General features: G+C 64.2%; 47 protein-coding genes, 1 tRNA gene and 1 pseudogene (1 of these 49 running past the window's edge). 21 read left to right on the plus strand and 28 right to left on the minus strand.

Annotated features, from left to right (window positions below):
* Positions 1 to 173 precede the first annotated feature (173 nt).
* The 7 genes from gsiD to guaD all read right to left on the minus strand — a co-directional run bounded on the left by gsiD (position 174) and on the right by guaD (position 8302).
* On the minus strand, positions 174 to 1064 hold the full coding sequence (gsiD, locus tag AC0969_RS13780) for a glutathione ABC transporter permease GsiD (protein ID WP_479624719.1): 891 nt from the start codon (positions 1062 to 1064) through the stop codon (positions 174 to 176).
* Positions 1065 to 1075: 11 nt separating this feature from the next.
* Positions 1076 to 1996, minus strand: coding sequence for a glutathione ABC transporter permease GsiC (gene gsiC / locus AC0969_RS13785; RefSeq protein ID WP_479624720.1), 921 nt, complete (start codon positions 1994 to 1996; stop codon positions 1076 to 1078).
* A gap of 12 nt (positions 1997 to 2008) precedes the next feature.
* A complete protein-coding gene (gsiB, locus tag AC0969_RS13790; protein WP_479624721.1) occupies positions 2009 to 3553 on the minus strand; it encodes a glutathione ABC transporter substrate-binding protein GsiB in 1545 nt (514 codons plus the stop codon).
* 27 nt (positions 3554 to 3580) lie between these two features.
* Positions 3581 to 5437 (minus strand): dipeptide ABC transporter ATP-binding protein, encoded by a 1857-nt coding sequence (locus AC0969_RS13795; protein ID WP_479624722.1) that lies wholly within the window; start codon positions 5435 to 5437, stop codon positions 3581 to 3583.
* A complete protein-coding gene (locus tag AC0969_RS13800) occupies positions 5434 to 6306 on the minus strand; it encodes a class II glutamine amidotransferase (protein ID WP_479624723.1) in 873 nt (290 codons plus the stop codon). The genes AC0969_RS13795 and AC0969_RS13800 overlap by 4 nt, the downstream gene beginning before the upstream one ends.
* Positions 6307 to 6354: 48 nt before the next feature.
* The gene (gene dcd, locus AC0969_RS13805) at positions 6355 to 6921 is read right to left on the minus strand and encodes a dCTP deaminase (RefSeq protein WP_315243802.1); all 567 of its coding nucleotides are present in this window, start codon (positions 6919 to 6921) and stop codon (positions 6355 to 6357) included.
* A gap of 97 nt (positions 6922 to 7018) precedes the next feature.
* Entirely contained in the window at positions 7019 to 8302 is a 1284-nt protein-coding gene (guaD, locus tag AC0969_RS13810) for a guanine deaminase (RefSeq protein WP_479624724.1), read from the minus strand.
* Between the two features lie 49 nt (positions 8303 to 8351).
* Between guaD and AC0969_RS13815 the strand changes: the two genes are divergently transcribed.
* Positions 8352 to 9116, plus strand: a complete 765-nt coding sequence (locus AC0969_RS13815; protein ID WP_479624725.1) for a tetratricopeptide repeat protein — start codon at positions 8352 to 8354, stop codon at positions 9114 to 9116.
* On the opposite strand, the gene AC0969_RS13820 is transcribed toward AC0969_RS13815, so the two are convergent.
* Positions 9108 to 10130, minus strand: coding sequence for an AraC family transcriptional regulator (locus AC0969_RS13820; RefSeq protein WP_479624726.1), 1023 nt, complete (start codon positions 10128 to 10130; stop codon positions 9108 to 9110). The two genes, AC0969_RS13815 and AC0969_RS13820, sit on opposite strands and share 9 nt — an antisense overlap.
* A gap of 103 nt (positions 10131 to 10233) precedes the next feature.
* Between AC0969_RS13820 and AC0969_RS13825 the strand changes: the two genes are divergently transcribed.
* The 5 genes from AC0969_RS13825 to AC0969_RS13845 are packed head-to-tail and all read left to right on the plus strand — an operon-like array spanning position 10234 to position 16719.
* Positions 10234 to 11409: an isovaleryl-CoA dehydrogenase gene (locus tag AC0969_RS13825; RefSeq protein WP_479624727.1), complete on the plus strand. Its 1176-nt coding sequence runs from the start codon at positions 10234 to 10236 to the stop codon at positions 11407 to 11409.
* Positions 11410 to 11419: 10 nt separating this feature from the next.
* Positions 11420 to 13027 (plus strand): carboxyl transferase domain-containing protein, encoded by a 1608-nt coding sequence (locus tag AC0969_RS13830; protein WP_479624728.1) that lies wholly within the window; start codon positions 11420 to 11422, stop codon positions 13025 to 13027.
* A 6-nt stretch (positions 13028 to 13033) separates the two neighbouring features.
* Entirely contained in the window at positions 13034 to 13816 is a 783-nt protein-coding gene (locus AC0969_RS13835) for an enoyl-CoA hydratase/isomerase family protein (RefSeq protein ID WP_479624729.1), read from the plus strand.
* Between the two features lie 9 nt (positions 13817 to 13825).
* Complete coding sequence (locus AC0969_RS13840; protein WP_479624730.1) at positions 13826 to 15808, plus strand: acetyl/propionyl/methylcrotonyl-CoA carboxylase subunit alpha; 1983 nt, start codon at positions 13826 to 13828, stop codon at positions 15806 to 15808.
* Positions 15805 to 16719, plus strand: coding sequence for a hydroxymethylglutaryl-CoA lyase (locus AC0969_RS13845; RefSeq protein ID WP_479624731.1), 915 nt, complete (start codon positions 15805 to 15807; stop codon positions 16717 to 16719). Before AC0969_RS13840 ends, AC0969_RS13845 begins: the two co-directional genes overlap by 4 nt.
* Before the next feature lie 70 nt (positions 16720 to 16789).
* Here the strand turns inward: AC0969_RS13845 and AC0969_RS13850 are convergent, their stop codons facing one another.
* The 5 genes from AC0969_RS13850 to AC0969_RS13870 form a co-directional block, all read right to left on the minus strand.
* Positions 16790 to 17827 carry an adenosine deaminase gene (locus tag AC0969_RS13850; RefSeq protein ID WP_479624732.1) on the minus strand — a complete coding sequence of 346 codons (1038 nt, stop codon included), beginning with the start codon at positions 17825 to 17827 and terminating at the stop codon, positions 16790 to 16792.
* Between the two features lie 153 nt (positions 17828 to 17980).
* Entirely contained in the window at positions 17981 to 19141 is a 1161-nt protein-coding gene (locus AC0969_RS13855; protein ID WP_479624733.1) for a BMP family ABC transporter substrate-binding protein, read from the minus strand.
* 52 nt (positions 19142 to 19193) lie between these two features.
* On the minus strand, positions 19194 to 20114 hold the full coding sequence (locus tag AC0969_RS13860; protein WP_479624835.1) for an ABC transporter permease: 921 nt from the start codon (positions 20112 to 20114) through the stop codon (positions 19194 to 19196).
* Positions 20114 to 21175: an ABC transporter permease gene (locus AC0969_RS13865; RefSeq protein ID WP_479624734.1), complete on the minus strand. Its 1062-nt coding sequence runs from the start codon at positions 21173 to 21175 to the stop codon at positions 20114 to 20116. Before AC0969_RS13865 ends, AC0969_RS13860 begins: the two co-directional genes overlap by 1 nt.
* On the minus strand, positions 21162 to 22697 hold the full coding sequence (locus AC0969_RS13870; RefSeq protein ID WP_479624735.1) for an ABC transporter ATP-binding protein: 1536 nt from the start codon (positions 22695 to 22697) through the stop codon (positions 21162 to 21164). The genes AC0969_RS13865 and AC0969_RS13870 overlap by 14 nt, the downstream gene beginning before the upstream one ends.
* Positions 22698 to 22983: 286 nt before the next feature.
* On the opposite strand from AC0969_RS13870, the gene xdhA reads away from it, so the two are divergent.
* Positions 22984 to 24432 carry a xanthine dehydrogenase small subunit gene (gene xdhA, locus AC0969_RS13875; RefSeq protein WP_479624736.1) on the plus strand — a complete coding sequence of 483 codons (1449 nt, stop codon included), beginning with the start codon at positions 22984 to 22986 and terminating at the stop codon, positions 24430 to 24432.
* On the plus strand, positions 24429 to 26786 hold the full coding sequence (gene xdhB / locus AC0969_RS13880; protein ID WP_479624737.1) for a xanthine dehydrogenase molybdopterin binding subunit: 2358 nt from the start codon (positions 24429 to 24431) through the stop codon (positions 26784 to 26786). Before xdhA ends, xdhB begins: the two co-directional genes overlap by 4 nt.
* Before the next feature lie 43 nt (positions 26787 to 26829).
* Here the strand turns inward: xdhB and AC0969_RS13885 are convergent, their stop codons facing one another.
* Complete coding sequence (locus AC0969_RS13885) at positions 26830 to 28908, minus strand: sensor domain-containing diguanylate cyclase (RefSeq protein WP_479624738.1); 2079 nt, start codon at positions 28906 to 28908, stop codon at positions 26830 to 26832.
* Between the two features lie 447 nt (positions 28909 to 29355).
* On the opposite strand from AC0969_RS13885, the gene AC0969_RS13890 reads away from it, so the two are divergent.
* Positions 29356 to 30243 (plus strand): DMT family transporter, encoded by an 888-nt coding sequence (locus tag AC0969_RS13890; RefSeq protein ID WP_479624739.1) that lies wholly within the window; start codon positions 29356 to 29358, stop codon positions 30241 to 30243.
* Between the two features lie 271 nt (positions 30244 to 30514).
* Positions 30515 to 32443, plus strand: a complete 1929-nt coding sequence (locus AC0969_RS13895) for a methyl-accepting chemotaxis protein (protein WP_479624740.1) — start codon at positions 30515 to 30517, stop codon at positions 32441 to 32443.
* Between the two features lie 51 nt (positions 32444 to 32494).
* Here the strand turns inward: AC0969_RS13895 and clsB are convergent, their stop codons facing one another.
* Positions 32495 to 33721: a cardiolipin synthase ClsB gene (gene clsB / locus AC0969_RS13900; protein WP_479624741.1), complete on the minus strand. Its 1227-nt coding sequence runs from the start codon at positions 33719 to 33721 to the stop codon at positions 32495 to 32497.
* Positions 33722 to 33726: 5 nt separating this feature from the next.
* On the minus strand, positions 33727 to 34455 hold the full coding sequence (locus AC0969_RS13905) for an endonuclease/exonuclease/phosphatase family protein (RefSeq protein ID WP_479624742.1): 729 nt from the start codon (positions 34453 to 34455) through the stop codon (positions 33727 to 33729).
* Between the two features lie 149 nt (positions 34456 to 34604).
* On the opposite strand from AC0969_RS13905, the gene AC0969_RS13910 reads away from it, so the two are divergent.
* Positions 34605 to 36278 carry a caspase family protein gene (locus AC0969_RS13910; protein ID WP_479624743.1) on the plus strand — a complete coding sequence of 558 codons (1674 nt, stop codon included), beginning with the start codon at positions 34605 to 34607 and terminating at the stop codon, positions 36276 to 36278.
* 10 nt (positions 36279 to 36288) lie between these two features.
* On the opposite strand, the gene AC0969_RS13915 is transcribed toward AC0969_RS13910, so the two are convergent.
* Genes AC0969_RS13915 through AC0969_RS13940 form a run of 6 tightly spaced genes read right to left on the minus strand, consistent with a single transcriptional unit; the run spans position 36289 to position 41661 of the window.
* Complete coding sequence (locus tag AC0969_RS13915; protein WP_479624744.1) at positions 36289 to 37059, minus strand: hypothetical protein; 771 nt, start codon at positions 37057 to 37059, stop codon at positions 36289 to 36291.
* Between the two features lie 12 nt (positions 37060 to 37071).
* Positions 37072 to 38430 (minus strand): hypothetical protein, encoded by a 1359-nt coding sequence (locus AC0969_RS13920; protein ID WP_479624745.1) that lies wholly within the window; start codon positions 38428 to 38430, stop codon positions 37072 to 37074.
* 2 nt (positions 38431 to 38432) lie between these two features.
* The gene (locus AC0969_RS13925) at positions 38433 to 39782 is read right to left on the minus strand and encodes a SulP family inorganic anion transporter (RefSeq protein WP_479624746.1); all 1350 of its coding nucleotides are present in this window, start codon (positions 39780 to 39782) and stop codon (positions 38433 to 38435) included.
* Between the two features lie 11 nt (positions 39783 to 39793).
* Entirely contained in the window at positions 39794 to 40216 is a 423-nt protein-coding gene (locus AC0969_RS13930; RefSeq protein ID WP_479624747.1) for a hypothetical protein, read from the minus strand.
* Positions 40217 to 40243: 27 nt separating this feature from the next.
* Positions 40244 to 40714, minus strand: coding sequence for a dihydroneopterin triphosphate diphosphatase (gene nudB / locus AC0969_RS13935; RefSeq protein ID WP_479624748.1), 471 nt, complete (start codon positions 40712 to 40714; stop codon positions 40244 to 40246).
* Positions 40711 to 41661: a PfkB family carbohydrate kinase gene (locus tag AC0969_RS13940; protein WP_479624749.1), complete on the minus strand. Its 951-nt coding sequence runs from the start codon at positions 41659 to 41661 to the stop codon at positions 40711 to 40713. The genes nudB and AC0969_RS13940 overlap by 4 nt, the downstream gene beginning before the upstream one ends.
* A 275-nt stretch (positions 41662 to 41936) precedes the next feature.
* On the opposite strand from AC0969_RS13940, the gene AC0969_RS13945 reads away from it, so the two are divergent.
* A tRNA-Lys gene (locus AC0969_RS13945) sits at positions 41937 to 42012 on the plus strand.
* Positions 42013 to 42122: 110 nt separating this feature from the next.
* Here the strand turns inward: AC0969_RS13945 and AC0969_RS13950 are convergent.
* The 5 genes and pseudogenes from AC0969_RS13950 to AC0969_RS13970 all read right to left on the minus strand — a co-directional run.
* Entirely contained in the window at positions 42123 to 42332 is a 210-nt protein-coding gene (locus tag AC0969_RS13950) for a tyrosine-type recombinase/integrase (RefSeq protein WP_479624750.1), read from the minus strand.
* 148 nt (positions 42333 to 42480) lie between these two features.
* Positions 42481 to 44055: an acyl CoA:acetate/3-ketoacid CoA transferase gene (locus AC0969_RS13955; protein ID WP_479624751.1), complete on the minus strand. Its 1575-nt coding sequence runs from the start codon at positions 44053 to 44055 to the stop codon at positions 42481 to 42483.
* Positions 44056 to 44142: 87 nt separating this feature from the next.
* Positions 44143 to 45381, minus strand: coding sequence for a thiolase family protein (locus AC0969_RS13960; RefSeq protein WP_479624752.1), 1239 nt, complete (start codon positions 45379 to 45381; stop codon positions 44143 to 44145).
* A 3-nt stretch (positions 45382 to 45384) separates the two neighbouring features.
* Positions 45385 to 45780 carry a hypothetical protein gene (locus AC0969_RS13965; protein WP_479624836.1) on the minus strand — a complete coding sequence of 132 codons (396 nt, stop codon included), beginning with the start codon at positions 45778 to 45780 and terminating at the stop codon, positions 45385 to 45387.
* Between the two features lie 81 nt (positions 45781 to 45861).
* Positions 45862 to 46644: pseudogene (locus AC0969_RS13970) on the minus strand (thiolase family protein); the annotation flags it as partial.
* A 110-nt stretch (positions 46645 to 46754) separates the two neighbouring features.
* Here AC0969_RS13970 and AC0969_RS13975 point away from each other — a divergent pair.
* The 9 genes from AC0969_RS13975 to AC0969_RS14015 all read left to right on the plus strand — a co-directional run bounded on the left by AC0969_RS13975 (position 46755) and on the right by AC0969_RS14015 (position 57069).
* Complete coding sequence (locus AC0969_RS13975; protein ID WP_479624753.1) at positions 46755 to 47543, plus strand: crotonase/enoyl-CoA hydratase family protein; 789 nt, start codon at positions 46755 to 46757, stop codon at positions 47541 to 47543.
* A gap of 6 nt (positions 47544 to 47549) precedes the next feature.
* Positions 47550 to 49415 carry a feruloyl-CoA synthase gene (locus tag AC0969_RS13980; protein ID WP_479624754.1) on the plus strand — a complete coding sequence of 622 codons (1866 nt, stop codon included), beginning with the start codon at positions 47550 to 47552 and terminating at the stop codon, positions 49413 to 49415.
* The gene (locus tag AC0969_RS13985) at positions 49412 to 50176 is read left to right on the plus strand and encodes an SDR family NAD(P)-dependent oxidoreductase (protein ID WP_479624755.1); all 765 of its coding nucleotides are present in this window, start codon (positions 49412 to 49414) and stop codon (positions 50174 to 50176) included. The genes AC0969_RS13980 and AC0969_RS13985 overlap by 4 nt, the downstream gene beginning before the upstream one ends.
* A gap of 144 nt (positions 50177 to 50320) precedes the next feature.
* Positions 50321 to 51439, plus strand: a complete 1119-nt coding sequence (locus tag AC0969_RS13990) for a porin (protein ID WP_479624756.1) — start codon at positions 50321 to 50323, stop codon at positions 51437 to 51439.
* A 23-nt stretch (positions 51440 to 51462) separates the two neighbouring features.
* Positions 51463 to 52452 carry a Bug family tripartite tricarboxylate transporter substrate binding protein gene (locus tag AC0969_RS13995; RefSeq protein ID WP_479624757.1) on the plus strand — a complete coding sequence of 330 codons (990 nt, stop codon included), beginning with the start codon at positions 51463 to 51465 and terminating at the stop codon, positions 52450 to 52452.
* Between the two features lie 184 nt (positions 52453 to 52636).
* The gene (locus AC0969_RS14000; RefSeq protein ID WP_479624758.1) at positions 52637 to 54274 is read left to right on the plus strand and encodes an acyl-CoA dehydrogenase family protein; all 1638 of its coding nucleotides are present in this window, start codon (positions 52637 to 52639) and stop codon (positions 54272 to 54274) included.
* Positions 54275 to 54419: 145 nt separating this feature from the next.
* Positions 54420 to 56117 carry a tannase/feruloyl esterase family alpha/beta hydrolase gene (locus AC0969_RS14005; protein WP_479624759.1) on the plus strand — a complete coding sequence of 566 codons (1698 nt, stop codon included), beginning with the start codon at positions 54420 to 54422 and terminating at the stop codon, positions 56115 to 56117.
* Between the two features lie 41 nt (positions 56118 to 56158).
* A complete protein-coding gene (locus tag AC0969_RS14010; RefSeq protein WP_479624760.1) occupies positions 56159 to 56617 on the plus strand; it encodes a MarR family winged helix-turn-helix transcriptional regulator in 459 nt (152 codons plus the stop codon).
* A gap of 140 nt (positions 56618 to 56757) precedes the next feature.
* On the plus strand, positions 56758 to 57069 hold the full coding sequence (locus AC0969_RS14015) for a winged helix-turn-helix transcriptional regulator (RefSeq protein ID WP_479624761.1): 312 nt from the start codon (positions 56758 to 56760) through the stop codon (positions 57067 to 57069).
* Between the two features lie 71 nt (positions 57070 to 57140).
* Here the strand turns inward: AC0969_RS14015 and AC0969_RS14020 are convergent, their stop codons facing one another.
* Positions 57141 to 57671 carry the 3' portion of a hypothetical protein gene (locus AC0969_RS14020; RefSeq protein ID WP_479624762.1) on the minus strand. 399 nt of this gene lie beyond the right edge of the window, so only the last 531 of its 930 coding nucleotides appear in the window; its start codon lies off the right edge, out of view; its stop codon occupies positions 57141 to 57143.

Genomic DNA, 57671 nt, shown 5'->3' on the forward strand with positions numbered 1-57671 from the left:
GTCTTGGTAAACCAGATGATGTCACTTCCCAGTGGCTGCGCCTACACCTTCACCCTCAAAAATTCGACTCCCAATCGACAGGAAATTACATCTTTGAGTGGTTGTGCAAGTGGCTCAAATAAATAGCTACTTACGCATATGAAATATGCGCTAGAGGCCTAAAAAGCACACAGTTAACTATCGAGCTTGGGGTCCAATGCGTCACGCAGACCGTCGCCCAGCAGGTTAAAAGCCAGCACGGTAAAGAAGATGGCCAGGCTGGGGAACAGCGCGATGTGCGGCGCAGTCATCATGTCGGCGCGGGCCTCGTTCAGCATGGCACCCCACTCGGGTGTGGGCGGCTGGGCCCCCAGGCCCAGGAAGAACAGGCTGGCGGCGGTGATGATGGAAGTGCCGATGCGCATGGTGAAATACACCACCACCGACGAGAGCGTGGCCGGAAAGATGTGCCGGGTGAGGATGGTCCAGTCCGACGCGCCAATCGACCGCACGGCTTCGATGTAGGTCAGGTTCTTCACCACCAGGGTGTTGCCGCGCACCAGCCGGGCAAACGCGGGCACGCTGAATACCGCCACGGCCAAAATCACGTTGACCATGCCATTGCCCAAAATCGCCACGATGCCAATCGCCAGCAGGATGCCGGGAAAGGCAAACAGCACGTCCGATATGCGCATCACGATGCCGTCCCACCAGCCCTCGTAGTAGCCTGCCAGCAGACCCAGCACCGTGCCAATCACCGCACCCACCGCTACCGAGATGAACCCGGCCGCCAGCGAGATGCGCGCGCCCATCAGGATGCGGCTGAATATGTCGCGGCCCAGGGCATCCACACCAAACCAGTGCGTAGCCGAGGGTGTGGCGTTGAGCGCGTCGTAGTCGAAGAAATTTTCGGCATCGAACGGCACGATCCAGGGTGCCAGCAGCGCCACCACCACCAGCAATAACACCAGGCCACCCGCCACCAATGCGAGGTGTTGGTTTTTGAATTTGCGCCAGAATTCGCTCCAGGGTGTGCGCAATTTCTCTATAGTCAAAACAGGCTCTAGCGCAGGTTTGGTATGCATAAGCAGCTACTTTATTTGTAGCGAATGGTGGGATTAATGACGGCATACAGCACATCAACGGCCAGGTTGATCAGGATGAACTCCAGCGAAAACAGCAGCACCTCGGCCTGGATGACCGGGAAGTCGCGCATTTCCACCGCATCCACCAGCAGGCGGCCCATGCCCGGCCAGTTGAACACCTTCTCCACCACGATGGAGCCGCCCAGCAAGAAGCCGAACTGCAAGCCCATCATGGTGACCACCGGGATCAGCGCGTTGCGCAGACCGTGCTTGAGCACCACCACAAACTCGCCCAAACCCTTGGCGCGGGCGGTGCGCACATAGTCTTCTTTCAGAATGTCGATGAACGACGAGCGGGTAAACCGCGCCATCACCGCCGCCACGCCCGCGCCCAGAGTGAGCGAGGGCAGCACGTAATGCCTCCAGGAGTCCGCCCCCACCGTGGGCAGCCAGCCCAATTGCACCGAAAACACTTGCATTAACACCATGCCCAGCGCAAACGACGGAAACGAGATGCCGGTGATGGCCAGCGTCATGCCCAGGCGGTCGGGCCATTGGTTGCGCCACACGGCAGACACCGTACCAATCACCAGCCCCAGCAGCACCGACCAGCCCATCGCCGCCACGGTCAGCCAGAAGGTCGGCATGAAGCGCTCGGCGATCTCGGTGGACACAGGCCGTTTGCTGCGCAGCGAATGGCCAAAGTCGCCTTGTACCGCGTTGCTGATGAAACGCCAGAACTGGGTGTAAAGCGGCTGGTCCAGCCCCAGGTCTTGCCGGATCATCTGTACCGTTTCGGCGTCGGCTTCCGGCCCTGCGGCCAAGCGCGCAGGATCGCCTGGCAGCAAATGCACGAACAAAAACACCAGCCCGGCCACGATAAGCAACGTCGGCAGCAGGCCCAGCAGCCGCTTAAGGATGTAGTTGAGCATGCAGGCCGGGAGCTATTTCAGTTCGATTTCGTCAAAGTTGAACGAGCGGTCGGGCATCACGTAGAAGCCGCTGAAGTTCTTGGCGCGTGCCGACACTAGTTGCAGCGTGGCCAGGTGGATCCAGGGTGCATCTTTCCAGACGCGCTGTTGCACGTCGGCGTAAATCTGCGCCTTCAGCGCCGGGTCGGTGGTCACCAGCGCCTTGGCGATACCGGCTTCCACCGCGTCGTTCTTGTAATAGGCCACGTTGAACGACTTGGGCGGGAACGATTCTGCCGCCAGCAGCGGACGGATGGCCCAATCCGCCTCTCCGGTAGACGCCGACCAGCCCACGTAGTACATGCGCACCGGGGCGGTGGCGGCATCGGGCGCGCTTTCGACGCGCTCTGCCCGCTGCCCGGCTTCCAGGGCCAGCACTTGCAGATTTACCCCGACCACGCGCAGCTGCTGCTGGATGAACTGGATGGCTTTGAGCGAGGTGGAATCGGTAAAGGCAGACCACAGCGTGCTGTCAAAGCCATTCGGGTAGCCCGCCTCTTTCAGCAGTTCGCGGGCCTTGACCGGGTTGTACGGCCAGGGGCCCAGCTTGGTGGAGAACTGCACGTCCTTGGGGATCACGCCTTCGGCAGGGATGGCGTAGCCGCCGTACACCACCTTGATCAGCGCATCCTTGTTGATGGCGTAGTTCAGGGCTTCGCGCACCTTGAGGTTGTCAAACGGCTTGTGCTGGGTGTTGAGTGTCACAAAGCGGTGCACGATGGACGGCGACACCGTGATCTCCAGATTCGGCTTGGCCTTGAGCAGCTCGACCTGCTCGGGCGGCACCGGGTAGGTGAAGTGGGCCTCGCCGGTCTGGATGATGGCGCTGCGCGAGTTGTTATCGACCACCGGGCGCCAGGTAATGCCGTCCACCTTGGGGTAGCCCTTGCGCCAATAGCCATCGAATTTCTCGGCCTTCACAAAGTCAGTCTGCTTCCACTCGACGAACTTGAAGGGGCCGGTGCCTACCGGATTCTGGCCAATGGTCTTGCCGTATTTGGCGATGGCCGCAGGCGAAATCATCACCGCCGATGGATGGGCCAGCGAGTTGATGAAGGGCGAGAACGGCTCTTTGAGCACAATCCGCACCGTATTGGCATCCAGCACCTCGGTCTTGGCGATGTTTTTATACAGGGTGTAGCGCTTGAGCTTGTTGTCGGGGTTGGTCACGCGGTCAAAATTGACCTTGACAGCCTCGGCGTTGAAGTCGGTGCCGTCCTGGAATTTGACGCCTTTTTTGAGCACAAAGGTGTAGTTCAGGCCGTCTTTACTGGCCTTGTAGCTCTCGGCCAGCACCGGCACCATCTTCATGCTTTTGTCAAAGCCCAGCAGGCCCTGGTAGAACGACTTGGCTACAGCTTGCGACAAGGTGTCGTTGGCATCGTAAGGATCCAGGGTGGTGAAGGTCGAATCCACCGCGATGACTACGTTCTTGACGGCCAAAGCGGGAGTGGCGAACGCGGCTAAAGCCGCCGAATGGGCCAGCACCAGCGACAATTTTTTCAAGTTTGCGTGCATGTCAAAACTCCAGGGTTAGAAAAAAACTTAGTAAATCCCACCGACCTTGTGCCGCGCCACAAAGTGGCCGGAGCCCACCCTCACCAGCGGGGCCACCTGGGGCAGGTCGTGCAGGGCGCGAATGGGGCTGGGGATGTCACCGGTCAGTAGCTCGCGCCCGTGGCGGCGGCGTGCCGGGTCGGCCACCGGCACGGCGGCCAGCAGACGGCGGGTGTAGGCGTGTTGCGGGTTCTCGAATACGGCGCGGCGTGGGCCGATCTCGACGATCTGGCCCAGGTACATCACCGCCACCCGGTGGCTGATGCGCTCTACCACCGCCATGTCGTGCGAGATGAACAAAAACGCAATGCCGTATTCGCGCTGCAAATCCAGCATCAAATTGATAATTTGCGCGCGGATGGACACGTCTAGCGCCGAAACCGCTTCGTCAGCCACCACCACCTTGGGGTTCAGCGCCAGGGCCCGGGCAATCGCAATCCGCTGGCGCTGGCCACCGGAAAATTCATGCGGGTAGCGCTGGGCGGCGCTGGCGGGCAGGCCCACGCGGTAGAGCAGATCGGCCACCCGCTTGTCGGCCTCCGGACCTTTGGCCAAGCGATGCACCAGCAGCGGCTCCATGATGGCAAAACCCACGGTAAGGCGCGGGTCCAGCGAGGCAAACGGATCTTGAAAAATAAACTGCACGTCGCGGCGCAGGGCTTGCAGGGCGTGGCCTTTGAGTGGCGCAATCGCCCGCCCGGCCACGTCCACACGGCCCGCATTGAATTCCACCAACCGCGCCAACGAACGCCCGGTGGTGGACTTGCCGCAGCCCGACTCACCCACCAGGGCCAGTGTTTCGCCGCGTTGCAGATGGAAGCTGACCTGCTCTACCGCGCAGACCTGGCGGGTGATACGCCCCAGCACCCCGGTGCGCACCGGAAAGCGGGTGGTCAGGCCCTGCACCTTGAGCACCGGCGGCATGTCGTATTGCACCGTGTCACGCTCCGGCCAAACGACTGCATCTGCCCCATCGGGCAAGGGAAATTTGGCCGGGTTGTCGGTACCGCGCATGGCTCCCAGCGTGGGCACGGCCGCCAGCAGCGCGCGGGTGTAGGGGTGCTGCGGGGCGGCAAACAGGCGGGCGCAATCGCCCTCTTCCACCTTGTCGCCGCGCAACATCACCACCACCCGGTCGGCCATCTCGGCCACCACACCCATGTCGTGGGTGATGAACAGCACGCCCATCTGCATCTCATCTTGCAGCAGGCGGATCAGCGACAGCACCTGGGCCTGGATGGTCACGTCCAGCGCGGTGGTGGGCTCGTCGGCAATCAGCAGGCGAGGTTTGCAGGACAAGGCCATGGCAATCATTACCCGCTGGCGCATGCCACCCGAGAGCTGGTGCGGGTAGCGGCCCAGCACGCTCTGCGCCTCGGGGATGCGCACCAGATCGAGCATGCGCAACGCCTCGGCACGGGCGGCGGCGCGGCCCAGGTGCTGGTGCAGGCGGATGGATTCGGCGATCTGCTCGCCCACGGGGAACACCGGGTTCAGCGAGGTCATGGGCTCCTGAAACACCATCGCCATCTCGGCACCCCGGATGCCGCGCAGGGCGGCCGGGCTGGCCTGGGCCAAATCCAGCGTGCTGCCATCGCGCCGGTGGAACTGCATGCTGCCGCCAGTGATGCGCCCGCCGCCGTTTTCTACCAACCGCATCAGCGCCAAGGACGATACCGACTTGCCCGAGCCCGACTCGCCCACCATCGCCAGGGTTTCGCCCGCGTTGACGTGGAACGACAGGTCGCGCACGGCATCCACCACGCGCTCCTTGGTTTCAAACCTTACGCTTAAGCGCTGGACATCCAGCACCCGGCGGCTGCCCTCCCCTGCGGGCCCACTCACGCAGGCGCTCCCAGGCTGGCGCGCAAGGTGACCGGCTTAGGCTGCACCAGCCGGGCAGGCCGCACCGGTTTAGCCGGTTTGGGGGGCAGGCTGGTGCTGCTCCACACCTGGGCACCTTCCACAAACACCTTGAGTTCGCCAGGGGCAAAACGGGCCCAGGGCTCGTCGGCGGTGAGCGGCTCGGTGGCGACCAGCACCATGCGGTCGGTTTCGCTATTGCCTTGGCGCAGGTCCAGCGTCATATCGCAGTCGATCAAGCGGGCGGTCTGGAACGGATGCTGGCGCGATACCCAGCTGAGGTTGGTAGAGCAGTGCGCGTACATGGCCTCGCCGTTGGACAGCAAAAAGTTGAACGTGCCGTGGCTGGCGATGCGTCGCACCAGATCGGCCAGCACCGGGGCCACCTGTTTCCAGCTGGGCGGGCAGGCCCCTTTAAAGGCGCTGCGCAGTTCTTGCAACATCCAGCAAAAGGCTTTTTCGCTGTCGGTGGTGCCCACCGGCAGGTAGTTGCCGCGCAGATTGGGGTGGTAATTTTTGAGGTCGCCATTGTGGCAAAACACCCAGTGCTGGCCCAGCCATTCGCGCTGGAACGGGTGGCAGTTGGACAGGGTCACCGCACCCTGGGTGGCCTTGCGGATATGCGCCAGCACCGACTTGGATTTGATCGGGTAGCTGCGCACAAAGTCGGCCAGGGCCGAGTCGCTGGCGCGCCCGTCGTCGATAAACACCCGGCAGCCGGTGCGTTCGTAGAAAGCAATGCCCCAGCCATCGGCATGTTCACCGGTTTGCCCGCCGCGTGCGGAAAACCCGGTAAACGAGAAGTTAATGCTGGCGCTACTGTTGCAGTTCATGGCGAGCATTTGGCACATGGTGTTTCTTTCAAGTCGCCCTGCGCAGTTGCAAGAATCAGGCCCTTGCTAGGCCCGGGGCAACGTCACGCCGACTTGGCCTTGGTACTTGCCGCCCCGGTCTTTGTAGCTGACCTCACAGACCTCGTCGCTTTCAAAGAACAGCACCTGGGCGCAGCCTTCACCGGCATAAATTTTGGCCGGCAGCGGCGTGGTGTTGCTGAATTCCAGGGTCACATAACCCTCCCACTCGGGCTCGAACGGGGTCACGTTGACGATGATGCCGCAGCGGGCGTAGGTGCTTTTGCCCAGGCAGATGGTCAGCACATTGCGCGGAATACGGAAGTACTCCATGGTGCGGGCCAGCGCAAAGCTGTTCGGCGGGATGATGCAGCTGTCGCCCGAGAAATCGACAAAGCTTTTTTCGTCGAAGTTCTTCGGGTCCACCACGGTGCTGTGGATGTTGGTGAAGACCTTGAATTCGGGCGCGCAGCGGATGTCGTAGCCGTAGCTGCTGGTGCCGTAGCTGATGATTTTGTTACCGTCACGTTCGCGGATCTGGCCGGGCTCGAAGGGCTCGATCATCCCGGTTTGCTCGGCCATACGGCGAATCCATTTGTCGCTTTTGATAGTCATACACAGTCTCTCAAGTTGGCGGCGATTGTAACCCGCGCCACAGCAAATCGCTACCAAAGTAATAGCTATATGCGTATACGATATATGCGCTAACGGTCTATTTGGCTTGAGAAATCACCGTCCGCTCCACGGCCCGGTCGTCGGCCAGGATGATCAGGCTGAACAGCAGCTCGTCCAGGCTCTGCGCGCGCGCTGTCTTACGTGCCAGCAAGTGCGTGGCCTGCGGGTTCAGCACCACAAAGTCGGCCTCGCAGCCCACCGCCAAATTACCCACCACGCCGCCCAGGCCCAGCGCCGCCGCTGCGCCCGCCGTGTGCTGCCACCACAGATTTTGCGGATTGAGCGACAGGCCAGGCTTGGTTTGCCCCTCCCGCCCCACGTAGTAGGCCGCACGCATGGTGTGGAACGGGCTGAAGCTGGTGCCGCCGCCCACGTCGCTGGCCAGGCCGTAGCCAAAGCCGATGCGGTCTGCGCCCGCGTAGTCAAAAAAGCCGCTGCCCAGAAACAGGTTGCTGGTCGGGCTGATGGCAGCCACGGTACCGGTGTCGCGCATCAGGGCGCGGTCTGCATCGTCAAAGTGGATGCAATGGGCGTACACGGCGCGCGGGCGCAGCAGGCCAAAACCTTCGTACACGCCCAGGTAACTGCGGGCATCGGGAAACAACTCTTGGGCCCAGGCGATTTCGCCCAGGTTTTCGGCCACGTGGGACTGCACCCACACATCCGGGTACTTGGCCGCCAGTTCGCCCGCGCCGCGCAACTGGGCGGGCGTGCTGGTGGGCGCAAAACGCGGGGTGATGGCGTAGCCCAGGCGGTCCACGCCGTGCCAGCGCTGGATGAGGGCCTCGGTGTCGATCAGGCTTTGCTCGGTGTCGTCGCGCACGCCGTCGGGCGAGTTGCGGTCTTGCAGCACCTTGCCGGTGATCAGGCGCAGCTGGTGCTTTTGGGCCTCGGCAAACAAGGCATTGACCGAGGTGGGGTGCGAGGTGGCAAAGGCCAGCGCGGTGGTCACACCATTGCGCAATAGCTCCGCTACAAAAAAAGTAGCTACTTCCGCAGCATGGTCGGGCGCGGAGAACTTTTTTTCTGCGGGAAACGTGTAGTTCTCCAGCCAGGGCAGCAGGCCGTCGGCGGGCGAACCGATGATGTCGGTCTGCGGATAGTGGATGTGCATGTCCACAAAGCCCGGCGCAAGGATGCGGCCCGGCAGGTGCTCGACCGGCAGGCCGGGATATTTGGGGCCCAGCGTGCGGTACGGGCCGACGGCTTGCACCCGTTGGGTGCCCGACGCATCAGGACCGACCACCAGCAGGCCATCTTCTTCAAAGATAGCCGAGTGGTCGGGGGCAAAACGGAGGATGGCGGCGCGGTAAGCTTTCATAGGCCAATAGCTTACGCATAATTCGGACCATTTCTTAACCCCTCTGACCATGACCGCCCTGCCCCCCATCCCCACCAGCACCGAAGCCCTGGCCCGTGTTTCCCCGGCCGAATGGTCAGCGGTACTCTCCGGCCCGGCCGAACAAGCCGCCCCCTGGATCACCGCTGCCGCCACCCTGGGCCGCGCCAATGCCCAGGCCGTGCTAGGCCAGTGGTATTTGGACGGCCACGGCGTGGCGCGCAACCCGGCCCAGGCCCTGCACTGGTTTCTCAAGGCAGCCGAGCAAGGCCACGCCATCGGCTCCAACATGGCCGGGCGCTGCCTGGAAAACGGCTGGGGCGCGCCCATCGACCTGTTTGCCGCCGTGGCCTGGTACAAAAAAGCCGCCAGCCTGGGGCTGGATGCCGGGCTGTACAACCTGGCCAACCAGCATGCCGAAGGTAAAAGCGTGCCGCAAGACCACGCCGCCGCCTTGCAGCTCTACCGCCAGGCCGCCGATCTGGGCCACGCCAAGTCCATGACCAAAATAGGCCGCTACTACGAGGACGGGCTGGTGGTAGAGAAAGACGTGGAGGCGGCCTTCTTCTGCTACCAGGAAGCCGCCCAGGGCGGTGACTTTCGCGGCCAGTTCAACTATGCAGGCATGCTGGCCGCACGCGGACGGCTGCCCGAGGCGCTGCAATGGCTGAACAAGGTGCCGCTGACCGCCACCCCGGCCTATCTGCAAAAAGTGGGCGCAGTGTTGCGGGATTCGGGCGTGGCCGAGTTTGCGGCGGTGGGGGCCAAGATGCTGGCCCAAGCTACCTCAGCGTAACTCGCTGGGCGCACGCCCAGTCCAAGCCTTGAAGGCCCGCGAAAAGCTCTTTTCGTTCAAAAAACCCACCGTGTGCGCGATCTGCTTCACCGGCCAGTCGGTGCGGTGCAGCAGGTCTAGCGCCACTTCACGGCGCACCTCGTCGCGCAGCGCCTGTAGCGACACGCCCTCCAACTGCAATTGCCGGTGCAGGCTGCGGGTGGACACGCCCAGCGCCACGGCCAGCGCCTCGGCATTGCGCAGCTCGCCCGAACGGGTGCGCAGCAGCGCCCGCACGCTTTGCTGCAACAGCCGGTCGTGCCGGTACTGCAATACCGTCAAGGGCAGCGCCCGCTCCAGCATGGTTTGCAGGGCGGATTCGTCGCGGCGCAGGGCCAGGCCCAGGTAGCGGGCATCGAAGCGAAAGCCCGCCTGCGGCGCGTTGAACACCGTGGGCCCCGGAAAAATCAGCGGATACACCTGCCCATGCGCGGGCTCGGGGAACGGAAACGCCACGCAGCGCAGCGGAATGCGCGAGTCGATGGCCCAGCAGGCATAGCCGTGCAGGTAGCGCAGGCTGGTCACCAAACAAAATTCGCGCAGGGGGCCAAAGTCTTGCTGCTCGGCCAGCGTCACCACGGCCTCGTCGCCTTCAATATGCAGGGATAGCTCCAGGTCGCCCGTTAGCAAGCGGTGGTGGCGGCACCAGCGCTGGATGGCCACCCCCAGGTTGGGCGCACCCAAGGATGCCCGGCACAGCAGGCCGTAACTCCCCCAAGGCAGCTTGCGCGAAAACCAGCCCAGGGCTTCGTCGTCCAACTCGCGCATGGCTGCATTGCAGAGCGTCTCCATCTGCGCTGCCGTGATGCAGGCCTGCGGATCGACCAACAGAGCTGGCGCAATTTGTGCAGCCTGCAAGGCCAGGCCAGGGTCTTGGCCGTAGCGCTCGTAAGCCAGCAAAACCGCCTGCACAAAGGCGATGGGTGTGGCGGCACGGGGGGATGCGTTGGCAGCAGCGGGGGAACGGGGTGGCATGGGCCGGAGGCTACGCAACTTTGGCACGATTTGCAACCACATTGGCAAGCATTGATTGCCCCACAGGCCGACACTAACGCGAACTATCTGAGGAGACACCCCCATGGCCCACCTGCCTTCGCTTTCATTCCACCTTGGCGACACCATAGCCATGCTGCGCGACACAGTGCAGAGCTTTTCCGCCGCCGAGATCGCCCCGCGCGCCGCCGCCATCGACCACGACAACCAGTTTCCCGCCGACCTGTGGAAGAAGCTGGGCAGCCTGGGCCTGCACGGCATGACGGTGTCCGAAGAATACGGCGGCACCGAAATGGGCTACCTGGCCCACATGGTGGCGATGGAAGAGGTGTCCCGCGCCAGCGCATCCGTTGGCCTGAGCTACGGCGCGCACTCCAACCTGTGCGTCAACCAGTTGCACCGCAACGGCACAAAGTCTCAAAAAGACCAGTACCTGCCCAAGCTGGTCAGCGGCGACCACGTGGGGGCCCTGGCCATGAGCGAGCCCAATGCGGGCTCCGACGTGGTCAGCATGCAGCTGCGCGCTGACTTAAAGGCCGACCGCTACGTGCTCAACGGCTCCAAGATGTGGATCACCAACGGCGGCGATGCCGACACCCTGGTCGTCTACGCCAAGACCGACATCCACGCCGGTGCCAAGGGCATGACCGCCTTCATTATTGAGAAGAGCTTCCAAGGCCTGAGCTTCGGTACCAAGCTGGACAAAATGGGCATGCGCGGCTCTAACACCTACCCGGTGTTTTTTGCGGACTGCGAAGTGCCTGCCGAGAACGTGCTGGGCGGTGTGGGCCAGGGTGTCAAAGTGCTGATGTCGGGCCTGGACTACGAGCGCACCGTGCTGTGCGGCGGCCCGCTGGGCATCATGGCGGCCTGCATGGACGTGGTGCTGCCCTACGTACACGACCGCAAGCAGTTTGGCCAAAGCATTGGCGAATTCCAGCTGATGCAGGGCAAGCTGGCCGACATGTACACCACCTGGCAAGCCTGCCGCGCGTATGGCTATGCCGTGGCAGCCGCCTGCGACCGGGCCGACCATGCCCGCACGCTGCGCAAAGATGCCGCCGGGGCCATCCTGTATCTGGCCGAAAAAGCCACCTGGATGGCGGGCGAAGCCATCCAGATCCTGGGCGGCAACGGCTACACCAACGAATACCCCACGCCCCGCCTGTGGCGCGATGCCAAGCTGTTTGAGATCGGCGCGGGCACCAGCGAAATCCGCCGCATGCTGATTGGCCGTGAGCTGTTTGCAGAAACCATGTAAGTACCGCACCATGCAAGTCCTGAAATCCCAGCTCCAACCCCGCGACCCGGCCTTCCGTGCCAACGCAGATGCCATGCGCACCCTGGTGCAAGACCTGCGCGAAAAAGCATCCGTTGCCGCCCTGGGCGGCGGTGAGGTGGCCCGCCAGCGCCACACCGCGCGCGGCAAACTGCTGCCGCGCGACCGCGTGGCCCAGCTGCTCGACCCCGGCACGCCCTTTTTGGAAGTGGGGCAACTGGCGGCCTATGGCATGTACGACGGCGAAGCCCCCGCTGCCGGGCTGATCACCGGCGTGGGCCGCATCAACGGCATCGAATGCATGGTGGTGGCCAACGATGCCACCGTCAAAGGCGGCACCTACTACCCGCTCACGGTCAAGAAGCATCTGCGCGCGCAAGAAATTGCCATGCAAAACCACCTGCCCTGCATCACCCTGGTGGATTCGGGCGGGGCCTTTTTGCCGCGCCAGGACGAAGTCTTTCCCGACCGCGACCACTTTGGCCGCATCTTTTACAACCAGGCCCAAATGAGCGCGATGGGCATTGCGCAAATCGCCGTGGTAATGGGCTCGTGCACCGCAGGCGGGGCCTACATGCCCGCCATGAGCGACGAAACCATCATCGTCAAAAACCAGGGCACCATCTTCCTGGGCGGCCCGCCACTGGTGAAAGCCGCCACCGGCGAAGTCGTCACCGCCGAAGACCTGGGCGGGGGCGACGTGCACACCCGTATCTCTGGCGTGGCCGACCACCTGGCCGACAACGACCAGCACGCCCTGCTGATCGCCCGCAACATCGTTGGCAACCTGAACCGGCAAAAGCCCACCACCGTGAAGCTGGAATCCAGCGAAGAGCCGCTGTACGACCCCGCAGAGATCTACGGCGTGGTGCCGCTAGACGCACGCAAGCCCTATGACGTGCGCGAAATCATCGCCCGCACCGTGGATGGCTCGCGCTTTGACGAATTCAAGGCCCGCTATGGCAGCACGCTGGTTACCGGCTTTGCCCGGCTGTACGGCATGCCGGTGGGCATCCTCGCCAACAACGGCATTTTGTTTGGCGAGTCGGCCCAGAAAGGCGCGCACTTTATCGAGCTGTGCGCGCAGCGCGGCATCCCGCTGGTGTTCTTGCAGAACATCACCGGCTTCATGATTGGCCGCAAGGTGGAGAACGGCGGCATCGCCAAAGACGGGGCCAAGATGGTCACCGCCGTGGCCACCGCCGCCGTGCCCAAGATCACCATGCTGGTGGGCGGCAGCTTTGGCGCGGGCAACTACGGCATGTGTGGCCGGGCCTATTCGCCCCGCTTTCTGTGGATGTGGCCCAACGCGCGCATCAGCGTGATGGGCGGCGAGCAGGCGGCGGGCGTGCTGGCTACCGTGAAGCGCGAAGGGATCGAGGCCAAAGGCGGCCAGTGGTCGGCGGCGGACGAATCGGCCTTCAAAGACCCGATCCGCGCCCAGTACGAGCTGCAAGGCCACCCTTACTACGCCACGGCCCGGCTGTGGGACGACGGCGTGGTGGACCCGGCGCAAACCCGGCGCGTACTGGGCCTGTCGCTGGCCAGCGCACTGAATGCGCCCATCCAGCCCACGCAGTTCGGCCTTTTCCGCATGTGAGTTTGTATGTACACCACCCTAGAAATCGAACACCAGGGCAGCGCCGCCTGGCTGTGGATGAACAAGCCCGAGGTGCACAACGCCTTTGACGAAACCCTCATCACCGAGCTGACCCAGGCCCTGCTGGCGCTGGATGCCGACCCCGCCGTGCGCGCCGTGGTGCTGGCGGGCCGGGGCAAAAGCTTTTCGGCCGGGGCCGACCTGGGCTGGATGCAGCGCCAGGGCGCGGCCACGCTGGAAAAGAACGTGGACGATGCGCGCCAACTGGCGAATCTGTTCCGCACCTTGTCTTGCATGGCCACCCCCACCATCGCCCGCGTACACGGTGCGGCGCTGGGCGGCGGCATGGGCCTGGCTGCTGCCTGCGACATCTGCGTGGCCTCCAGCAAGGCGCAGTTCGCCACCTCGGAAGTGCGCTTTGGCATCATCCCCGCCGCCATCAGCCCCTACGTGCTGCGTGCCATAGGCGAACGCCACGCCTACCGCTACTTCCAAACGGCAGAGCGCATCAGCGCCGAGCGCGCCCTGGCCCTTGGCTTGGCGCACGAAGTCGCTGCGCCCGAAGCGCTGGATGCCACCGTACACACCCTGCTGGAGGCCTTGCAGGCCGGTGGGGCCGGCGCGCAAGCCGCCGCCACCGCGCTGATCCGCGCCGTCGCCAACCACCCCATCGACGATGCCCTGGTGGAAGACACCGCCCAGCGCATCGCCCGCCTGCGCGCCACGCCCGAGGCCCGCGAAGGCCTGGAGGCATTTCTTGAAAAGCGCGCGCCCTCTTGGGTTGCGTAAGGAAACACCATGTTCAACAAAATCCTGATTGCTAACCGGGGTGAGATCGCCTGCCGGGTCATCAAGACGGCCCGCCGCATGGGTATCCGCACCGTGGCGGTGTACTCCGAGGCCGATGCCAACGCCCGCCACGTGCGCCTGGCCGACGAGGCCGTGTGCATTGGCCCGGCAGCGGCCCGCGAGTCGTACCTGGTAGCAGACAAAATCCTGGCCGCCGCGCTGCAAACCGGTGCCCAGGCGGTGCACCCCGGCTACGGATTTTTGTCCGAGAACGCCGACTTTGCCGATGCCTGCGCCCAGGCCGGCGTGGTCTTCATCGGCCCGCCGGCATCTGCCATCCGCGCCATGGGCAGCAAATCTGCCGCCAAAACTTTGATGGAAAAAGCCGGTGTACCCCTGACCCCCGGCTACCACGGCGACAACCAGGACCCCGAATTTCTGGCCGCGCAAGCCGACAAAATTGGCTACCCGGTGCTCATCAAGGCCAGCGCAGGCGGCGGCGGCAAAGGCATGCGCCGGGTGGACGCGGCGGCCGATTTTGCGGCATCGCTGGTGTCGTGCAAGCGCGAAGCCATCAACGCATTCAACAACGACCATGTGCTGATCGAAAAGTACGTGCTCCAGCCGCGCCACATCGAAATCCAGGTGTTTGGCGACAGCCTGGGACACTGCGTCTACCTGTTCGAGCGCGACTGCTCGGTGCAGCGCCGCCACCAGAAGGTGCTGGAAGAAGCCCCCGCCCCCGGCATGACCGCCGAGCGCCGCGCCGCCATGGGCACCGCCGCCGTCAACGCCGCCCTGGCCGTGGGCTATGTGGGCGCAGGCACGGTGGAGTTCATTGCCCACCAGGATGGGGCCTTCTACTTCATGGAAATGAACACCCGGCTGCAGGTGGAGCACCCGGTGACCGAGATGGTCACCGGGCTGGACCTGGTGGAATGGCAGTTGCGCGTGGCCTCGGGCGAGCCCCTGCCGCTGGCGCAGGAGCAACTGGTGCTGACCGGCCATGCCATCGAAGCGCGCATCTACGCCGAAGACCCGGACAAGGGCTTTCTGCCCTCCACCGGCCGCCTCAGCCACCTGCTGCCCCCGGCCGCTTCGGCCCATGTGCGCATCGATACCGGAGTCGAGCCGGGCGACGAAATAACCCCGCACTACGACCCGATGATCGCCAAGCTGATCGTCTGGGATGCCGACCGCACCCAGGCCCTGGCCCGCATGCGCCAGGCGCTGGCCGACTACCAGATCGTCGGCGTGGCCAACAACGTGGCCTTCTTGCAGCGCCTGGTGAGCACGCCCTCGTTTGCCGAAGCCAAGCTGGACACCGCACTCATCGAACGCGAGCAGGAGCACCTGTTCCCTGCCCTGGCCCAGGCCGTGCCCGCAGACGTATGGATGCTGGCCGCGCTGACCGTGCTGCAAAGCCAAACCGATGCCGCCGCCCTGCCCACCATGGAACCCGACTCGCCCTGGCGCGTGCTGGACGGCTGGCGGCTCAACGGCACTTCGCAGCAAACCATCACCCTGCGCAGTGGCGAGACGGAGCAGGCTGTGACCGCCGAAGTGGTGACAGACGGCGTGCTGCTCGGCCTGGGCGGTGACCCCGTGCTGGCCCGCCGCACTGGCCCATCACAAGTGCAGTTGGGCGAGCGCCGCCTCCATGCCACGGTGGTGGCCCAGGCCGCGCAGTTGCACGTGTTCTGCCACGGCCAAAGCTGGGCGCTGACGAAGGTAGAGCTGCAACAGGGCGAAGGTGGCGACGATGCCCACGGCGGTATCCACGCCCCCATGCCCGGCAAGGTGATTGCCCTGCTGGCCACAGTGGGCACCACGGTAGAAAAAGGCATGCCCCTGCTGGTACTGGAAGCCATGAAGATGGAGCACACCATCCACGCACCCGCCAAGGGCACCGTCAAGGGCTTCTATTTCAGCGCGGGGGAACAGGTGGGCGATGGGGTAGATTTGGTGGATTTCGAGGCCACGCCGTCATGAGCCAAACAAGCAATTTTGTGCGCATCATCGAGATGGGCCCGCGCGATGGCCTGCAAAACGAAAAGCAGCTCGTCTCCACCGCCACCAAGCTGGAACTGATCGAGCGCCTGGCCGATGCCGGGCTGCGCGAGATCGAGGCCACCTCCTTCGTTTCCCCCAAATGGGTGCCGCAGATGGGCGATGCTGCCGAGCTGATGCGCGGCCTGGTGCACCGCCCCGGCGTGACCTACCCGGTGCTGACCCCCAACCTGCAAGGCTTTGAAGCCGCGATGGCGGCAGGGGCCGACAACGTGGCGGTATTCGCCGCCGCCTCCGAGGCGTTTTCGCAAAAGAACATCAACTGCTCGATCGCCGAATCCCTGGCCCGCTTCGCCCCGCTGATGGCCGCCGCCCAGGCCCAAGGCGTACGGGTGCGCGGCTACGTATCGTGCGTGGTGGGCTGCCCGTACGAGGGCATCGTCGCCCCCCAGCGCGTGGCCGATGTGGCCGGGCAATTGCTGGCGATGGGCTGCTACGAGGTATCGCTTGGCGACACGATTGGCGTGGGCACGCCCGACGCGGTGCTGCGCATGCTGGAGGCCGTGGCGCAGCAGGTGCCGGTAGCCCAATTGGCAGGCCACTACCACGACACTTTTGGCATGGCGATTGCCAACGTGTACGCCTCGTACCAGTTCGGCCTGCGCGCCTTCGACAGCTCGGTCGGCGGCCTGGGCGGCTGCCCCTACGCCAAGGGTGCTACCGGCAATGTGGCCACCGAAGACCTGGTGTATCTACTGCACCAGTTGGGCGCGGACACCGGTATTGACCTGGACCGGCTGGTGGACTGCGGCACGTGGATCAACGCCCAGCTGGGCCGCGCATCCGCCTCACGGGTCGGGCGGGCGCTGCTGGCAAAGCGGGCTGGCAGCTAATACGGCACTCTGCATTTGCTATTTATTCAATAGCTACTTGCGCAGGTGCAATATGCGCTAGCGGCCTATTTCATTCAAATTTTTCAAAGTACGCCTGCAAGCGCCCCATCAGTGCCTTTTTTTGTTCTTGGTCGATAAAACTGGCCTCAAAGCTGTTGGCGGCCAGCTGGTAGGCGTGCTGGGCGGTGAGGCCGGTGGCGGCGAAGGTTTGGAGGAAGTTCTCGTTCAGGTAGCCGCCGAAGTAGGCCGGGTCGTCGGAATTGACCATCGCCACCAGGCCTGCGTCGAGCAGCGCGCCCAGGTTGTGGTCGGCCAGGTTCGGGAACACGCAGAGCTTTTGGTTGGACAGCGGGCACACCGTGAGCGGGATGCGGTCGCGGGCCAGGCGCTGCATCAGCACCGGGTCTTGGGTGGACTGCACGCCGTGGTCAATGCGCTCCACGTGCAACACGTCCAGCGCGCTCCAGATGTAGGCCGGGGGGCCTTCTTCGCCCGCGTGGGCTACCAGCCGGAAACCCAGTGCGCGGCAGCGGGCAAACACCTTGGCAAACTTCTCGGGCGGATGGCCAAGTTCACTCGAATCCAGACCGATGCCGATGAATTTATCGCGCAGCGGCAGGGCCAGCTCCAGGGTGGCGAACGCGTCTTCTTCGCTGAGGTGGCGCAGAAAGCACAGGATCAGCACCGCACTGATGTCCCACTCTTTTTGCGCATCGACGCAGGCGCGGTGCAGGCCGTGGATCACGGTGTCCATCGCCACGCCGCGCGCGGTGTGGGTTTGCGGGTCGAAGAAAATCTCGGTGTGCGCTATGTTATCTATAGCAGATCGCGCAAGGTAGGCGTGCGCCATGTCGTAAAAATCTTGCTCTTTAAGCAGCACGCTGGCCCCGGCGTAGTAGATGTCCAGAAAGCTTTGCAGATTGGTAAAGGCGTAGGCGCTGCGCAACTCTTCCACGCTGGCGTAGGGAATGGCGACCTGGTTGCGCTGGGCCAGGGCAAAAATCAGCTCGGGCTCCAGCGAGCCTTCGATGTGGATGTGCAGCTCGGCCTTGGGCATGCCGCGCAGCAGGTCGGGTAGGCGGTGGGCGGGGATATTTTTGACAATCATGGGGGACTCCTGGTTCGGTGCAGTCGGAAACTGCAAGCTCTGTGCCCAAGTGTCGCATCCACAAACACAAAAGCCGCTGGGCAAGAGCGGCTTTTGGCATATTGGCGGGGATGCCCCCACCCCGACCCTCCCCCGGCGGGGGAGGGAGAAGCTTTACTTGCCGCCGGGGATCTTGCCTTCTACGCCTTTAACGTAGAAATTGACACCACCCAAGAACGCATCGTCGGCCACCGTATCTTTGGCCACCACCACCTTGCCGGACTGGTCCATGATCGGGCCCTTCCAGATCACGAAGCTGCCGTCGGCCAGGCCTTTTTTGATCTCTTCGACCTGGGTTTTGGTTTCCGCAGGCACGTCGTCGGCGATGGAGACGATGTCGATTGCGCCTTCCTTCACGCCCCACCAGCTCTTGCCCGCAGCCCACTTGCCGTCCAGCGCGTCTTTGGTGGTCTTGATGTAGTACGGGCCCCAGTTGATCACGGCGGAAGCCAGGTGGGCCTTGGGGCCGTAGGCGGTCATGTCCGAATCCCAGCCGAAAGCGCGCTTGCCCTTGGCTTCGGCGGTTTTCAGCACGGCGGGGGAATCGGTGTTTTGGAACAGCACGTCGGCACCACCGTTGATCAGCGCGGTAGCGGCTTCGGTTTCTTTCGGTGGGCTAAACCATTCGTTGACCCAGACCACCTTGGTCTTGATCTTGGGGTTCACGCTCTGCGCGCCCAGGGTGAAGCTGTTGATGTTGCGGATGACTTCGGGGATTGGGATGGAGCCCACCACGCCCAAGGTGTTGGTCTTGGTCATCTTGCCTGCGATCACGCCGGCCATGTACGCGCCCTCATAGGTGCGGCTGTCGTAGGTGGCCATGTTGTCGGCGTTCTTGTAGCCGGTGGCGTGCTCAAACTTTACGTCCTTGCTGTCGGCGGCCACTTTCAGCATGGGTTCCATGTAGCCGAAGGTAGAGCCAAAAATCAGCTTGTTGCCCTGGCCCACCATGTCGCGGAAGACGCGCTCGGCATCGGCCGATTCGGGCACGCTTTCGACAAAGCTGGTGACGATCTTGTCGCCCAGCTCTTTTTCCAACGCCTTGCGGCCGTTGTCGTGGGCAAAGGTCCAGCCGCCATCGCCCACCGGGCCGACGTAGGCAAAGGCAATTTTCAGCGGCTCGGGCTTGGGGGCCTCCACCACCGGGGCCGACGCTGCGGGCGCAGCCGCCGGGGCCGCTACGGGCTCTTCCTTTTTGCCACAGCCCACCAGGGCCGCCGCCACCGCAGACGCGGCAGCCAATTGGATCAGGGTACGTTTCTTCAGGTCGGTCATGTGATTTCACTTTCTGGGGTTTGCAAGGAGAAAACAGGGTGTAACAAAATGATTATGAACTTGGGAAGAACGGTTTACCCAAGGACGCGGGCATGTTGATGCGAATCCACGCCGGGTTGCGCGAAATCAGCGCCAGCACCACGATGGTGGCCAGATAAGGCAGCATGCTCAGCAGCTGGGCCGGCACCTCCACCCCCACGCTTTGCAGGTGGAATTGCAGCATGGTCACGCCGCCGAACAGGTAGGCCCCCAGCAGCACCCGGGTGGGCCGCCAGGTGGCAAAGGTGGTCAGCGCCAGCGCAATCCAGCCCTTGCCTGCCACCATGCCCTCCACCCACAAGGGCGTGTAGGCCAGCGAGATAAACGCACCCGACAGCCCGCACAGCGCGCCGCCCAGCACCACCGCCAGCAGGCGGATGCGCCGCACCGGGTAGCCCAGCGCGTGGGCCGACTCGGGCGATTCGCCCACCGCGCGCAGCACCAGGCCGCTGCGGGTGCGGTACAAAAACCAGACCAGCCCTGCCACCAGCGCCATCGCCCCGTACACCAGCGGGTGCTGGCGAAACAGCGCCGGGCCGAGCAGCGGAATATCGCCCAGCACCGGCACGGCAAACTGGATGCGCTCGGGCAGTTTGGCCTGCACATAGCTGATGCCGGCAAACGCCGAAAACCCGCCGCCAAACAGGCTCAAGGCCAGGCCGGTGGCGTACTGGTTGGTGTTGAGCCAAATCACTAGCACGCCAAACAGCGCCGCCAGCAGAGCCCCCACGCCCATGCCCGCCGCAAAGCCCAGCCAGTCGCTGCCGGTGTGCACCACCGTGGCGTACCCGGCAATGGCGGCACACAGCATCATGCCCTCGGCCCCCAGGTTGACGATGCCGGCTTTCTCATTGACCAACAGGCCCAGGGCGGCCAGCGCCAGCACCGTGCCCGCACTCAGCGTGGCGGCAAATAACAAGGCATACGATTCCATCACGCCCCCTTTCTAAAACGGACGCGGTAAGCGATCAAGGTGTCGCAGGTCAGCAAGGTGAACAGCAGCAGGCCCTGGAACACGCCCGTCAGTGATTTCGGCAGGCCCAGGCGCGACTGCGCCAGCTCACCGCCGATGTAGAACATGCTCATCAGCACCGCCGAGAACACCATGCCCACCGGGTGCAGCCGCCCCACAAAGGCCACGATGATGGCCGCAAAACCATAGCCCGCCGGGACCGACAGCGTGAGCTGGCCAATCGGCCCGGCCACCTCCAGCGCACCGGCCAGCCCCGCCGCGCCGCCCGACACCAGCAGCGCCACCCACAGCGCCTTGCGCGATGAAAACCCTGCATACCGCGCCGCAGCCGGGGCCAGCCCGCCCACCTGCTGGGCAAACCCGGCCCGCGTGCGGAACAAAAACACCCACAGCACCAGCACCCCCACCAGTGCAATCAACAAGCCAATACTGACCCGCGAGCCGGTAAACAGCCGGGGAATGCGGGTGATAGCCTCAAAATTTTTGGTTTGCGGAAAGTTGTAGCCCTGTGGGTCTTTCCAGGGGCCATCGACCATAAAACCCAGCAACTGCACCGCCACGTAGACCAGCATCAGGCTGACCAGAATCTCGTTGGCGTTGCACTTGTCGCGCAGCAGTGCGGTGATGCCGCCCCAGACCATGCCGCCCAGCACCCCGGCCAGCAAAATCGGCAGCACGATCCAGCCGCTGCTGGTTTTGTCGGCCAGCAGCGCCACGCCGCTGGCGCAAATGGCCCCGATCACGTACTGGCCCTCGGCCCCGATGTTCCACACATTAGAGCGAAAGCACACCGCCAGCCCCAGCGCAATGACCAACAGCGGCGTGGCCTTGACCATCAGCTCGCCCAAGGCGTAGGGCGTTTTGATGGGCTCCCAAAAGAACACCTGCAAGCCTTTGACCGGGTCTTTGCCCAGCGCGGCAAACAGGGCCACGCCAATCACCACCGTGAGCAGCAGCGCCAGGATGGGCGAGGCATAGCCCCAGAACTTGGACGGCTGGGGGCGGGCTTCAAGCTTCAACATGCAACACCTCGGGAATCGTCCACAAACCGCTCATCCATTCTCCAATCTGTGCCACCGTGGCATCGGCCCGCGCCACCGAGGGCGACAGCCGCCCCTTGGCAATGACGTGCAGCCGGTCGCATATTTCAAACAATTCGTCCAGCTCTTCGCTGACCACCAGCACCGCGCACCCGGCATCGCGCAGGGCCAGAATCTCGCCGCGTATTTGCGCCGCAGCGCCCACGTCCACGCCCCAGGTGGGTTGCGAGACGATCAGCAGGCGGGGCTTGGCGTCGATCTCGCGGCCCACAATAAATTTTTGCAGGTTGCCGCCCGACAGCGACTTGGCCGCCGCGTGTGGCCCGCCAGTTTTGACCTTGAACCGCTCGATGATGCTGTGCGCCTGCGCTTGCAGTGCCCCCAGCCGAATCCAGCCGCCCGCCCCCACCGCATCGCTGCGCGTCAACATCAGGTTGTGCGCCAGCCCCAGCGTGGGCACGGCACCCCGGCCCAGGCGTTCCTCGGGCACAAAATGCAGGCCCAGCGCCCGCCGCTGCTGGGGCCCCCAGCGCCCCACGGGCTGGCCCAGCACCTGCACCATAGCGGCTTCGGCCCGGGTGTCTTCGCCCGACAAGGCATACAGCAGCTCGCGCTGGCCGTTGCCCGAGACCCCGGCAATGCCCACCACCTCGCCCGCCTTGACCTGCAAATCAATGCCCTCCAGGTCCACACCAAACTGGTCCTCGCGGGCCAGCCGCAGGCCGTGCACGTGCAGCGTGGTGGCCCCGGTTGGCACGCTACGGTGTTGCAGCGCGGGCGGCTCGGCACCGATCATCAGGCGGCTCAGCGAGGTGTTTGTCTCCTCGGCCGGGTTGCACACGCCGGTCACCTTGCCGCCACGCAGCACCGTACAGGCGGTACACAGGGCGCGGATTTCGTGCAGCTTGTGGCTGATATAGAGGATGCTGCAGCCTTCAGACACCAACTGTTTGAGCACCACAAACAGCTTTTCCACCGCCTGCGGGGTCAGCACCGAGGTGGGCTCGTCCAGGATCAGCAGTTTGGGGTTGGTGAGCAGCGCACGGATGATTTCCACCCGCTGCATCTCGCCCACGCTCAGGGTGTGCACCGGGCGGCTGGGGTCAATGTCCAGGCCGTAGGCACTGGCCTTGGCGGTGATGCGTTGGGTCACCTCGGCCAGGCTGAGGCTTTTGTCCAGCCCCAGCCAGACGTTTTCGGCCACCGTCAGGGTGTCGAACAGGCTGAAATGCTGGAACACCATGCTGATGCCCAGCGCCCGCGCCTCTTGCGGGTTGCGGATCACGACCGGCTGGCCGTCAAATAGCACCGTGCCCTCGTCGGGCTTGACCGCGCCGTAGATGATCTTCATCAGCGTGGACTTGCCCGCGCCGTTTTCGCCCAGCACCGCATGCGCCTCGCCGGGCTGCACCGTCAGCGACACGCCGCAGTTGGCCACCACCGCCGGGTAGCGCTTGGTGATGTTCGTCAGTTGTAGCCTGGGTGGCGGGAGGGGTGGTGCCATGCGGTGCTCAAATTTATAAAAATAATGCCTCTAGCGCTTATGTTGCCTGCACAAGTAGCTACTTTTTTAATAGTAAACCCCGGCAAGACCCTGGCTGCGTCTGGAATACCCCAGCAAGCTCAGTGCCAGGCGCCTATAAATTGCGAACAATGGCCGTACACAGCCGGTAAACGCCGCGTATCCTAACCGGCAACCGCGCCTAGATCCGCCGCACAATGCACCAAAATGGGTGGTGCGACTATTGCATGTGATCCCTACAAGAATTGCCCACAAGGACCGACCCGCCATGACGACCCAACCCCTGCGCTTCATCCGGCGCGGCCAGACCATCACCCTGCACAACGTGCCGCCCGACCGCACCCTGCTGCAAGTGCTGCGCGAAGACATCGGTGCCACGGGCACGAAAGAGGGCTGCGGCGAAGGCGACTGCGGGGCCTGCACGGTGGTGCTGGCCGAACCCGAAAATGGCACGCTGCGCTTTCGCGCCATCAACAGCTGCATCCGCCTGGCCCACTCCATTAACGGCATGGCGTTATGGACGGTGGAAGACATCGCCCAGCCCAACGGCAGCCTGCACCCGGCGCAAGAAGCGATGGTGCAGTGCCACGGCTCCCAGTGCGGCTTCTGCACGCCGGGCTTTGTGATGAGCCTGTTTGGCATGTACCAAAACAACCAGGCCATCAGCCGCAGTGCAGCGCAAGAAGCCTTGTCCGGCAACCTGTGCCGCTGCACCGGCTACCGGCCGATTCTGGATGCCGCCCAGGCGATGGAGCACCTGCCCACCGTGCGCATCGACGAGGCCGCCTTGCTACAACATTTAGAGCAGCTTGCGCTCATCAGTCCTGCGCCAGAGGTCGATTTGGCTTATATCTCGCCACGCAATCTGGCCGAGCTGACCGCTGCCCGCGCCGCCCACCCGCAAGCCCAGATCGTGGCCGGGGCTACCGACGTGGGCCTGTGGGTGACCAAGATGCACAAGCACTTCGACCGCGTGATCGACGTGACCCAGGTGGCCGAGCTGCGCCAAACGATTCACCACGCCGACCACTTGCAGATCGGCGCCGCCGTCACCTTGCATGACGCGTTCACCGCCCTGGTCGCCAGCCGCCCGCAACTGCACAGCTTTGCCAGCCGCTTTGCCGGGCTGCCGGTACGCAACTCGGGCACGCTGGGCGGCAACGTGGCCAACGGCTCGCCAATTGGCGACTCGATGCCGCTGCTGATTGCGCTGGGGGCCACGGTGGTGCTGGCCAGCCAACGCGGGGAACGCGAGTTGCCTTTGGAAAACTTGTACACCGGCTACCGCACCAATGTGATGGCGGCGGATGAGGTGCTGGCGTGGATCACGGTGCCGCATGCAGGGGCCGAGTTCATGCGTGTTTACAAAATTTCCAAACGCTTCGACGATGACATTTCGGCCATCTGTTTGGCGCTGAGTCTGACGGTGGAAGATGGCATCGTCACAGCCGCCTCCATCGGCGTAGGCGGAGTGGCGGCCACCCCGGTGCGCGCCGTGCAAACCCAGGCCGCCCTGCTCGGCCAACCGTGGACACTGGCAACCGCCCACGCCGCCGCAGCGGCACTGCGCGCCGAATTCCAGCCCATCAGCGACATGCGGGCCAGCGCCGCCTATCGAAGCGAAGTCATGGGCAACCTGCTGCAACGCTTCTGGCTGGAAAGCCAGGGGCAAACCCAGATCAACCTGGCCACTTTCGACGTGGAGGCCTGCGCATGAACGCCCCTGACAAACTCCCACTTTCGACCGCCTCCGCCGGCACCAGCCAGCCGCACGAAAGCGCCCGCGCCCAGGTAGCGGGTGCGGCACAGTACGTGGACGACATGCCCGAGGTGCGCGGCACGCTGCATGCCGCCCCCATCCTGTCCACCGTGGCCCACGGCCGCCTCAACGGCGTGGACACCGCCGCCGCGCTGGCCATGCCCGGCGTGCACGCGGTGGTGTTGAGCAGCGACATCCCCGGCGACACCGTGCTGGCCGCGTTCTCGCACGACGAACCCATCTTTGCCAGCGACCGGGTGCAGCACATCGGCCAGGTCATCGGCCTGGTCGTGGCCGACACGGCCATGCAGGCCCGCGCCGCCGCCCGCGCCGTGACGCTGGATATCGAAGCCCTGCCCGCCCTGCTGGACGTGCGCGCGGCCCATGCCGCGCAAAGCTATGTGCTGCCGCCCGTGTTTGTGCGCCGGGGCGATGCCGCTGCGGCTTTGGCCAGCGCCCCGCACAGACTCACCGGCCAGCTCGAAGTGGGCGGCCAAGAGCACTTCTACCTGGAGGGCCAGATCGCCTACGTGCTGCCGCAAGAGCAAGGCCAGTGGCTGGTCTACTCCAGCACCCAGCACCCCGGCGAGGTGCAGCACTGGGTGTCGCACGCGCTGGCCATCGCCAACCACGCGGTCAAGGTCGAATGCCGCCGCATGGGGGGCGGCTTTGGCGGCAAGGAAACCCAGGCCGGGCACCTGGCCGTGTGGGCCGCCGTGGCGGCGAACAAGCTGCGCCGCCCCATCAAGCTGCGCTTCGACCGCGACGACGACTTCATGGTCACCGGCAAGCGCCACCCCTTCGCCTACGACTACACCGTGGGCTACGACGACGCAGGCCTGGTCTGCGGCCTGCAGCTCACCATGCTGGCCAACTGCGGCTTCAGCGCCGACCTCAGCGGCCCGGTGGCCGACCGCGCCGTCTTCCACGTAGACAACGCCTACTTTCTGGCCGATGTAGACATCGCCTCGTACCGCGTCAAAACCCACACCCAGAGCCACACTGCGTTTCGCGGTTTTGGCGGGCCGCAGGGCGTGATCGTGATTGAGACCATCCTCAGCGAGATCGCCCGGCAACTCAAGCTGGACCCGCTGGCCGTGCGCCGCCACAACCTGTACGACGCAGCCGACACGCCCAATGCACAGCGCAACATGACGCATTACCAAATGGAGGTGGAGGACAACATCCTGCACCCCATGCTCTTAAAATTAGAGCAGTCTGCGCAGTATGCATCTAGGCGCGAGGCCATTTTGGCTTGGAACGCGGCCAACCCGGTCATCCAGCGCGGCATCAGCATCACGCCGGTGAAGTTCGGTATCTCCTTCACCGCCACGCTGTTCAACCAGGCCGGAGCGCTGGTCCATGTCTACACCGACGGCAGCGTGCAGGTGAACCACGGCGGCACCGAGATGGGCCAGGGCCTGAACACCAAGGTGGCGCAGATCGTGGCCGACGAACTGGGCGTGCCCTTCGCCAGCGTGCTGGCCACGGCGGCCGACACCAGCAAGATACCCAACGCATCCGCCACGGCGGCCAGCAGCGGCACCGACCTGAACGGCCGCGCCGCCCAGTACGCCGCCCGCAATGTGCGCGACAACCTGGCCGCTTTTGCCGCCGGGCTAGACGGCTGCGGCGCCGGGGCGGTGCAGTTCAAAGGCGGCCAGGTCATCACCCCCAGCACCAGCCGCCCGTTTGCCGCCGTGGTGCAGCAGGCCTACGCCAACCGCATCCAGCTGTGGAGCGACGGCTTCTACCGCACGCCCAAAATCCACTACGACAAAACCACGCTGACGGGCCGCCCGTTCTACTACTTTGCCTATGGGGCAGCCTGCACCGAGGTGGCCATCGACACCCTGACGGGCGAGAGCCGCGTGCTGAAAATCGACATCCTCTACGACGCAGGCAGCAGCATCAACCCGGCCATCGACATCGGCCAGGTCGAAGGCGGCTTTGTGCAAGGCATGGGCTGGCTGACCACCGAGCAACTGGTGTGGAACGCCAAGGGATATTTGAGCACCCACGCCCCAAGCACCTACAAAATCCCCGCCACCGGCGACATCCCCGCGCACTTCAAGGTAGACCTGTGGGAGCAGCCAAACCGCGAGGACACCGTGTTCCGCAGCAAAGCCGTGGGCGAGCCCCCGTTCATGCTGGCCATCAGCGTGTTCGAGGCGCTGAAGGAGGCGATTGCCTCGGCACGGGGCGATGGCGCAGTGGTGCAACTGGCGGCACCGGCCACGGCAGAGAACGTGCTGTGGGCGCTGCGGATGGGGGGAAATCCGACGCACCTCCAGACAAAGAATGCTATATAAAATATAGCTACTAGCGCTTATAAAACCTGCGCTACAGGCCTATTTAACTGTCCGTCACGGAGAACCGCCCGGAGGGGTCAGAGCCCAAATGCGGGCCATCTTCACGCGCGTTCCCGTCTGCATCCGTCGCGCAATTGGGATCTGACCCCACCAGGCTGCCCCCATGCGTCACCACCCGGTTGCGGCCACGGTGTTTGGCCTCGTAGCAGGCACTGTCGGCGGCTTCCAGTACGGCGGCTACGTCGTGTAGCGCGGGGCTGAGCTGCACCACGCCAATGCTGGCCCCCAAGCGGAAAGCAGATTCACGCCAGTCCATGCGCCACGCGTCCACTCCGGCACGCACCTGTTCGGCAATTTTTTGCGCCCGGCCCAGAGTGCAGCCGGGCAGCAGGATGGCGAATTCGTCACCGCCCAGGCGGGCTACGGTGTCGCTCTGGCGCACATGGGATTCGAGCAGGCGGGCCATCTGGCGCAGCACTTCGTCGCCAGCGGCATGGCCGGCTGCGTCGTTGATGGCTTTGAAGTAGTCCAGGTCGATGAACATGGCGCAGCAGTCGGTATGGTCGGTGTGGCGCGACTGGGGTTGGTTGACCAGCTCGACAGCGTCGGCCAGCCGGGCCTCGAAGTCGCGGCGGTTGACCAGTTGGGTTAGGCTGTCGTGGGTGGCAGACCATGCCAATTCGTCGATGCGGGCGCGGGCGGCGGTCACGTCGTTCAAGATCCAGATCACCCCGGCGCTGGGGTCGCCGTCGATCACGCCGCGCCCGCGCATGCGCACCAGCAGGCTGCTGCCGTCTTTGCGCCGCATTTGCACGTCGCCGTCAAACGAGCCCTGGGTTTTAAAGGCCGCACGGTAGCGTTCGCCCACCGCCAAATAGGCTTCTGGCGAGGGATAGATCACGCCCGCATCCAGCCCCAGCAGCTCGCCCTCGGGGTAGCCAAACAGGTAATTGGCGTGGCTGCCCACCAGCTCGAAGCGGCTGTTCCGGGTGATGACGATGCCGACGGGCGAGTTTTTCAAAATCGCCATGAGCTGCTCGACCATGGCGTTCTGGGCCACCTGGGCCCGGCCCCGCTCCTTCATGACGTGGCGAAACACCTGGACCAGCTGGCCAATCTCGCCGCGCGCACGGGGCCAGTCGTCCCGTACCGTGTGCCCCGCCCCCAGCAGCAGTTGGGCCCGGTCGCGCAGCTGGGTGATGGGCCGGACGATGTTGGCAATCAACAGCGTAGAAAAAACCGCGCAAATGCCCATGATGCCCAGCACCACCAGCCAGGATCGGGCGTGGACCTGGCGCAGCGGTGCCAGGGCGTAGTCGGCGGCGGTGATGCGGGCTATTGTCCAACCAGCAGCGGGCACATCGGCGGTAGCCACCAGGTAATGCGGCAGGTCTGCCGAGCCGCTGGCACGCCCCTGGGCGATGACAGTGCCCAAGCCGGGCTCGTCGTCCACGCTTTGCATGCGGCGCTGGGCATCCGGGTGCGACAAGACCGTCCCGGCCTGGCTGTAGACGATCAGCACCGCCGAATACTCGCCCAGCGTGGACACGGCCACCGGCAGCACGTCGGCCGCATGCAGCGACACGCTACCCGCCAGCAGTGCCACGGTGCGGCCATCCGGGCCCCGTACCGGCACGGTGACCACCACCACGGGCTGCCGGGTGACCAGGCTGAGCACCGGCTCCGTCACGCCGGTGGTCCCGGTGGCCAGCGTGGCCTGAAACGCTTTCTGGTGGATGAAGTCATTGCCTGGCACGTCTTGCGGCGTCAGGCTGGCAGTGGCCAGCACCTGGCCATCGGGCTGCACCAGCTGCAAGGCCAAAAACTGCTCCAGCGCCAGCGGGCGGTTGCGCAGCAACTGGGCCAGGGTGGCGGGCTGGGCCAGCAGCGCAGGGGTGACTTCCGAGGCCAGCAAACGCAGATTCGACTGCATGCGCCGCAGCCGGGTATCGACCAGATCCGCCACCAGGTAGACCGCATCTTGCTGCTGCTGGCTAAAGCTATTGCGCACCACCTGCTCGCTCTCAAAGGCCATGAAGTAGCTAGAGGCCGCGCCCGACAGCAGTGCGGACACCACGGCCACCAACAAGATCCGCACCTTCAGCATGCCAGTGGCCTGCAAGCACCAACGCCAAGAAAACCGCTGGAGTGCGGCGAGCCGAAAGGATCTTTCAACGGTGGGCGTGGGGCTTATCATGTCTTTTTTTTGTGAGGACTTACGCAACGCCCCCTGTGCCGCCCTTGGGCCGTGCAGGAGGGCTTGCGTAAGTCCTGTTTGGTTTGCGTTATCCCATCGACAAGGCCATCCACCTCCCCATCCATTCTGGTCGCAGCAGCTATCCCTTCAACTTGTAACCAATTGATTCTTACCGGATGCACTCTGACTGCATAGCGGAAGAACACCAATTCGTGCATAAATACCTATTTTGAGGGTTTTATTGCAGGTTTCTTTCACGTCAGTCTTGTATTTATGGTGCGCTTTAGCATGTTTTTCAAACACCCAAAAGATGTACGCGGTTACAACGGCAAGCACCAGGCCACAGTGCCAGCGCCCGCCTACCATCGGTACATGCACAACAAAACTCTTTTAGGCAGCCTGATGGTGTTGGCCGCCGCCGTTCTATGGGGCACCACCGGCACGGCGCAGAGCCTCGCCCCGCCAGGGGTATCGGCATATTGGATCGGCGCACTGCGGCTGCTGGTGGCGGCGGCCTTCTTCGCCGTCTACGGGCTACTGACCGTGCCGCGCAGCCGCTGGGCGGGCGACCTGCGCCAGCTCGCCTGGGGCCCGGTGCTGTTGGCGGGGGGCTGCATTGCGGGCTACAACCTGGCGTTTTTTGCCGGGGTCAAAGCCAGTGGTGTCGCCATTGGCACGGCCGTGGCGCTGGGCAGCGGGCCGGTGTGGGCGGGCGTTTTGCAGTGGCTGTTGACGCGCCAACTACCGCGCCCGGCCTGGTGGCTGGGCACGCTGCTGGCGTTGACGGGCGGGGCGCTGATGGTGCTGGGCGGCAGCTCCGGCCACACAGTAAGCCTGCACGGCACGCTGCTGTGTCTGGCGGCGGGCTTGGGCTATGCGGCTTACGCGGTGCTCAACCAGCGGCTGGTCCGGGCAGCCCCGCCCGCCACGGTGACGCTGTGCGTGTTTGGCACGGCAGCACTCGTGGCGATGCCGGTCGCTCTGGCCCTATCAGGCCCGTTGCGCACCACGACCGGCGATGTGCTGGTGGTGGGCTACCTGGGCATCGTCGCCACCGGCATCGCGTATTTGCTGTTTAGCTACGCGCTGCGTTGGGTGGCTAGCACCACAGCGGTCACACTGGCGCTGGCCGAACCGCTGGTGGCCTTTGGCCTGGCCGTGGTCGTGCTGCACGAGCAGACGACGCTGGGTGCCTGGGTGGGCCTGGGCAGCATGCTGGCAGGGCTGGCGGTGGTGATGGCGGCCGAAGTACGCGGGTGAGCAGCCCCACCAGCACACGTTAAGTGTGCAAAAAAACATCACAAAACATAGCAGCCAAAGCGCCCACAGAACCGCCTTCCAAAGATGTTGTGCACAAAACCGGGTAGGCAGACGCACCCCAAAAATTGAATACCCCCATGCACGCCGACCGCATTACCATCGGTTCCTAGGTTTACTGACACCGGACTGACGCAAGCCCCCCTGCGCGCCCACAAGACGACACAGGCGGCACTGCGGAAGTCCTATTCCAAACACACTCAAGGACGATTCGATGGCCCTCTCTTCCTCCCCCCGCGCATCGGTCGCACGCCGGCTAGCCTGGCTATCGTTGACCGGATTGGCCGCCGTATTGCTGGCCGTGGCCGTGGCCATTGGCGTGATCGAACAGCGCAGTACCCATGCCTTGATGGTGAGCACCGTCACCGAACGGGTGCAAAGCGTTGTAGCCGTGGCCGATGCCAATGACCAGATCAACCGCGACGTTGTGCAGCGTGCGTTCCTGAGCTTCCGCAATGACTTTGCCGCCGCCCTGAGCCTGGACCCGGCTACCGGCGAGCTGAGCAATGAGGGCAAAGTGGTCAATGACGACTTCACGGCGGTAGACCAGTTCAGCAAGGATACCGGTGGCGTGGCCACGGTGTTTGCCAAAAAGGGCGACGACTTCATGCGCGTCACCACCTCGCTGAAAAAACAGGATGGTGCCCGGGCTATGGGCACGCTGCTGGACCGTAGCCACCCGGCCTATGCATTGCTGCAATCCGGCCAGACCTATACCGGCCCGGCGGTCTTGTTTGGCAAGCCTTACATGACGCGCTACGAACCCATCAAGGATGCCAGCGGAGCGGTAGTGGGTATTTTCTTTGTCGGTAGCGACATTTCGCTGCAACAAACAGCGCTGGAAAAGCAGGTCACTGAGTCGAAATTTTTTGCCTCGGGCGGCATTTATTTTGTGGACGCACGCGGCCCGATCGCCGATGCCAAATTCAACATCCACCCTACGGCCAAGGGTAAAAAAGTGCTGGAGGCGTTTCCCCAGGCAGAAGGCTTTTTGACCGCCCTGTCCACCGCCCCCGACGGCTATGTGCGCAAGGCCTACACGCTGCTGGGCAACCCGTCCACCGACACCTGGGCCGTGATGCGCAAAACTGCCGCTGGCAACAGCTGGCTGGTGGCCGAGGTCTCCGAGAGCGAATCCATGGCCGACTACTGGCGCAACATGACCGTCATCTGGAGCCTGCTGGCCGGCACCACCCTGCTGCTGGGCGTAGGCCTGTATGTGCTGGTTCGCCGCACGGTCAGCATGCCTTTGGCAGAGCTGACAGTGGCCGTCACGGCCGTAGCCCACGGCGACTTGACCCAGGCTTTCCACACCCAGCGCAACGATGAAATCGGCGCACTGGTGAACGAGGTGGAAGGCATGCGCCAGCGCTACTTGCAAGTCTTGTCGCAGGTCCGCTCGGCCGTGGAAAGCATTGGCACGGCCAGCGCCGAAATCGCCAGCGGCAACCAAGATCTGAGCGTGCGCACCGAGCAAACCGCCAGCAGCCTACAGCGCACCGCCAGCAGCATGGAGCAGCTCACCAGCACGGTGCAGCAGTCGGCCGACTCGGCACGCCAGGCCAACCAGCTAGCCGCATCCGCCGCCGCCGTGGCAGCGCGTGGCGGTTCGGTGGTGGGCGAAGTGGTCGCCACCATGACCGACATCAACCAGAGTTCCAAAAAAATCGCCGACATCATCGGCGTGATCGACGGCATCGCTTTCCAAACCAATATCCTGGCGCTGAACGCCGCCGTGGAAGCAGCCCGCGCCGGTGAGCAAGGGCGCGGCTTTGCAGTAGTAGCCAGCGAGGTGCGCAACCTGGCGCAGCGCAGCGCCGAGGCGGCCAAAGAGATCAAGATACTGATCGGTGCATCGGTAGACAAGGTCGAATCCGGCTCCAAGCTGGTGCAGAACGCTGGCACCACGATGGATGAAATCGTCAGCTCGGTAAAGCGGGTCAGCGACACCATCGGCGAGATCACCGCCGCCGCCGCCGAGCAGTCGGACGGTATCGGCCAGGTCAACAGCACCGTGGGCCAGCTAGACCAGATGACCCAGCAAAACGCTGCGCTGGTCGAACAGTCTGCCGCAGCCGCCGAAAGCCTGCGCGACCAGGCCGAACGGCTGGCGCAGGCTGTGGCGGTGTTCAAGCTGGTCTAACTTTCATGGATTCGGGTGCAGAGCAGCCCGAGCCATGAAAGTTGTTTCACGTCAATAGCGCTTGCCAGTGACCAGCAAGGCCAGCCGCATCACCAGCATGGCCAGGTACTCCAGGCCGCGCTGGCGTAGCGGGCGGGCGGCGTAGGTGGCCGGGTCCATGGGCTGGCCGCCCTCCTCCATCGCCCGCAGCAGGCGGTGGCGCAGAGTGGCGGTAAAGGCGGTATCTTCCACCACCACATTGGCCTCGCGGGCCAGCAGCAGGCTCAAAGGGTCAAGGTTGCTGGACCCCACCGTGGCCCAGTGGCCATCGACCACCGCCACCTTGGCATGCAAAAAGCTGGGGGCGTATTCAAAAATCTCCACGCCCGCGCCCAGCAGCACGCCGTACACCGGCCGCGCCGCATAGAACTGCATGAAGTATTCGTACTTGCCTTGCAACAGTAAGCGCACCCGCACACCGCGCCCGGCGGCCGCCACCAGGGCCTGGCGCAGGCGAAAGCCAGGCACGAAGTAGGCATTGGCAATGATGATCTCGTGCTGCGCCGCGCCGATGGCCCGCAGATAGGCACGCTCGATCCGGGTGCGGCTGCGTAAATTATCACGTAAAACGAGTGCAGCGCTTGTAGATACTGCGGTAGTAGCTACTATTTTAGGAGCATCTACACTGCGGGACTTGGTCGACAAATAGGTCTGTACTGCCTCTTGCAGCTTGTGCTGGCGCAGGTCGCGCACGGCCTGTAGCCGCCGCCACAGCACCTGCATGGTGGTATCGATATGCCCCACGATCGGGCCGGTGACGCGCACCGCAAAGTCAAAGCGCGGCGCATCCAGGGCACCGAAGTTGGGGTCGTGGAAGTCGTCCAGGATGTTAATACCACCGCAAAACGCCACCGCACCATCCCACCCGCTATCGACAACGCACAGCTTGCGGTGCAGCCGCCGCCAGCGCGTGGGCAGCAGCAGCGCCAGCATGTTTACGGGGGAATACACCCGCCACTGCACGCCAGCAGCGGCCAAGCGCTCACGCCACTCTTGGGGCAGCGTCCCGGTGCCCAGGCCGTCCACCACTACGCACGTCGGCACTCCGCGCTGGGCGGCCCGTACCAAAGCCTCGGCAACCGCACCCCCTGCGCCGGTGCAGTCAAAAATATAGGTTTCCAGCCGCACTGCATGCTGCGCCGCGTCGATGGCCGCAATCAGCGAAGGAAAAAGGTCGCGGCTACCTTCCAGTAAATCCAAGCTGTGGCCACTGCGCAGGCGGGGGCGGGAGCGTGGCATGCGGCTTACAGCGCAAACTCGGCCAGCAGCGGCAGGTGGTCTGACATGCGCCACCAAATGCGCCCGCGCGGCACTTCCAGCCCCACCGGCTTCATGCCGCGTGCGTACACGTAATCGAGCTGCGCCAGCGGCAGGCGCGAGGGGTAGGTGCGCACGCCAGGCTTGTCGAACGCGTGCATGTGGATACGGTTCAACGCGTGGCGCATCTGGCTGCCCCAGTCGTTGAAATCGCCCGCCACGAGCAGGGGCGCGTCGGGTGGCACATCGCGGGCAATGTAGGTGGCCAACTGCTGCACCTGGCGCGCGCGGCTGGCGGGTATCAACCCCAAGTGCACCACGATCACATGGATCGGCTGGCCGTGCACCAGTACATGCACGTGCAGCAGGCCGCGCTGCTCGAAGCGGTGGTCCGACATGTCCTCGTGCTTGTGCCACACCACCGGCCAACGCGACAGCAAGGCATTGCCGTGCTCGCCATGGCGGGTAATAGCGTTGGTCTGGTAGACCGCCTCGTAGCCCTCGGGGGCCAAGTAGTCGGCCTGCGGTAGATCGGGCCAGCGGGTGAAGTATTTTTGCTCGCTGCGGTTGAGCTTGCGCACCTCTTGCAGGCAAACAATGTCGGCATCCAGCTGCTCCACCGCGTGCCCCAGGTTGTGAATTTCCAGCCGCCGGGTCGGCCCCAGGCCCTGCACGCCTTTGTGGATGTTGTAGGTAGCAACGCGGAGGATGGTCATGGGCGCATGGTAAGCCACCCGCTGCGCCTGCCGGGCGGGCCAGAAATATCCCGTAACATGACCGCATGAACATACATGTTTTTCGACCTTTGCACTTATTGACCGGGCTTGTATTGCTATCGACTTTGCAGGGCTGTCTGACCACACCTGTGGTCAATATCAGTGTGCTCAAGGCCCCTGCGTTTGATGATGCCGTGAAATACAAGGCCTACACCGTGCGGCCTTTTGCCGGCAACTATGGCAACCAAATCACCCGCGACATCGACACTGCGCTGGCCAGCACCCGCGTAGGCGAGCAGGCGCTGGTAAAAACCGTGCCGTATGACCAGGTCTTGGGCCGGGCCAAAGGCGTGGTGGTGGATGCCATCGTGGGCGGCGAGATCACCAACGCGGGCTGGAGCGACCAATCCTTCACCCAGCCCAGCCAGGAATGCGCGGTGCAGGGCGACAAAAAAATTCTGGGCATCAAGCAGTGCAAAGAATTCCGCACCGTCACCACCTACTGCACCAAGCGCAGCGCCAACTTCACCGTGGCCATGCGGGTCAGCGATGCGCGCGACCAGCGCACTGTGTGGGGCAAGACCCTGGGCGAAACCCAGGAGGCGACGGTGTGCCAAAACGAGCTAGGCAAAGCCCTGCCCGATGGCTCCAGCCTGCTGGGCATGGCCTATAGCAAGGTACTGGAGCAGATCCGCGCATCACTGATCGCCACCGAGCAGACGCTGGCCGTCAAGCTGATCGAAGCGCCCGATGCCCTGCCTGCCCCGGCGCAAGAGCGCTTCAAGGGCGCGCTGGCCTTTGCCAAGGCCAACCGCATGGACCGCGCCTGTGAGCAGTTTGGCGAGCTATACGAGCAGAACAAACAGTCCGTGGCCCTGACCTACAGCATGGGCCTATGCCAGGAGTCGCGGGGCCGTTTGTGGGAGGCGGTGGATTTCTATAAAACCGCCGACAGCCTGACCACCCAGCCCACGCCCACCATCACCGAAGCCCTGGCCAGGGTCAGCGTGCATGTAAAAGACGTAAACAAGGTGCGCGGCATTGGCCCCGAGCCGGTAGCCCCCACGGCCAGCAAAGCCCCCGGCCTGAAAGACCAGACCCTGACTAGCGCCCAAAAGGCCCAGGTGCAAGGCGAGCACCGCATCGCACTGGTGATTGGTAACGCCAAATACCGCAACCTGGCGGTGCTGCGCAACCCCGCCAACGATGCCCAGGACATGGAGGCGGCGCTCAAACAAAAGGGCTTTGAGGTGCTGCGTGTGACCGACGGCACCCGTGAGCAAATCACCCAGGCGGTGCGCAGCTTCGAGCTGAAGATTCGCGACAACTCCACCGCGCTGATCTTCTATGCCGGGCACGGCGTACAGTCGCGCGGCATCAACTACCTGCTGCCGGTGGATGCCCGCATTGAAACCGCCTCCGACCTGAGTACCGAGGCGATCGACATGGACATGTCCATCCTGCGCCGCCTGGACGACCGCAACCCGCGCCTGTCCATCATCATTCTGGATGCCTGCCGCAACAACCCGTTCAACTCGGGATCGCGCGGTGCCGCCGACCAGGCGGGCCTGGCCACCATCAACGCGCCCCGGGGCAGCATCGTGGCGTTTGCCACCGCGCCCGGCACCACCGCCCAGGACGGTACGGGCCGCAACAGCCCCTACACCAAGAATTTGCTGAAAGAAATGCAGGTTCCCAACCGCAAGATTGAAGACGTGTTCAAGCGCGTGCGCGAAAGCGTGCTGAAGGAAACCGGCAGCAAGCAAACCCCGTGGGAGAACTCTGCGCTGACGGGGGACTTCTACTTCTCGGCCACGCCGTAGGGCGGCACGGTCAGCGGCTGCGGGCCAGGGCGCGCTGGCGCTGCACCGCATCAAACATCAGTTCGGCATCCATCAACTGGCCAATCGCCTGCACCTGCGGCCCCAGCCCGGTGGCCGTGGCGGGCGGCAGTTGGGCCAGCAGCTCGGCTTGGCGCTGCGCATCCAGCACATGGAACACCCCCTCTTGCACGCCTACCGTGCCGCTGAGGGTCCAGGTGTAGCGGCCATTGGCTTGCAGCACGCTGGCGGGAATCACCGGCATGGCGGCATCCAGCCGGGCCGACCACAGCACGGTTGTCGGGGCAGACGACAGCAGCTTGAGCTGGTCGTAGCCCGCCTCCAGCAGGGCTTTGACCGGGCCGATCGCCAGCCCCTGCGCGGGCCACACAATATCTCCTACCGGCAGGCCCAAGGCCTCGGGGTGGTCCAGGGCACCCCGGCTGTAGCCCGGGCGGGCCACAAAGTCGCCCAGCAGCACGGCGGCCAGCAATTTGCCGGGCCGGGCCACGCCCACCACAGCGGCATCAAACGCATCGCCCTGGCGGAACTCGCGGGTCTGGGTCTGGCCATTGGCCCCGCGCACCACCACCACCAACTGCCCCTGGGCCACCCGGCCCGCACAGGGCTCCAGCTCTTTGGCGGCAGGCAGCTCCAGGCTGCGCCCGGCGATCTCCAGCACGGTGCGCCCGGCGGGGTAGGCCACGCAAGTGACGGCAAACAACGGGCCCATGCACAGCAAACCCAGTGTGATGGCAACGGCGGGGCGGGTGAAGGGCTGCATGGTGGGCTCCAGTCAATGCACGAGAAAGAGGTGATATACGGCCATGACGAACAGATACAAGCCCCACAGCAGCAGGCCCCAGCGCAAGCCCAGCCAGGTTTTTTGAACCCCGATTTCCAGCATTTTTTCGCCCCCCACCAACGCTGGGGCTGCGTGGTCGGAGTGCAAGGTTTCCATGATTCCGTGGATCGCCAAGCCAATGACAAGGGGGACGGCATTCATCCACAGATCGGCGGCCAGCATCTGCGCCATGAAGAACCACAACAGCAGGATTGGAAGCGCAATCGTCAGGCATGCGCCTCCCAGGCAGGCCGCCTTGACGTAGACAAGGTGGCTTTTTTGGTACGCGTGCCACAGCAGCTCAAGCACCAGCCCCACGCAGCACCCCACCACCAGATCAATCAGGTAGGCCAGGGCATGCTGGGCCTGCACCGGATGGGCTTCACTGAAGGCCACGGCGGCATGCACCTCGGCCCCGGTGACCTGCCGCCCATTGGGCAGCATAAAGGAGTCTGCCGCGCTGTAGGCCCCGGCCAGGAGCACGGTGCGGGCCTGGGCCAGGGCCAGCCGCTGCGGTAGCTGGGCGATGTCGTCCAGCGTGGTGAGTGTGAGCACGCGGGTGGCATTAAAGCCCTTGAAGTTGATGCGCACCCGGTCTTCAGAGTGGCTGGCGTTCATCACCGAGGCCGCCGCACCGTTGGGCGACAGCATCAGTGTGGGCAGGCTGCCGTCGGCATTGCGGCTGGCACACAGGCCCGCTCGCCCGCGCTCGGCCATCAGCACGCCCAGCGAGGGCAACTCGGCCACGTACTTCAACAAGCTCAGACCCGCTGGCGTGTGCGACAGGCCCAGGCTGGTGTCGGCCAGCTCCACGCCCGCCTGGCATACCGTACCAGCCCACTGCGCCTTGCGCGCCTGCTCGGCCGGGGTGGCGGACACGCCGGGCAAGACCACCAACACCCGGGTTCCCTGGCTGGCCATCGCCTGCAGGTAGTGCAGCACACTGGCCCGCGCTGCCTCGGCACCGGGCAGGTCGGCATCGCTGGGCGACGGGGAGAGGTCCAGGTCAATCGCCAACTGCGTTGGGCGGCTGTCGGCAATGCCCCGCACGATCTGGTCCAACACACGCGGGTCCAGGGGACTGCGTTCGCGCAAGGCGGTTTCAAACAGCTCCCGCGACACCAGCAACGCCACGGTGTCGCCCTGCTCTGCCGAGGCCGCAGGCTCGGCCGTGTCGACGGCATTGGCAAACATCAGGTTGTCCAGGCCGTCCAGCCAGCCCTGGTGCTCGGCCACCAGCAAGACCCCCGCCAGCCACATGGTGGTGAACAAAATGCTCCGTAATTTTTCCCGCACGGTCTGTATTTTCATCGTCAAGCACCTATCCGCTTCATCTGCGCCACCTGCACCATTCCCCACGCCACCACCGCCCCCGCCAGCAAACCGTAGAGGGCCGTGCCGGTGGCGAATCCCACCCCGACCACTCCCCAGAATAGCCATACCGCGTGGGCATTTGCGGGTGCGCCGGTGGGGATGTAGCCAGGGGTCCAGACTTTGACTTCGGTGTCGGGGTCGATCATTTGCACGGCCACCATCGTCAAGGCCACGGCCACCGCCAGCAAGGGCAGCTTCGCTATCAAATCAGAAGCTACTGAGGCAATCAGAAGAAGCGCTAGCGCATGAAAAAGCACTGCATACCGCCCGGTGCCAAAACTGTGTGCTGCGGCCGTGCTGCGCGAGCCCGACCAGGCACTGCACGCCAGCCCCAAGGGTGCGCACAGTAGATTGGCCAGCGCGCTGGCGGCGATGTAGCGCGGCCACAGGTGGGGGGCTTCCTGGGTGCTTTGCACACTGTCGAGCGCGGTGAGCGTTTCTACCAACTGCACCAGGCCCATGCCGACACCGATGGCCGCCAGCACCACCCAGTCCAGCGTACCCATGCCCAGCCACGCGGCCTGCGCCTGCGGCCACGCCGGAATGCGGTCCGCCAGGGTGCTCCATTGCAAGCCCAGTACCCCCAGGCGGCCACAGCCATTGGCGCTGCTGGCACCAGGCAGAAACAGTGCGTACCCCAGCCACGCCACTCCCATGCCCACCGGCAAGGATGCCACCTTAAGCGCCAGTAGCCTGCCGGTTTGCCGCCCCACCCAGGCGGCCCAGCCCAAGGCCACGCCCACGCTGACCGCATACACGACCACGGTGGGCCAGAAGCTGAACTGTAGGCACGCGCCCAGTTGTTTCTCCACCATGCCCGCCACGATGCCGACAGCCGTGACGAACAAAAATCCTTTGGCCAAGGCCGTCGGCATGGCGCGCACCCCGGCGCGCACCCTCGGCAGCAGGCCAAGCAACTGCACGCCTGCGGCCACACACAGCATCAGACCCAGCCCCAACGTGCCTACCGTGGGCAACAACAGCGGGTTGTCCACATGCGCTTTGACCCAGCCCAGCCCCCCCACCATCAGCAGCATGGAGGCCGCCCGGGGCCCGGCCAACAGGGGTTTGGACAGGCACAGCAGCACGGCGCTGAGGCAGGCCATCCACACCGCGCCCAGCACCAGCAGGCTACCCGTGGCGGTGGCGGCGTCTTTGCCCACCCCGGCCAGGTGGCTGCCCAGCGTGGCCCCCAAGCTGAGGTACTCGGCATAAAACACCACGGCGGTCAGCACGCCCGCCATGCCGTCGCCCAAGAGACGGTGCGCGCCTTGCGAAAAACCAGACATCACGGCGGTCCCTAGAGGCAGGCGGGCTGCACGCTGGCCATGCGCACGACAGGCGAAGTCTCCAGCGCCTGGGCAATGCGGCGAGCCTCGTCGCGAGGCACGCGCAGCTCAAAAGCGCCGTTCTCGTTCGGGCCGTAGACCACCACCGCATCCACGCTTTGCAGCACCTGCGTGGCTTGCTTGAGGGTGGCAGCCCCGTCCCACAGCACCAGCACCTGGCCGCAGGTGGGCGTTGCAGCCCCGCCCAGGCTGCGGGTGCCGGCGGTGGCCGGCGTGCTGGCAGCAGGAGCCAGCCGGGCGGTGTATTTGCCAAGGCCGCCCGCCAGGCCCAGCAGCATCAGCATAGTGAACAGGCTGAGCCAGGCATGGCTGGCAAAAAAGGCACTAAGGGCGTGCAGACTGAGCGGAGCAGGTTTATCAGTGGAATCGGGCATGGATGCAGGTATGTAGGGCGGTAATAGCTATGAATTATGAAGTCCCGATGCACGCGATACAAAGCGGGGCAACATCAAAATCGCCTCGGCGTTAGAAGGTGAAAAACAAGCCTGCGCCGCCGCATGGTACGGCAACCATTGGTAAGCCGTATGTTCGCGTGGGCTCAATACGACAGGTGTTGCGGCGCTCACTTGCAGGCTGAAAAGATGCTCTCGGTTTTGCAGTACACCCGGGGCATAACGGTGCCGCCACTGGGGGTAAATGGTGTAGATATTTTCCAGCTGCCAGTCGCGCAATTGGCTCGGCAAGGCTTGGATTCCAGTCTCTTCTGCCACCTCGCGGGCAGCAGTATCGCGAAAATCCTCGTCCAGCGTATCTTTGCTGCCGGTGACAGATTGCCAAAACCCATCGGCATCGGCCCGGTGGATCAGCAGCACGTCCAGCGCAGCGGTGTGGATAAGCACCAGCACCGACTCGGGGATTTTGAAAGCACTCAACGGTGCGTGGCCAGAAACTGGTCCAACTCCAAGCGATCGGGACCATTGCCTGCGCCCCCCGTGCGTTGGCACTTCAGCGCCGCAGCGGCTGCGGCAAAGCGTATTGCGCCTAAGTCGCCCTGGCCCTGCGCCAAGGCCAGCGCCAAAGCGGCATGGAACACATCGCCCGCACCGTTGGTGTCCACAGCCTTCACCGCAAACGCATCCAGACTATGCAACGCGCCGCCGCGCCGCATCCAGCGCACGCCTTGTGCGCCCAACGTGACCACCGCTACCTGGGTGCCGGCATCCAGCGCACATTGCAAAGCGGCTGCAATCGACTCGCCCGGCGCGAACGCAGCCAAACCATATTCGGAAAAAACCGACCAGTCGGCCAGCGCGCTCAGGGCCCGCAGATCGTCTTGGGGCGACACATCGCCGTCCAGCACGCTCAGCACATGTGCCGACCGAGCCCAGTGCAAGGCAGCCAACGCGCCCGCCATCCAGCGCGGATCGACCCGTACCACATCCACCCCCAACAGGCCGACCACATCAATAGGCATGGCCTTGCGCAACGCATCACCCCGGCAGTTGAAAATTTGGCGCTCGCCCTGCGCATCAATCACTACCGCCGAGATCGACGAGCTGGCTCCAGGCACCCGTTGCAGCCCCGTGCAATCGACCCCCAGACTGTGTACGCGGTGGACCAAAAACTGTCCGGCCTCGTCATCGCCCACTGCCCCAAACAGGCCAACCCGTGCCCCCAGCCGCGTCGCCGCAATGGCCGCGTTGGCAGCCATTCCCCCTGACACCATGCGGTAGCGCTGGGCCGGGGTTTTGGTAGGCAGCTGCGGAAATTCCGCTATGTCAAAACAATGGTCCAAGGCAGCATGCCCGACCATGCCGATCCGGGGGCCATACCGATGACCGCCTGGGTTGCTACCGTCCACGCCCCAAATTTCACCCATAGTGTCCCCAGTCATCCACGCCGCTCGGTGTAGGCGCATTGTGGCCCATGCCTTCGCTTACAAGCGGGCAGATGGATGGTTTAACGCAGACAGAAAATGCATCTAACGCATGTGCAATTTGCACAAGTCGCTATAAAAAGATGCGCATCCTTGTTTTTTCGAGAGCCAGCACAACGCCAAATAGCGCATAAAAACCCAGAAACGCTATGAAGTTAGTGCATAATAGCGGGCTTGCTAGAGTGAAATTATTCACAAAACAGCACCATTTTTAAAGTGGGTTCTTAGCTCAGTTGGTAGAGCAGCGGACTCTTAATCCGTAGGTCGACAGTTCGAATCTGTCAGGACCCACCACTTTTAAGTAAATAAATCAAGCACTTAGGCCAAAAGCCTAAGTGCTTTTTTTATGGGTTTTTTGAAAAGTATCAACAGAACGTCAACGTGCAACGAGGTGTGGTTAAGTCTTACGCAATGCCAAGGCTAGCCAACGGGTTGAGATGCCGCGTTTCTTGCAAGTTTTCGGGGGACAAATGGGCATAGCGCATCGCCATCGTTAGGCTTTGATGACCAAGCACTTTTTGCAGTGCAAGCATATTCCCGCCGTTAATCATGAAATGGCTTGCAAAGGTGTGCTGTTGGTGCTGCGCGAATCCTGCTTCTTGGTCGGCCCCCATGTCAGGGTTTGTTGCTTCATCATTATTGCCTTACGGTTGATGAAGGTTGCCATGCATGTCACGCGCCAGGTGGGGACTTATTCAGCGTTGCCTTAACTGCAATATTGTCTTGACGGCGGGGTCCACTTTAACTGGGCCGCCGCAGGCGCTACTCCCCCCGCGCAGCCCTCGAAGCCATCGCCTTCGCCAGCCCCCCCCACTGCGCGCTGAACAGCCCCGCGTCCATCACCTTCACATTCCGCATGATCGGCTTGAAGCCCATGTGCGCCAGCACATCCCGCTCCAAATCCACACCCGGCGCGATCTCGGTCAACTCCAGGCCGTCGGTGGTCAGTTGGAACACGGCGCGTTCGGTGACGAACAAAACTTCTTGCTGGCGCACGGCTGCGTCATGGCCGTTGAAGGTGATCTGCTCGACCTTTTCGATGAACTTGCGCGACTTGCCCTCTTTGACGATGGTGAGCTGACCGTCGGCTACTTTCACCTCCAGGCCGCCCGCAGTGAAGGTGCCGCAGAAGACCAGCTTCTTGGTGGCGCGGGTGATGTTGACGAAGCCGCCGCAGCCGACCGGGCGGCCGTTGAACTTGCTCACATTCACGTTGCCCCAGTTGTCGGCTTGGGCCAAGCCCAGGAAGCTGGCATCCAGGCCGCCGCCGTCGTAGAAGTCGAATTGCAGCGACTGCTCGATGATGGCCTCGGCGTTGTAGGCCACGCCAAAGTCGCCCAGCTGCGCGGGGATGCCGCCGGTGATGCCGCTCTCGATGCTCAGGGTGAGCTGGTCGGCCACGCCTTCTTCGGCCGCCACCGACGGCACACCGGCGGGGATGCCGATACCCAGGTTGGTGATGGCGCCGGGGGTCAGCTCCATCGCGGTGCGGCGGGCGATGACCTTGCGCTCGTCCAGCGCCATCGGCTCCAGCGAGTTGACCGGCACGCGCACGTCGCCGCACAGCGCGGGGTTGAACTGGGTGGCGATGGTTTGCATGTGGTTCTGCGGCTGGCTGACCACCACGTAGTCCACCGACACGCCGGGGATCTTCACCGACTTGGGGTGCAAGCTGCCGGTTTGCACGATGCGCTCGACCTGCACGATGACGATGCCGCCGCAGGCTTTGGCCGCGTGGGCGATGTTGATCTGCTCCAGCAGCATGCCTTCTTTGTCGAGCGTGATGTTGCCGTTTTCATCGGCCAGCGTGCCCCGGATGATGGCCACGTCGATCTTGGGGCAGGGGTAAAACAGCCATTCTTCGCCCGCAAATTCGACCAGCTTGACCAAGTCTTCAGTGGACTGGCTGTTGAGCTTGCCGCCTTCGAGGCGCGGGTCCACAAAAGTGCCCAGGCCCACCTTGGTCAGCAGGCCGGGGCTGCGGCTGGCGATGTGGCGCGTCAGGTGCGACAAGCTGCCTTGCGGGAAGTTGTAGGCCTCGACCTCGCCGGCAAACACCATCTTCATCATCTCCGCGCCGGTCTGGCCGAAGTGGCCCGCCACGGTGCGCTTGAGCATGCCGGGGTGGGCGAAATGGACCATGCCTGCGTCCTTGCTGTTGCCAATGGCCCCGCAGGCCCAGGTGGTGACGCTGCGCGGGTGGCCGGTGGCCAGAAAGGTCTGCTCCACGCCTTTGAGCACCTCTTCAGGCAGGCTGGTCACGGCCAGGCCGCCCAGGAAGATGGTGGCGTTGTCAGGGATGAGTGCGCCTGCTTCGGTCGCGGTGATGATTTGCATGGAAGCCTTGTTGCGTTAATTACTATTTATTTGATAGCTGCTTGCGCATATGGAATATGCGCTACAGCCTTATTTGGCTTAAAAATCTCAAGCCTCTGGGTTTTCGATCAGCAAGGCCATGCCCTGGCCGCCGCCCACGCAGGCGGACGAGATGCCGTAGCGCAGGCCGCGACGGCGCAGTTCGCGGGCCAGGGTGATGGTGAGGCGCACGCCGGTCGCTGCCAGCGGGTGGCCCAGCGCAATTGCGCCGCCGTTGACATTTAGCTTGTCGCGGTCCAGGCCCAGTTCGCGTTCCACCGCAAGGGTTTGCGCGCCCTGGGCTTCGTTGATCTCAAACAGGCCGATGTCTTGCAGTTGCAGGCCGCAGCGCTCCAGCAGGGCGCGGATGGCGGGCGCAGGGCCGATGCCCATCAGCTCGGGCGGCACGCCCACGGCGGCGGCACCGCGCAAACGGGCCAAGGGTTGCAAACCGTTTTTACGCACATAGGCACCACTGGCGACCAGCGCGGCCACCGCCCCATCCACCAGGGCCGAGCTGTTGCCTGCGGTTTGCACGCCGCCGGGGTAGACGCTGCGCAGACCCGCCAGGGCCTCGATGGGCGAGGGACGCGGATGGGTGTCGTGGTCTAACTGGGTGACCTTGCGCGGCAGCTGGATACCCCGGGTGGCGTAGCCGTCGAGCGCAAATTTCTCGCTGACAACCGGCACGATTTCACCAGCAAAAAAGCCCTCGGCCTGGGCTTTGAGCGCACGCTCGAATGACAGGGCCGCAAACGCGTCCACATCGGCCCGGGTGATACCGTATTTTTTGGCCAGGTTCTCGGCCGTCTCGATCATGGTGACCGGGCCTGCGGTGTCGGTCAGGGCTTCGATCAAAAAGTCTTTGAACTCCACCGGCGCGCCCAGTTTGAAGCCGCTGCGGTGGGTGTAGGCGGCGATCGGGTTGCGCGTCATGGACTCGGTGCCGACCACCAGCGCCAGCTCGGCATAGCCCAGGGTGATCTGGTCGGCGGCCTGGCGGAACAGCTCGAAACCGGTGCCGCAAATGCGCTGCACCAGGATGCTTGGGGTGGCGATGGGCACGCCCGCATACAGGCCGATGTGGCGCGGCAGCACAAAAGCATCGAAGTCGGCCTGCGCCATGGAGCCGGTAATCACCGAATCCACATCCGCCGCCGACACACCGCTGCGGGCGAACACGGAGCGGGCCACCTTGATGCCCATGTCGGTGGGCGACACGCCGCCCAGCGGACCGCAGTAGTCCACCAGCGGCGTGCGCACGCCGTCCACGATCCACGCGTCTAATTTTGCTGAAAAGTTGTTCATGGTTTATCCCTTGCGGCTGTCGGTCACGCGCAGCACGGTGGCAAAACCGCTGTCACCCGCAGCGCAGCCGGTGAACAGGCCCACGCCGCCGCCGCGCAGCACCAGCTCTTCGATCAGCTCGATGATGGCGCGCAGGCCGGTGGGGGCTTGCGGGTGGCCCCAGATGATGGAGCTGCCAAAGTTGTTCATCTTTTCCCACGCAAAACCGGTGTCGCGGGCCAGCGCGATGTCGTTCACCGCGAAGGGGTTGTGGGTTTTGATGGCGTGGATGTCGGTTATTGACAGCCCGGCATTTTTGAGGGCGTTAAAAGCGGCGGGCGACGGGGCCATCGGCATGTAGCCGGGCTCAACGCGGGCCTGGCCGAAGCCCAGGATTTCGATCTCGATATGTGGATTCACCGATGCCGCCCGCGCCAAGTCGCGCGTGGTGACGATGGCCCCGGCATTGCCGTCCGCCGGGTGGGTTTGGCCGCCAAAGGTCACCGTGCCGCCTTCTTTGACAGGCTTCAATTTCGCCAGCCCCTCTGCGGTGGTGGGGAAGATACCTTCATCGGCACTGAGCACGCCAGTTTGCTTGCGGAACTTGGAGTCGAAAATGGGCGCGTCCACCATGTAGCGCTTTTGAAAAGCCCGGTCATCGGCCAGCGCTTGCAGGTACTGGGTGTAGCGGTGCAGCTTTACCGCGTGCTGCTCGGCGGTGCTGATGCCGTAACGCGCAGCCACGTTTTCGCCGGTTTGCAGCATGGGTTTTTTGGCATACGGGTCATGGCCCATGTTGTCCAGCACCCAGTGCTCGCTGATGCCGTTGCCACCGGGGGCGCTGGCATCGGGGTAGTACAGCACCGGGCCGTTGGACTGGCGGTCGGCCATCACCAGCAGTGCGCTGGTAGCGGTGCCGCACTGCACTTCCTGCGCGGCCATTTGCAGGGCCCGCACACTGGTGGCGCAGGCTTGCTGGACGGTGGGGCCGGCCACGCGGTCGATGCCCATCAGGCCGGTGACATAGGGCAGGCCATAGAAGCTGCCTTTTTGCGGATTGGTGATGCCCAGAATAGCCAGGTCGATCTGCGCCGTGTCATAGCCACGGGCGGCCAGGGCTTGCTTGCCCACCGTGGCGGCCAGCGGCAAGGCGTTCAAATTGGCCAACGCGCCCTGCCATTTGGCAAACGGTGTAGACCAGTAAATTCCGTAGGGAATGAAAGCAGACATGGATTTCCTTGCGCCGCCAATCGGCAAAAGTTGGCAAATTTGATTATTTATCATAATCAAATTGAAGCCTCACAAGTCTAGGGAAAGCACCTAGTATTGAGCCCCGAAATTCACTTGTTTTAGTTATTTTTGATAACCATAATTCAGCCAACGTAGCACATACCATGACCACACAGAACCCTGACATCACCCTAGACATCTGCGGCGACGCAGAAGAAATCGCCGTCATCCGCCTGACCCGCCCGGCCAAACGCAATGCGCTGAACGACGGCCTGATCCTGGCTTTGCGCAATATGCTCGATGGCCTGCCCAGCAGCGTGCGGGCGGCGGTGATCGACGGCGAAGGCCCGCACTTTTGCGCCGGGCTGGATCTGAGCGAGCTCAAAGACCGCGACGCAGGCCAGGGCCTGCTGCATTCCCGCATGTGGCACGCGGCGCTGGAGCGGGTGCAGTTTGGCCCCGTGCCCGTGGTGGCGGCGCTGCACGGCGCGGTGGTGGGTGGCGGGCTGGAGCTGGCCAGCGCCTGCCACATCCGCGTGGCCGATGCGTCTACTTTTTACGCCCTGCCCGAAGGCTCGCGGGGCATCTTTGTGGGCGGCGGCGGCGCCGTGCGCATTCCGCGCCTGATCGGCACCGCCCGCATGACCGACATGATGATGACCGGCCGCGTCTACAACGCCGAGGACGGCGAACGCATCGGCATGGCCCAGTACCTGGTGCCCGAAGGCCAGGCCTTTGCCAAGGCGCTGGAACTGGCCAAGCGCATCGCCGAAAACGCCCCGCTGACCAACTACGCGCTGATGCACGCCCTGCCGCGCATTGCCGAGCAGCCGTCCGACCAGGGCCTGATGACCGAAGCCATGATGGCCGCCATCGCCCAGAGCGCACCCGAAGCCAAAGACCGCGTGCGCGCCTTCCTGGACGGACGGGCCGCCAAAGTCCAGAAAGCCTGATCTTCCATGTCTGCCCCCACCTACCGCCCCCTGCGCTTCGGCGTGACCCACGTCACCACCCGTGACACGCCCGACGGCGTGCGCTATGTGCGGGCCGCGCAAGACCTGCAGCCCTACCCCACCCGCCTGACCGACCGCTTGGCGCACTGGGCCCACACCACGCCCGACCAGACCTGGATGGCCCAGCGCGTGAAAAACGCCGACGGCAGCCTGGGCGACTGGCGGCACATCACGTATGCGCAAGCCTGGCAATCGGCCCGCAACATCGCCCAGGCGCTGCTGGGGATGCCCCTGAGCGCCGAGCGCCCGGTGGCCATCCTGAGCGAAAACGACCTGGACCACGCCCTGCTGTCCCTGGGCTGCCTGGTGGCGGGCGTGCCGCAGTGCACCGTGTCCACCGCCTACAGCACCATCAGCCAAGATTTCGACAAGCTGCGCCACGTGGTGGACACCCTGACCCCGGGCCTGGTGTTTGCCAGCAGCGGCGAGCGCTTTGCCCGCGCCATCAGCGCCACCGTAGGGGCCGAAGTGCCCGTGGTACTGGGCAGTGACAGCATCCCCGGCCGCACGACGATTCCATTCAACGATCTGCTGCACACCCCGGCCACCGCTGCGGTAGATGCCGCGCACGCCGCCATCACCGGCGAGCACATTGCCAAGTTCATGTTCACCTCGGGCTCGACCAAGCTGCCCAAAGCGGTGGTGGTAACGCACGGCATGTGGAGCGCCAATTTGCAGCAAATGAACCAGTCCATACCGGTGCTGGCCGAGGAGCCGCTGGTGCTGGTGGACTGGCTGCCGTGGAACCACACCTTTGGCGGCAACCACAACTTTGGCATCGTCGTCTACAACGGCGGCACGCTGTACCTGGACGAAGGCAAGCCCACACCCAAAGGCATGGCCGAGACCCTGCGCAACCTGCGCGAGATTGCGCCCACCATCTACTTCAACGTGCCCACCGGCTTCGAGGTGCTGGCCGAGGCCATGCACACCGACGACCTGCTGCGCAAGAACCTGCTGAGCCGGGTGAAGATGTTTTTCTTTGCCGCCGCCGCGCTGTCGCAGCCGATTTGGGACTCCCTATTTGCCAGCGCTGAGCGCGAGGTGGGCGAGCGCATCGTGATGAACACCGGCCTGGGCATGACCGAGGGCACGCCCTACTGCATCGGTGTCAACAGCACCAACGTCAAGGCGGGCTACATCGGCGTGCCCACCCCCGGCCTAGAGCTGAAGCTGGTGCCGGTAGACGGCAAAACCGAGGTGCGCTACCGGGGCCCCAACATCACCCCCGGCTACTGGCGCAACCCCGCCGCCACCGTTGAGAGCTTTGACGAGGAAGGCTTCTTCTGCTCCGGCGACGCAGTGCAATGGATTGACGAGACCGACCTGCACCAAGGCCTGAAGTTCGATGGCCGGATTGCCGAAGACTTCAAACTCAGCACCGGCACCTTCGTCAGCGTGGGCCCGATGCGCGCCAAGATCGTGGCCGCCGCCGCCCCCTATGTGCAAGACGCGGTGCTCACCGGCATCAACCAAAAAGAAGTCGGCGCACTGCTGCTACCCACTGCCGCCTGCCGCACCTTGAGCGGCCTGCCCGACAGTGCCAGCATGGCCGAGGTGCTGCATAGCGCCCCGGTGCAAGCCCACTTCCAGCAGCTCATCAACACCCTGGCCGCCGCCTCTACCGGCAGCGCCACCCGCGTGGCCCGCGCCGTACTGCTGGCCGAGCCGCCCTCGCTGGACTTGGGCGAGATCACCGACAAGGGTTCGATCAACCAACGTGCCGTGCTCAAACACCGCGCCGCCCTGGTGGAAGCCCTGCACGCCGACGGCCTTAGCCACATCTTCAAACCTACCGGAGCCGCAGCATGAATATTTCAGGACAATCCGCCCTCGTTACCGGCGCCGCCTCCGGCCTGGGCGAAGCCACCGCCCGCGAACTCGCCCGCCTGGGTGCCAAGGTGGCGGTGCTCGACGTGAATATGGCGCTGGCCGAAAAGGTGGCGGCCGAGATCAACGGCATCGCCTGCCAGTGCGACATCACGAATCCCGACAGCGTGACGGCAGCCATAGCCAAAGCCGCCGCCGCGCATGGCCCGGCCCGCATTTTGATGAACGTGGCCGGTATTGGCGGCGCGAAACGGGTGGTGCAAAAAGACGGCAGCGCGGCCCCGCTGGACGCGTTTGCCAAAGTGATTGCCGTGAATCTCATCGGCAGCTACAACATGACCCGGCTGTTTGCCGCTGCCTGCGCCAAGCTGGAACCACTGGACGGCGGCGAGCGCGGCGTGATTATGTTCACCGCGTCGGTAGCCGCCTTTGACGGCCAGGTGGGCCAGCAAGCCTATAGCGCGTCCAAAGGCGGGCTGGTCGGCATGACGCTGCCGATGGCCCGCGACCTGGCGCAATACGGCATACGCGTCTGCACCGTGGCCCCCGGCCTGTTTGCCACGCCGCTGATGCAAGAGCTGCCCGAGGCCGTGCAGGCATCGCTGGCCGCATCCATTCCCTTTCCATCGCGCCTGGGCAAGCCCAGCGAATTCGCCGAGCTGGCCGCGCACGTGGTGACCAACGGGCATTTAAACGGTGAAGTGATCCGCCTCGACGGCGCACTCCGCATGGCCCCCAGATAAATTTATAAGAAATCTGCCTCTAGCGCTTATAAAACCTGCGCTAGTAGCTACAAAATTAGGAGCAAATTGAGGTACCTCAAAGTACCTTGCGCCTAAACACGCCTGCGCCCAACGCAGCACACAAGCAACGATCTTGGAGACAACATGAAAAAAACCGCCCTTACCCTGACCGTCCTCTCAGCCCTGGCCGCCGCCAGCGCAGCCCAAGCCCAAAGCGTCAGCCTGTACGGTGTGATTGATACCGGCATTGAAACCGTGAGCAACACCGCCGCCGGGGGCACCATCACCCGCGTGCCGTCCAACACCGGCATCTTTGCATCGCGCTGGGGCATGCGCGGCAAGGAAGACCTGGGCGCAGGCTTGGCAGCGGTATTCACCCTGGAATCGGGCTTTTCCCCCGACACCGGCGCATCCGGCCAGGGCGGCCGCCTGTTTGGCCGCCAAGCACTGGTGGGCCTGAGCGGCGACTGGGGCGCAGTGACCCTGGGCCGCCAGTACAGCATGCTGTTTTGGTCCATGCTGGATGCCGACATCGTCGGCCCCAGCGTGTTTGGCCTGGGCTCGCTGGACGCCTACATCCCCAACGCCCGCCACGACAACGCCATCGTCTACCGGGGCAAGTTTGATGCCCTCAGCGTCGGTGCCAGCTACAGCCTGGGCCGCGACACGGTCAACGCCGGCCCCTCGCCCGTGGGCACCAACTGCGCCGGTGAAAACGGCGCTGACGACCAGGCCTGCCGCGCCTGGTCGCTGCTGGCCAAGTACGACACCCCCACCTGGGGCGCTGCCGCCGCATACGACTTGCAGCATGGCCGCACGCTGGGTGCCGCCCCCGACGCCGTGTTTGGCGGCCTGAACAGCAGCGCCAAAACCGATGCCCGCCTGAACCTGAACGGCTATGTGAAGCTGGGCGATGCCAAGCTGGCAGGCGGCGTGATCCGCCGCAACAACGACGGCAGCGCTACCCGCCCCAAGAGCGACCAGTGGTACATCGGCGCGGCCTACGCCATCACCCCCGCCTGGACGGTGGACGGCACGGTCACCCGCCTGGCCTACAAGAACGTGGACAACGCCGACTCCACCCTGGTAGCCGTGCGGGCGCTGTACAAGATGAGCAAGCGCACCACGCTGTACGGGCAGCTCGGCCACATCAGCAACCAAAGCGCCGCAGCGGTATCCGTCAGCGGCGGGGCCACCGGCAGCAACCCTCTGGCTGGTGGCAGCCAGACCGGCACGATGGTCGGCATTAACCATTCTTTCTAAAAGCACCTGAATCGGAGACCACCATGCAACACCGTCGCCACTTCCTCCATACCGCTGCCAGCGCCGCCGCGTTGGCCGCCCTGTCCCCCCTGCGCGCCTTTGCGCAGGGTGTGGAACAGGTCAAGATTTACTACGGCTTTCCGGCCGGCAGCTCGGGCGACAGCGTGGCCCGCCGCGTGGGCGAAAAGCTGGCCGGCACCGCCTACTGCAAGAACGCCGCCGTGGTAGACAACAAGCCCGGCGCGGGCGGCCGCATCGCCCTGGAAACCCTCAAGGGCGCGCCTGCCGATGGCTCGGTGCTGGCGCTGGCGCCGGTGTCGGCCATGTCGGTGTATCCGCACATTTACGCCAAGCTCAGCTACGACCCGAAAGACTTCGCCACCGTGTCCATCGGCGCGGTGATGCACCACGGCCTGGCCGTCGGCCCGGCCGTGCCGCCCACGGTCAAGACGCTGAAAGACTTCTTGGCCTGGGCCAAGGCGAATCCCGACCAGGCCAGCTACGGCTCGCCCGGCGCGGGCAGCATGCCGCACTTGCTGGGCGCGCTGCTGGGCATCCGCTCGCATGTGGACCTGAAACACGTGCCCTACCGGGGCACCGTGCCCGGCATCACCGACCTGGTGGGCGGCCAGATTGCCTCTACCGTGAACCCCAGCGGCGACTACCTGGCCTATGTGAAGGCGGGCAAGCTGCGCGTGCTGGCCACCTCGGGCCCGATCCGCTCGCCCTACTACCCCGATGTGCCCACGTTTGCCGAGCAGGGCTTCCCCGACCTGGTGGTGGAGGAATGGTTTGGCTTCTACGCCCCGGCCAAAACCCCCGCCGCCACCCTGGCCCTGGCCAACGCCGCCATCACCGCCGCGCTGAAAGACAAAGTGGTGCTGGACAGCCTGGCCCTGGTCGGCCTGATCGCACGCGGCTCCACGCAGGAAGAAATGGCCAAGTCGCAGAAAGCTGAATTTGAGCGCTGGGGGCCATTGGTGAAACAGATCGGCTTTAGCGCGGAGTCCTAGACCCACCCCGTGGGGGCCGCCCGCGCCCACCCCGACCCTCCCCCGTGGGGGGAGGGAGCAAGACAGGGGCCCGCATTTCCCCCTCCCCTTCCGGGGGAGGGTTGGGGTGGGGGTTCTGCGAATTAAATATGCCTCTAGAGCATATTCAACGTCCGCTAGCAGCTATCAATAACAGAGCATCCTTATGGCCGCACTCGACGACATCACCTTCCTCCTCCACGGCGTGCTGCACGCCCCTGCCACCTGGCAGGCGCTGCCGCCGTTTGCCGACACCGATGCGGACCTGGCGCAGCAGGTGCTGGAGGAAGCGGGCAAGTTCGTCACCAGCGTGGTGGCTCCGCTGCAAGGCGTGGGCGACGCAGTAGGCTGCCGCTTTGACGCAGGCCGGGTGACTACGCCGCCGGGTTTCAAAGAGGCCTACCAGGCATTCTGGCAAGCCGGTTGGCCATCGCTCTCGTGCGCGGTGGAAGACGGCGGCCAGGGCCTGCCTGCGGTGCTGGAGGGCGTGCTGTTTGAAATGCTGGCCGGAGCCAACCACGGCTGGACGATGGCCCCCGGCCTGCTGCACGGCGCCTATGCCTGCCTGAAGCACCACGGCAGCGACGCGCTCAAAGCGGCGTATCTGGCAAAACTAGCCACCGGTGAATGGCTGGCCACCATGTGTTTAACGGAGGCCCACGCGGGCAGCGACCTGGGCCTGGTGCGCACCAAAGGCACGCCCCAGCCGGACGGCAGCGTGTGGGTGAACGGCAGCAAAATTTTCATCTCCGGCGGCGAGCACGACCTGACGGACAACATCGTCCACCTGGTGCTGGCCCGCCTGCCCGATGCGCCACCCGGCCCCAAAGGTTTATCGCTCTTCCTGGTCCCCAAAGTCTTGCCCGATGGCAGCCTGAATGCCGTAGTCTGCGAGCGCATCGAAGAAAAAATGGGCTTGCACGGCAGCCCCACCTGCGTGCTGCGTTTTGACGATGCCACCGGCTGGCGGGTGGGCGAGGCCAACAAGGGCCTGGCCGCCATGTTCGTGATGATGAACGCCGCCCGCCTGCACGTCGGCCTGCAAGGCATCGGCCTGCTGGAGGCCGCCTGGCAAAAAGCCCATGCCTACGCCCAAGAGCGCCGCCAAATGCGCGCCCCCACATCAACACACGGCCCGGACTTGATCAGCGAGCACCCGGCCATCCGCCGCATCCTGCTCACCCAACGCGCCTGGATCGACGGCGGCCGGGTGCTGGCCTACCACACCGCCTTGCAGCTGGACATGGCCGCGCACCACCCCGATGCCACCCAGCGCGCTAGCGCGCAACGCTGGTGTGCCCTGGTCACCCCGGTGCTGAAAGCGGCGATGACCGACCAGGCCTTTGCCGGGGCCAGCGCCTGCCTGCAGGTGTTTGGCGGCCACGGCTATATGCGCGAATGGGGGATAGAGCAAATCGTGCGCGATGCCCGCGTGGCCATGATCTACGAGGGCACGAACGAGATCCAGGCCATCGACCTGCTGGTGCGCAAAGTGCTGGCAGACGGCGGCGCAGGCATCACCGCGCTGCTGGCCGACCTGCCCGCCAGCAACCACCGCGATGCGCTGATCGACACCACCGTCGCCCTGGTCAACGCAGCAAAAAACGACCCCAAACTCCCCTACTGGGTGGCCGACGACTACCTGCGCGCCGTGGCCCTGGTGCTGCTGGACTGGGCCTGGAGCCGCATAGTCGCGGCCAGCACGGATGCCCGCTGGACTGCCCCGGCCCAAGCCTTCCGCACCTGGGTACTGCCCGAGTGCGGCATGCGATTGGCCGTGATGCGCCAGCGGTTAGATATATAAGAAAAGTGCCTCTAGCGCATATACAAACTGCACAAGCAGCTATTAATTAAATAGCAATTAATTTCCGCCGCCCACAGTGTGCACAACGATGGCCCAGGCCACGCTGTGGGTGCCCTTACGCCTGGACCTTGGAGACACAAACACCATGACAAGAAGATTGCACCCCGGATTCCTCGCCGCATCCCTGCTACCCGCCGCCCTGCTAATGGGCTGTGGCGACTCGGACAGCGCCCTGCCGCAACTCACCGCCGCCACCCCAGCCACGCTGCTGTCGTGTGCCGACTTGGTGGGAAAAATCAGCTTTGCCAACACCACCATCACCGCCGCCAACGCGATTTCAGCAGGCACGCTCACCGTGGCGGGCACGCCGGTTCCGGCGCACTGCCAGATCACCGGCAGCATGTTCCCGCGCGTCAGCACCACCGACGGCAACAGCTACGCCATCGGCTTTGAAATGCGCCTGCCCAACGCCTGGAATGGCCGCTTCTACTACCAGGCCAATGGCGGTATCGACGGCAGCGTGGTCACGGCCACCGGCTCGGTGAATGGCGGCGGCGGGCTCACGCATGCTCTGAACATGGGCTTTGCGGTGATCAGCTCGGACGCAGGCCACGCCAGCGCACTCGGTGCCAATTTCGGCATCGACCCGCAAGCCCGGCTGGACTACGGCTACCAGGCCGTCGCCAAGCTCACGCCTATGGCCAAAAGCGCCATCCAGACCGCCTACGGCAAAGCCCCCGACCGCTCTTACTTCGGTGGCTGCTCCAACGGCGGCCGCCACACGATGGTGGCCGCTGCCCGCTATGCCGACCAATACGACGGTTATTTAGTCGGCAACCCCGGTTTCAACCTGCCCAAAGCCGGCATTGCCAACATCGCTGGCGGCCAAATCTACGCATCCCTGGCCAGCACGGCGGGTAATTTGTCCACCGGCTTCACCACCGCCGAGCGCGCGCTGGTGTCCACCGCCGTGCTCGGCAAGTGCGATGCCCTGGATGGCGCCACCGACGGCCTGGTGCAAGACACTGCCGCCTGCCAAGCCGCCTTTAACCTGGAGCGCGACGTGCCCACCTGCACCGGCGCACGCGACGGTAGCTGCCTGTCCGCCGCACAAAAAACCGGCATCGCCAAAATCTTCAGCGGCCCCACCACCAGCACCGGCAGCAAAATTTACGCAAGCTTTCCGTTTGATGCCGGGCTGGCGGGCAGCGGCTATGGGTTTTGGGAGTTCACCGCGCCGCTGGTGCTGGACTCGGGCGGTGTCGGCCTGATCTGGGGCTCCCCACCAGAAGCCGCAGCCACCTTCAATGGCCCCAGCTTTGCCCTCACCGGCAACCTCGACACCATGCTGGCCAAAATCAACGCCACCAGCGGCATCTACGCCGAGTCGGCCATGTCGTTCATGGCCCCGCCCAACCCCAGCCAGCTGCCCACCCTGAAGAACCGGGGCGCGAAGATGATGGTCTACCACGGCACCAGCGACCCGATCTTCTCCAGCGACGACACCACCACCTGGTACAACGCGCTGCGCAGCGACAACGGTGGCGACGCCAGCAACTTCGCCCGCTACTACCCCGTGCCCGGCATGAACCACTGCTCCGGCGGCCCCGCCACCGACCAGTTCGACATGCTGACCCCGCTGGTCAACTGGGTCGAAAAAGGCCAGGCCCCCGACAGCGTGGTGGCCAGCGTGCGCGGTGTCGGCAATGCCGCTGCCGTCAACGTGGACGTGCCCAGCACCTGGTCTGCCACCCGCAGCCGCCCCCTGTGCGCCTACCCCAAGGTAGCCCGCTACAACGGCAGCGGCAATATGGAGGCTGCGGCCAGCTTCAGCTGCAAGTAGCCAAGCAAAAGGGGCTGGAAACGGCTGGCAAAATACCCACCATGACCGTTTCAAGCCCCGCCAAATTCCCCGCCACCGTAGACAGCAGCCGTCTGGAGGGCCTGGTGGGCTACAACGCCCGCCGAGCCTCGCTGGCCATCATCGAAGTGTTTGTCGAGCGCATGGCCGTACACGACCTGCGCATCATCGAGTTCTCTATCCTCTCGCTGGTGGCGCACAACCCCGGCATCACCTCGCGCCAGCTGTCCAGCACCTTGGGCATCCTGCCGCCCAATCTGGTGGGCCTGGTCAACACCCTGGAAAAGCGCAGCCTGATAGTGCGCCAACCCCACCCGGTAGACGGCCGTGCGGTAGGCCTGCACCTGACCCCCGACGGGGAAGCCTTGGTCACCGCGTCCGAAAGCACCGTAGATGCGCTAGAGATCGAAGCCACCGGCAGCCTGACCGCCACCGAGCGCAAAACTCTGATCCGCTTGCTGCAAAAAATATACCGCACGTAATCCAGTTACAGCGCAGATACTCCGTGCGTGCAATGCTATTAAACTAGTAGCAGTTTTAATTTTTGCGGTATAGTCGCCCCACTGCATGGGTGTGTAAACGCCTTGCACAGCCCCAACCAATACACCGAGGAGAACACACCATGAGTTCCAAAGAAAACGTCGCCGTCCACCAACTGCTGGCCCTGCTGGAGTCCCGCTACGCCATCCGCGTCATGTGGGCCCTGCGCGACGGCCACGCCCAAACCTTTCGCCTGCTGCAAGACAGCGTGGGCGGTGTCACCCCCAACACCCTGAACACCCGCCTCAAAGAACTGCGCGAAGCCGACCTGCTGACCCACGGCTCCGAAGGCTACAGCGTCACCCCCAGCGGTGCCGACCTGCTCAAGCGCCTGAGCGACCTGCAAGCCTTCGCCGGCAAGTGGTCTACCGCACAGGCCAAGAAGGTCAAGTAAACCCTTCGGTCCTCCATAGAAAAAGGGGCTGGGAAGTAATTCCCAGCCCCTTTTTTTGTTGGTAGATGCCCCTACCGGCGCGCATGCCGTACAAACACCTGCGCCACCTGCAGCACCTGGGCGCGCCTGAAGGTGAGTCCGGTCAATATGACCCGCCCTTCATAGCCCTTATAGAAGATGCGGTTCATCAACGCGCTCAGCATGTTGAGCGCCCCAAAATGGCGGCGGGCCAGCGCCAGATCCCGAAAGCGCAGCACCAGACTGGTCACGCCATCGTCGGCATACAGCCGCACCGCCTCCACATCGGTCCAGGGTATGCGGCGTTCGGCATAGCGGTAGTCCAAAATTCCAAAGCGGTCCAGCACCAGTGCCGGGCCATGCCAAAAGAAAGCGCGCACGCACTTCCACACAATCCACAGGTAAGCCAACAAACCAGGGGTCAACAAGAGCGCCGCCCCACGCGCCGTCAAAAAGTACGACAGAGCCATGTATGCGCGGGGCACTCCCAGCAGGAGCACCGTCACCAGCACCAGCACAAACACCGCCCAAGGGCGAGACATGTACAGCAGCAAAGGCTCGGGCAGACTGGTCGCCGGACGGAC

The sequence above is a fragment of the Rhodoferax sp. LB1P47 genome (genome assembly GCF_056521445.1).

Bases quoted from the DNA above. Each gene is read 5' to 3' on its own strand.
- AC0969_RS13960 (WP_479624752.1), bottom strand. From the start codon at position 45,381: ATGAACAACTTTTCAGCAAAATTAGACGCGTGGATCGTGGACGGCGTG.
- gsiB (WP_479624721.1), bottom strand. From the start codon at position 3,553: ATGCACGCAAACTTGAAAAAATTGTCGCTGGTGCTGGCCCATTCGGCG.
- AC0969_RS13820 (WP_479624726.1), bottom strand. From the start codon at position 10,130: ATGCCACCCCGTTCCCCCGCTGCTGCCAACGCATCCCCCCGTGCCGCC.
- AC0969_RS13860 (WP_479624835.1), bottom strand. From the start codon at position 20,114: ATGGAATCGTATGCCTTGTTATTTGCCGCCACGCTGAGTGCGGGCACG.
- xdhA (WP_479624736.1), top strand. From the start codon at position 22,984: ATGACGACCCAACCCCTGCGCTTCATCCGGCGCGGCCAGACCATCACC.
- AC0969_RS13800 (WP_479624723.1), bottom strand. From the start codon at position 6,306: ATGTGCCAAATGCTCGCCATGAACTGCAACAGTAGCGCCAGCATTAAC.
- AC0969_RS13930 (WP_479624747.1), bottom strand. From the start codon at position 40,216: ATGCCCGATTCCACTGATAAACCTGCTCCGCTCAGTCTGCACGCCCTT.
- AC0969_RS13855 (WP_479624733.1), bottom strand. From the start codon at position 19,141: ATGACCGACCTGAAGAAACGTACCCTGATCCAATTGGCTGCCGCGTCT.
- AC0969_RS13895 (WP_479624740.1), top strand. From the start codon at position 30,515: ATGGCCCTCTCTTCCTCCCCCCGCGCATCGGTCGCACGCCGGCTAGCC.
- AC0969_RS14000 (WP_479624758.1), top strand. From the start codon at position 52,637: ATGGCCGCACTCGACGACATCACCTTCCTCCTCCACGGCGTGCTGCAC.
- AC0969_RS13905 (WP_479624742.1), bottom strand. From the start codon at position 34,455: ATGACCATCCTCCGCGTTGCTACCTACAACATCCACAAAGGCGTGCAG.
- xdhB (WP_479624737.1), top strand. From the start codon at position 24,429: ATGAACGCCCCTGACAAACTCCCACTTTCGACCGCCTCCGCCGGCACC.
- AC0969_RS13980 (WP_479624754.1), top strand. From the start codon at position 47,550: ATGTCTGCCCCCACCTACCGCCCCCTGCGCTTCGGCGTGACCCACGTC.
- AC0969_RS13840 (WP_479624730.1), top strand. From the start codon at position 13,826: ATGTTCAACAAAATCCTGATTGCTAACCGGGGTGAGATCGCCTGCCGG.
- AC0969_RS13865 (WP_479624734.1), bottom strand. From the start codon at position 21,175: ATGTTGAAGCTTGAAGCCCGCCCCCAGCCGTCCAAGTTCTGGGGCTAT.
- AC0969_RS13830 (WP_479624728.1), top strand. From the start codon at position 11,420: ATGCAAGTCCTGAAATCCCAGCTCCAACCCCGCGACCCGGCCTTCCGT.
- AC0969_RS13990 (WP_479624756.1), top strand. From the start codon at position 50,321: ATGAAAAAAACCGCCCTTACCCTGACCGTCCTCTCAGCCCTGGCCGCC.
- AC0969_RS13995 (WP_479624757.1), top strand. From the start codon at position 51,463: ATGCAACACCGTCGCCACTTCCTCCATACCGCTGCCAGCGCCGCCGCG.
- AC0969_RS13975 (WP_479624753.1), top strand. From the start codon at position 46,755: ATGACCACACAGAACCCTGACATCACCCTAGACATCTGCGGCGACGCA.
- gsiC (WP_479624720.1), bottom strand. From the start codon at position 1,996: ATGCTCAACTACATCCTTAAGCGGCTGCTGGGCCTGCTGCCGACGTTG.
- AC0969_RS13940 (WP_479624749.1), bottom strand. From the start codon at position 41,661: ATGGGTGAAATTTGGGGCGTGGACGGTAGCAACCCAGGCGGTCATCGG.
- AC0969_RS13950 (WP_479624750.1), bottom strand. From the start codon at position 42,332: ATGGGGGCCGACCAAGAAGCAGGATTCGCGCAGCACCAACAGCACACC.
- AC0969_RS13985 (WP_479624755.1), top strand. From the start codon at position 49,412: ATGAATATTTCAGGACAATCCGCCCTCGTTACCGGCGCCGCCTCCGGC.
- AC0969_RS13850 (WP_479624732.1), bottom strand. From the start codon at position 17,827: ATGATTGTCAAAAATATCCCCGCCCACCGCCTACCCGACCTGCTGCGC.
- dcd (WP_315243802.1), bottom strand. From the start codon at position 6,921: ATGACTATCAAAAGCGACAAATGGATTCGCCGTATGGCCGAGCAAACC.
- AC0969_RS13955 (WP_479624751.1), bottom strand. From the start codon at position 44,055: ATGCAAATCATCACCGCGACCGAAGCAGGCGCACTCATCCCTGACAAC.
- AC0969_RS14010 (WP_479624760.1), top strand. From the start codon at position 56,159: ATGACCGTTTCAAGCCCCGCCAAATTCCCCGCCACCGTAGACAGCAGC.
- clsB (WP_479624741.1), bottom strand. From the start codon at position 33,721: ATGCCACGCTCCCGCCCCCGCCTGCGCAGTGGCCACAGCTTGGATTTA.
- AC0969_RS14015 (WP_479624761.1), top strand. From the start codon at position 56,758: ATGAGTTCCAAAGAAAACGTCGCCGTCCACCAACTGCTGGCCCTGCTG.
- AC0969_RS13870 (WP_479624735.1), bottom strand. From the start codon at position 22,697: ATGGCACCACCCCTCCCGCCACCCAGGCTACAACTGACGAACATCACC.
- AC0969_RS13915 (WP_479624744.1), bottom strand. From the start codon at position 37,059: ATGCAGCCCTTCACCCGCCCCGCCGTTGCCATCACACTGGGTTTGCTG.
- AC0969_RS13815 (WP_479624725.1), top strand. From the start codon at position 8,352: ATGACCGCCCTGCCCCCCATCCCCACCAGCACCGAAGCCCTGGCCCGT.
- AC0969_RS13890 (WP_479624739.1), top strand. From the start codon at position 29,356: ATGCACAACAAAACTCTTTTAGGCAGCCTGATGGTGTTGGCCGCCGCC.
- AC0969_RS14005 (WP_479624759.1), top strand. From the start codon at position 54,420: ATGACAAGAAGATTGCACCCCGGATTCCTCGCCGCATCCCTGCTACCC.
- AC0969_RS13925 (WP_479624746.1), bottom strand. From the start codon at position 39,782: ATGTCTGGTTTTTCGCAAGGCGCGCACCGTCTCTTGGGCGACGGCATG.
- AC0969_RS13845 (WP_479624731.1), top strand. From the start codon at position 15,805: ATGAGCCAAACAAGCAATTTTGTGCGCATCATCGAGATGGGCCCGCGC.
- AC0969_RS13835 (WP_479624729.1), top strand. From the start codon at position 13,034: ATGTACACCACCCTAGAAATCGAACACCAGGGCAGCGCCGCCTGGCTG.
- AC0969_RS13825 (WP_479624727.1), top strand. From the start codon at position 10,234: ATGGCCCACCTGCCTTCGCTTTCATTCCACCTTGGCGACACCATAGCC.
- gsiD (WP_479624719.1), bottom strand. From the start codon at position 1,064: ATGCATACCAAACCTGCGCTAGAGCCTGTTTTGACTATAGAGAAATTG.
- guaD (WP_479624724.1), bottom strand. From the start codon at position 8,302: ATGAAAGCTTACCGCGCCGCCATCCTCCGTTTTGCCCCCGACCACTCG.
- AC0969_RS13920 (WP_479624745.1), bottom strand. From the start codon at position 38,430: ATGAAAATACAGACCGTGCGGGAAAAATTACGGAGCATTTTGTTCACC.